This window comes from Kitasatospora sp. NPDC054939, assembly GCF_053610105.1.
On record NZ_JBSGXP010000022.1, the window covers coordinates 1 to 55,552 of the forward strand.

53 protein-coding genes and 2 riboswitches are annotated in these 55,552 nt (G+C 73.6%); of the genes, 31 read left to right on the forward strand and 22 right to left on the reverse strand.

From position 1 onward, the window contains the following. Nucleotides 1-226 precede the first annotated feature (226 nt). The 3 genes from ACWGB8_RS09205 to cobU are packed head-to-tail and all read right to left on the reverse strand — an operon-like array spanning nt 227 to nt 2,752. Nucleotides 227-1,039 carry an adenosylcobinamide-GDP ribazoletransferase gene (locus tag ACWGB8_RS09205; RefSeq protein WP_452211888.1) on the reverse strand — a complete coding sequence of 271 codons (813 nt, stop codon included), beginning with the start codon at nt 1,037-1,039 and terminating at the stop codon, nt 227-229. Then, nucleotides 1,036-2,151, reverse strand: a complete 1,116-nt coding sequence (locus tag ACWGB8_RS09210) for a nicotinate-nucleotide--dimethylbenzimidazole phosphoribosyltransferase (protein ID WP_452211772.1) — start codon at nt 2,149-2,151, stop codon at nt 1,036-1,038. The genes ACWGB8_RS09205 and ACWGB8_RS09210 overlap by 4 nt, the downstream gene beginning before the upstream one ends. 28 nt (nt 2,152-2,179) lie before the next feature. Continuing rightward, nucleotides 2,180-2,752: a bifunctional adenosylcobinamide kinase/adenosylcobinamide-phosphate guanylyltransferase gene (gene cobU, locus ACWGB8_RS09215; protein ID WP_452211774.1), complete on the reverse strand. Its 573-nt coding sequence runs from the start codon at nt 2,750-2,752 to the stop codon at nt 2,180-2,182. Nucleotides 2,753-2,870: 118 nt separating this feature from the next. On the opposite strand from cobU, the gene ACWGB8_RS09220 reads away from it, so the two are divergent. Next, a complete protein-coding gene (locus tag ACWGB8_RS09220) occupies nt 2,871-3,071 on the forward strand; it encodes a hypothetical protein (protein ID WP_452211775.1) in 201 nt (66 codons plus the stop codon). Nucleotides 3,072-3,093: 22 nt separating this feature from the next. Here ACWGB8_RS09220 and ACWGB8_RS09225 read toward each other — a convergent pair whose 3' ends face one another. Then, the gene (locus ACWGB8_RS09225) at nt 3,094-3,834 is read right to left on the reverse strand and encodes a class I SAM-dependent methyltransferase (RefSeq protein ID WP_452211890.1); all 741 of its coding nucleotides are present in this window, start codon (nt 3,832-3,834) and stop codon (nt 3,094-3,096) included. A gap of 170 nt (nt 3,835-4,004) precedes the next feature. Next, a complete protein-coding gene (locus ACWGB8_RS09230) occupies nt 4,005-4,604 on the reverse strand; it encodes a DUF3043 domain-containing protein (RefSeq protein WP_452211777.1) in 600 nt (199 codons plus the stop codon). Nucleotides 4,605-4,903: 299 nt separating this feature from the next. Between ACWGB8_RS09230 and ACWGB8_RS09235 the strand changes: the two genes are divergently transcribed. Together ACWGB8_RS09235 and pspAA are read left to right on the forward strand one after the other, a co-directional pair. Further along, nucleotides 4,904-5,710, forward strand: coding sequence for a PspA/IM30 family protein (locus ACWGB8_RS09235; protein WP_452211779.1), 807 nt, complete (start codon nt 4,904-4,906; stop codon nt 5,708-5,710). Nucleotides 5,711-5,756: 46 nt separating this feature from the next. Next, nucleotides 5,757-6,050, forward strand: a complete 294-nt coding sequence (gene pspAA / locus ACWGB8_RS09240) for a PspA-associated protein PspAA (protein ID WP_452211781.1) — start codon at nt 5,757-5,759, stop codon at nt 6,048-6,050. A gap of 67 nt (nt 6,051-6,117) precedes the next feature. On the opposite strand, the gene nadA is transcribed toward pspAA, so the two are convergent. Then, nucleotides 6,118-7,302: a quinolinate synthase NadA gene (nadA, locus tag ACWGB8_RS09245; RefSeq protein ID WP_452211783.1), complete on the reverse strand. Its 1,185-nt coding sequence runs from the start codon at nt 7,300-7,302 to the stop codon at nt 6,118-6,120. A 220-nt stretch (nt 7,303-7,522) separates the two neighbouring features. Here nadA and ACWGB8_RS09250 point away from each other — a divergent pair, with 220 nt between their 5' ends. From ACWGB8_RS09250 to ACWGB8_RS09260, 3 genes are all read left to right on the forward strand, one after another. Next, the gene (locus tag ACWGB8_RS09250) at nt 7,523-8,449 is read left to right on the forward strand and encodes an NADP-dependent oxidoreductase (RefSeq protein ID WP_452211785.1); all 927 of its coding nucleotides are present in this window, start codon (nt 7,523-7,525) and stop codon (nt 8,447-8,449) included. A gap of 112 nt (nt 8,450-8,561) precedes the next feature. Next, nucleotides 8,562-9,026: an Lrp/AsnC family transcriptional regulator gene (locus tag ACWGB8_RS09255; RefSeq protein ID WP_452211787.1), complete on the forward strand. Its 465-nt coding sequence runs from the start codon at nt 8,562-8,564 to the stop codon at nt 9,024-9,026. A 210-nt stretch (nt 9,027-9,236) separates the two neighbouring features. After that, the gene (locus tag ACWGB8_RS09260) at nt 9,237-10,604 is read left to right on the forward strand and encodes a pyridoxal phosphate-dependent decarboxylase family protein (RefSeq protein ID WP_452211789.1); all 1,368 of its coding nucleotides are present in this window, start codon (nt 9,237-9,239) and stop codon (nt 10,602-10,604) included. A gap of 139 nt (nt 10,605-10,743) precedes the next feature. Here ACWGB8_RS09260 and ACWGB8_RS09265 read toward each other — a convergent pair whose 3' ends face one another. Next, nucleotides 10,744-11,607, reverse strand: a complete 864-nt coding sequence (locus tag ACWGB8_RS09265; protein ID WP_452211791.1) for a GNAT family N-acetyltransferase — start codon at nt 11,605-11,607, stop codon at nt 10,744-10,746. 246 nt (nt 11,608-11,853) lie between these two features. On the opposite strand from ACWGB8_RS09265, the gene erpA reads away from it, so the two are divergent. Then, the gene (erpA, locus tag ACWGB8_RS09270) at nt 11,854-12,207 is read left to right on the forward strand and encodes an iron-sulfur cluster insertion protein ErpA (protein ID WP_452148251.1); all 354 of its coding nucleotides are present in this window, start codon (nt 11,854-11,856) and stop codon (nt 12,205-12,207) included. Between the two features lie 70 nt (nt 12,208-12,277). On the opposite strand, the gene ACWGB8_RS09275 is transcribed toward erpA, so the two are convergent. Beyond that, a complete protein-coding gene (locus tag ACWGB8_RS09275) occupies nt 12,278-12,958 on the reverse strand; it encodes a hypothetical protein (protein ID WP_452211793.1) in 681 nt (226 codons plus the stop codon). A 116-nt stretch (nt 12,959-13,074) separates the two neighbouring features. Continuing rightward, on the reverse strand, nt 13,075-13,296 hold the full coding sequence (locus ACWGB8_RS09280) for a hypothetical protein (protein WP_452211795.1): 222 nt from the start codon (nt 13,294-13,296) through the stop codon (nt 13,075-13,077). Between the two features lie 268 nt (nt 13,297-13,564). On the opposite strand from ACWGB8_RS09280, the gene ACWGB8_RS09285 reads away from it, so the two are divergent. Then, nucleotides 13,565-14,542: a carbohydrate kinase family protein gene (locus tag ACWGB8_RS09285; protein ID WP_452211797.1), complete on the forward strand. Its 978-nt coding sequence runs from the start codon at nt 13,565-13,567 to the stop codon at nt 14,540-14,542. Between the two features lie 9 nt (nt 14,543-14,551). On the opposite strand, the gene ACWGB8_RS09290 is transcribed toward ACWGB8_RS09285, so the two are convergent. Then, nucleotides 14,552-15,946, reverse strand: a complete 1,395-nt coding sequence (locus ACWGB8_RS09290) for an aminotransferase class V-fold PLP-dependent enzyme (RefSeq protein WP_452211799.1) — start codon at nt 15,944-15,946, stop codon at nt 14,552-14,554. A gap of 364 nt (nt 15,947-16,310) precedes the next feature. Here ACWGB8_RS09290 and ctaC point away from each other — a divergent pair, with 364 nt between their 5' ends. From ctaC to ACWGB8_RS09310, 4 genes are all read left to right on the forward strand, one after another. After that, nucleotides 16,311-17,165: an aa3-type cytochrome oxidase subunit II gene (gene ctaC / locus ACWGB8_RS09295; RefSeq protein ID WP_452211801.1), complete on the forward strand. Its 855-nt coding sequence runs from the start codon at nt 16,311-16,313 to the stop codon at nt 17,163-17,165. Then, a complete protein-coding gene (ctaD, locus tag ACWGB8_RS09300; RefSeq protein WP_452211803.1) occupies nt 17,162-18,940 on the forward strand; it encodes an aa3-type cytochrome oxidase subunit I in 1,779 nt (592 codons plus the stop codon). The genes ctaC and ctaD overlap by 4 nt, the downstream gene beginning before the upstream one ends. Further along, nucleotides 18,940-19,356 (forward strand): cytochrome c oxidase subunit 4, encoded by a 417-nt coding sequence (locus ACWGB8_RS09305; RefSeq protein WP_452211805.1) that lies wholly within the window; start codon nt 18,940-18,942, stop codon nt 19,354-19,356. Before ctaD ends, ACWGB8_RS09305 begins: the two co-directional genes overlap by 1 nt. Before the next feature lie 169 nt (nt 19,357-19,525). Then, a complete protein-coding gene (locus ACWGB8_RS09310; RefSeq protein ID WP_452211807.1) occupies nt 19,526-20,791 on the forward strand; it encodes an Ig-like domain-containing protein in 1,266 nt (421 codons plus the stop codon). A gap of 12 nt (nt 20,792-20,803) precedes the next feature. On the opposite strand, the gene ACWGB8_RS09315 is transcribed toward ACWGB8_RS09310, so the two are convergent. The 5 genes from ACWGB8_RS09315 to ctaE form a co-directional block, all read right to left on the reverse strand. Then, complete coding sequence (locus ACWGB8_RS09315) at nt 20,804-21,184, reverse strand: GntR family transcriptional regulator (protein ID WP_452211809.1); 381 nt, start codon at nt 21,182-21,184, stop codon at nt 20,804-20,806. Between the two features lie 133 nt (nt 21,185-21,317). Continuing rightward, a complete protein-coding gene (qcrB, locus tag ACWGB8_RS09320; RefSeq protein WP_452211810.1) occupies nt 21,318-22,976 on the reverse strand; it encodes a cytochrome bc1 complex cytochrome b subunit in 1,659 nt (552 codons plus the stop codon). Next, entirely contained in the window at nt 22,973-24,031 is a 1,059-nt protein-coding gene (gene qcrA, locus ACWGB8_RS09325) for a cytochrome bc1 complex Rieske iron-sulfur subunit (protein ID WP_452211812.1), read from the reverse strand. The genes qcrB and qcrA overlap by 4 nt, the downstream gene beginning before the upstream one ends. 8 nt (nt 24,032-24,039) lie before the next feature. Beyond that, on the reverse strand, nt 24,040-24,849 hold the full coding sequence (gene qcrC / locus ACWGB8_RS09330; RefSeq protein WP_452211814.1) for a cytochrome bc1 complex diheme cytochrome c subunit: 810 nt from the start codon (nt 24,847-24,849) through the stop codon (nt 24,040-24,042). A gap of 184 nt (nt 24,850-25,033) precedes the next feature. Then, nucleotides 25,034-25,654 (reverse strand): aa3-type cytochrome oxidase subunit III, encoded by a 621-nt coding sequence (ctaE, locus tag ACWGB8_RS09335; RefSeq protein ID WP_452211816.1) that lies wholly within the window; start codon nt 25,652-25,654, stop codon nt 25,034-25,036. 418 nt (nt 25,655-26,072) lie between these two features. Between ctaE and ACWGB8_RS09340 the strand changes: the two genes are divergently transcribed. From ACWGB8_RS09340 to ACWGB8_RS09350, 3 genes are all read left to right on the forward strand, one after another. After that, nucleotides 26,073-26,498 carry a hypothetical protein gene (locus ACWGB8_RS09340; RefSeq protein ID WP_452211818.1) on the forward strand — a complete coding sequence of 142 codons (426 nt, stop codon included), beginning with the start codon at nt 26,073-26,075 and terminating at the stop codon, nt 26,496-26,498. 135 nt (nt 26,499-26,633) lie between these two features. Further along, nucleotides 26,634-27,710, forward strand: coding sequence for an anthranilate phosphoribosyltransferase (trpD, locus tag ACWGB8_RS09345; RefSeq protein WP_452211819.1), 1,077 nt, complete (start codon nt 26,634-26,636; stop codon nt 27,708-27,710). Between the two features lie 116 nt (nt 27,711-27,826). Continuing rightward, nucleotides 27,827-27,944, forward strand: a riboswitch (SAM riboswitch). A gap of 49 nt (nt 27,945-27,993) precedes the next feature. Next, on the forward strand, nt 27,994-29,352 hold the full coding sequence (locus tag ACWGB8_RS09350) for an aminotransferase class V-fold PLP-dependent enzyme (RefSeq protein WP_452211821.1): 1,359 nt from the start codon (nt 27,994-27,996) through the stop codon (nt 29,350-29,352). Between the two features lie 18 nt (nt 29,353-29,370). Here the strand turns inward: ACWGB8_RS09350 and ACWGB8_RS09355 are convergent, their stop codons facing one another. Beyond that, nucleotides 29,371-29,649, reverse strand: a complete 279-nt coding sequence (locus tag ACWGB8_RS09355; protein WP_452211822.1) for an Lrp/AsnC ligand binding domain-containing protein — start codon at nt 29,647-29,649, stop codon at nt 29,371-29,373. After that, entirely contained in the window at nt 29,646-30,440 is a 795-nt protein-coding gene (locus ACWGB8_RS09360; RefSeq protein WP_452211824.1) for a rhomboid family intramembrane serine protease, read from the reverse strand. Before ACWGB8_RS09360 ends, ACWGB8_RS09355 begins: the two co-directional genes overlap by 4 nt. A 180-nt stretch (nt 30,441-30,620) precedes the next feature. Between ACWGB8_RS09360 and ACWGB8_RS09365 the strand changes: the two genes are divergently transcribed. The 6 genes from ACWGB8_RS09365 to ACWGB8_RS09390 all read left to right on the forward strand — a co-directional run bounded on the left by ACWGB8_RS09365 (nt 30,621) and on the right by ACWGB8_RS09390 (nt 37,942). After that, a complete protein-coding gene (locus tag ACWGB8_RS09365) occupies nt 30,621-30,893 on the forward strand; it encodes a hypothetical protein (RefSeq protein WP_452211825.1) in 273 nt (90 codons plus the stop codon). Nucleotides 30,894-31,047: 154 nt separating this feature from the next. Then, complete coding sequence (locus tag ACWGB8_RS09370; protein ID WP_452211891.1) at nt 31,048-32,514, forward strand: NYN domain-containing protein; 1,467 nt, start codon at nt 31,048-31,050, stop codon at nt 32,512-32,514. Nucleotides 32,515-32,725: 211 nt separating this feature from the next. Continuing rightward, nucleotides 32,726-33,784: an NlpC/P60 family protein gene (locus tag ACWGB8_RS09375; protein ID WP_452211826.1), complete on the forward strand. Its 1,059-nt coding sequence runs from the start codon at nt 32,726-32,728 to the stop codon at nt 33,782-33,784. Between the two features lie 333 nt (nt 33,785-34,117). Beyond that, a riboswitch (cyclic di-AMP (ydaO/yuaA leader) is annotated at nt 34,118-34,272 on the forward strand. A gap of 10 nt (nt 34,273-34,282) precedes the next feature. Beyond that, the gene (locus tag ACWGB8_RS09380; protein ID WP_452211828.1) at nt 34,283-35,428 is read left to right on the forward strand and encodes an NlpC/P60 family protein; all 1,146 of its coding nucleotides are present in this window, start codon (nt 34,283-34,285) and stop codon (nt 35,426-35,428) included. Nucleotides 35,429-35,654: 226 nt separating this feature from the next. Beyond that, nucleotides 35,655-36,719, forward strand: a complete 1,065-nt coding sequence (locus ACWGB8_RS09385) for an NlpC/P60 family protein (protein WP_452211830.1) — start codon at nt 35,655-35,657, stop codon at nt 36,717-36,719. A gap of 104 nt (nt 36,720-36,823) precedes the next feature. Further along, nucleotides 36,824-37,942, forward strand: coding sequence for a hypothetical protein (locus ACWGB8_RS09390; RefSeq protein ID WP_452211831.1), 1,119 nt, complete (start codon nt 36,824-36,826; stop codon nt 37,940-37,942). A gap of 31 nt (nt 37,943-37,973) precedes the next feature. On the opposite strand, the gene ACWGB8_RS09395 is transcribed toward ACWGB8_RS09390, so the two are convergent. Further along, a complete protein-coding gene (locus tag ACWGB8_RS09395) occupies nt 37,974-39,359 on the reverse strand; it encodes a glycosyltransferase 87 family protein (RefSeq protein WP_452211833.1) in 1,386 nt (461 codons plus the stop codon). 259 nt (nt 39,360-39,618) lie between these two features. Between ACWGB8_RS09395 and ACWGB8_RS09400 the strand changes: the two genes are divergently transcribed. After that, nucleotides 39,619-40,755 carry a glycosyltransferase family 4 protein gene (locus ACWGB8_RS09400; RefSeq protein ID WP_452211834.1) on the forward strand — a complete coding sequence of 379 codons (1,137 nt, stop codon included), beginning with the start codon at nt 39,619-39,621 and terminating at the stop codon, nt 40,753-40,755. Nucleotides 40,756-40,820: 65 nt separating this feature from the next. Here the strand turns inward: ACWGB8_RS09400 and ACWGB8_RS09405 are convergent, their stop codons facing one another. Beyond that, a complete protein-coding gene (locus ACWGB8_RS09405; RefSeq protein WP_452211836.1) occupies nt 40,821-42,614 on the reverse strand; it encodes an AMP-dependent synthetase/ligase in 1,794 nt (597 codons plus the stop codon). Nucleotides 42,615-42,916: 302 nt separating this feature from the next. Between ACWGB8_RS09405 and ACWGB8_RS09410 the strand changes: the two genes are divergently transcribed. From ACWGB8_RS09410 to ACWGB8_RS09430, 5 genes are all read left to right on the forward strand, one after another. Further along, on the forward strand, nt 42,917-43,351 hold the full coding sequence (locus ACWGB8_RS09410; protein ID WP_452211838.1) for an SRPBCC family protein: 435 nt from the start codon (nt 42,917-42,919) through the stop codon (nt 43,349-43,351). A 55-nt stretch (nt 43,352-43,406) separates the two neighbouring features. Then, complete coding sequence (locus ACWGB8_RS09415; protein ID WP_452211840.1) at nt 43,407-44,579, forward strand: ArsA family ATPase; 1,173 nt, start codon at nt 43,407-43,409, stop codon at nt 44,577-44,579. 118 nt (nt 44,580-44,697) lie between these two features. Next, the gene (locus tag ACWGB8_RS09420; protein WP_452211842.1) at nt 44,698-45,024 is read left to right on the forward strand and encodes a DUF5304 family protein; all 327 of its coding nucleotides are present in this window, start codon (nt 44,698-44,700) and stop codon (nt 45,022-45,024) included. A gap of 206 nt (nt 45,025-45,230) precedes the next feature. Continuing rightward, complete coding sequence (locus ACWGB8_RS09425; protein WP_452211843.1) at nt 45,231-46,175, forward strand: ROK family glucokinase; 945 nt, start codon at nt 45,231-45,233, stop codon at nt 46,173-46,175. A gap of 190 nt (nt 46,176-46,365) precedes the next feature. Then, nucleotides 46,366-47,124 (forward strand): endonuclease/exonuclease/phosphatase family protein, encoded by a 759-nt coding sequence (locus tag ACWGB8_RS09430; protein WP_452211845.1) that lies wholly within the window; start codon nt 46,366-46,368, stop codon nt 47,122-47,124. Nucleotides 47,125-47,203: 79 nt separating this feature from the next. Here ACWGB8_RS09430 and ACWGB8_RS09435 read toward each other — a convergent pair whose 3' ends face one another. Next, the gene (locus ACWGB8_RS09435) at nt 47,204-48,040 is read right to left on the reverse strand and encodes a hypothetical protein (protein WP_452211847.1); all 837 of its coding nucleotides are present in this window, start codon (nt 48,038-48,040) and stop codon (nt 47,204-47,206) included. A gap of 10 nt (nt 48,041-48,050) precedes the next feature. Further along, the gene (locus tag ACWGB8_RS09440) at nt 48,051-48,845 is read right to left on the reverse strand and encodes an alpha/beta hydrolase (protein WP_452211849.1); all 795 of its coding nucleotides are present in this window, start codon (nt 48,843-48,845) and stop codon (nt 48,051-48,053) included. Nucleotides 48,846-49,052: 207 nt separating this feature from the next. Here ACWGB8_RS09440 and ACWGB8_RS09445 point away from each other — a divergent pair, with 207 nt between their 5' ends. From ACWGB8_RS09445 to ACWGB8_RS09455, 3 genes are read left to right on the forward strand one after another with little or no spacing between them, the layout of a single operon-like run. Further along, nucleotides 49,053-49,892 (forward strand): lysophospholipid acyltransferase family protein, encoded by an 840-nt coding sequence (locus ACWGB8_RS09445; protein ID WP_452211893.1) that lies wholly within the window; start codon nt 49,053-49,055, stop codon nt 49,890-49,892. A 23-nt stretch (nt 49,893-49,915) separates the two neighbouring features. Beyond that, nucleotides 49,916-51,172: a MacS family sensor histidine kinase gene (macS, locus tag ACWGB8_RS09450; protein ID WP_452211850.1), complete on the forward strand. Its 1,257-nt coding sequence runs from the start codon at nt 49,916-49,918 to the stop codon at nt 51,170-51,172. Beyond that, nucleotides 51,169-51,834, forward strand: coding sequence for a response regulator (locus tag ACWGB8_RS09455; protein ID WP_452211851.1), 666 nt, complete (start codon nt 51,169-51,171; stop codon nt 51,832-51,834). The genes macS and ACWGB8_RS09455 overlap by 4 nt, the downstream gene beginning before the upstream one ends. Before the next feature lie 94 nt (nt 51,835-51,928). On the opposite strand, the gene ACWGB8_RS09460 is transcribed toward ACWGB8_RS09455, so the two are convergent. Next, nucleotides 51,929-53,863 (reverse strand): anthranilate synthase family protein, encoded by a 1,935-nt coding sequence (locus ACWGB8_RS09460; RefSeq protein WP_452211853.1) that lies wholly within the window; start codon nt 53,861-53,863, stop codon nt 51,929-51,931. A 294-nt stretch (nt 53,864-54,157) separates the two neighbouring features. Between ACWGB8_RS09460 and ACWGB8_RS09465 the strand changes: the two genes are divergently transcribed. Beyond that, nucleotides 54,158-55,492, forward strand: a complete 1,335-nt coding sequence (locus tag ACWGB8_RS09465; protein WP_452211854.1) for a class II 3-deoxy-7-phosphoheptulonate synthase — start codon at nt 54,158-54,160, stop codon at nt 55,490-55,492. The last annotated feature ends 60 nt before the right edge of the window (nt 55,493-55,552 follow it).

Here is a 55,552-nt window from a genome sequence, read left to right on the forward strand (position 1 = left end):
TTCCCGGCCAACCCCCCCCACGGCCGCCCGGGCCGCCCGGGCGTCCCGGGGGGGGGCGGGGGGCCGGGGGGGGGCCCCCCCCCCCCGGGCCCCGCCCCCCCACCAGGGGCCCCGGCTCCTGAGGTGCGCTGGGCCGGGCAGGACCTGCGACGGTGCAGGGCTGCGGTGCTCCCCGCATGGTAGTCCGCATGCTGGGATCACGCGCCGCCCGGTGTCCACCCGCCGTTCAGCCGAACAGCGCCAGCGCCACCAGGCAGCCGGTCGCGGCGGTCTCCGCCAGCGCTCCCAGCACGTCACCGGTCACCCCGCCGAACCGCCGGACGCACCGGCGCAGCAGCAGCCCCGCGCAGCCCAGGCCGAGTGCAACGGCCGCCGGGAGCCGCAGGGCTGACCACCCGTCGCCCGCTCCCGCGGCCGCCGTGAGCAGCAGCGCGCCGGCCGTCACCGCGACCGCGGCGGCGGGCGGGACCGTCCCCGCGACCACCGCGCCCAGCCCGCCCGGCCGGGCGGCCGGCACCGGCCGCAGGCAGCCCCAGGCGAGGGCGCAGCGGGCGGCCACCGCCGAGGCGAGCACCGCCAGCGCCCCCCGCCCGGGGGAGGCGGCGAACTGTCCGGCCAGTGCGGCGGCCTGGGCGAGCAGGACCAGGACCAGGGTGAGTACGCCGAACGGCCCGATGTCGGACTGCTTCATGATGCGCAGGGCGTCCTCGGCCGGCTTGCCGCTGCCCAGCCCGTCCGCGACGTCGGCCAGCCCGTCGAGGTGGAGTCCGCGGGTGAGGGCGGCCAGGACGGCGAGCGCCGCCACCGCGCCGAGCGCCCCGCCGGCCTGCCGGGCGACCAGCGCACCGGCCCCGGCCGCGCACGCGCCCAGCACCAGTCCGACCACCGGGGCGGCGAGCATCGCCCGCCCGGCCGCCGCGCGGTCCCAGCGCTCCACCCGCACCCGCAGCACGGAGAGCGTCCCGAAGGCGAACCGCAGCCCCTCGCTCCAGCTCGCGGGGCCGTCGGGGCCGCCCGCCTCCGGGCGTCCGGCGCTCAGAGCCGGCCCAGCAGCTCCGCCGCCGACGGCAGCTTCGGCTGCTCCTTCGGCGCGGCCGGCCGCAGCGCTCCGGGGGCGTGCTCGGCGAGGGCGTCCGCCGCGGCCTGCAGCAGCGGCAGTGCCAGCAGCGCGCCGACGCCCTCGCCCATGGTGACCTGCTGCTCCTGCAGCGGGGACAGCGTCAGCCGGTCGTACGCCTTCGCCTGGGCGGGCTCGCCGCTGGACTGCCCGGCCCGCCACCACTCCGGCGCCCGGAAGGCGATCCGCTGCGCGACCAGCGCGCAGGCCGCCGACACCACGCCGTCCAGGACGACCGGCAGCCTCCGGACGGCCGCCTGCAGCAGGAAGCCGGTGATCGCGGCGAAGTCCGCGCCGCCGGTGGCGCCCAGCAGCGCGAGCTGGTCGCCCAGCACCGGCCGGGCCCGCCGCAGCGAGTCCCGGACGGTGGCGCACTTGACCATCCACACCCGGTCGTCGATGCCCGAGCCGCGCCCGGTGACCGCCGCCGCGTCCGTCCCGCAGAGCGCGCCGACCAGCACCGCGGCGACCGTGGTCGCGCCGACCCCGAGGTCGCCCAGCACCACCAGGTCGGTACCGGCGTCGGCCTCCTCGTCGGCGACCGCCATCCCGGCCCGGAACGCCGCGACCGTCTCCGCGGGGGTCAGCGCGTCCTCGGTGTCGATCCGGCCGGAGCCGCGGCGCACCCGGTGCGCGACGACCTCGGCGGGGAACTCCGCCGGATCGGCGTCCACCGCGACGTCCACCACCCGCACCTCGGCGCCGAAGCGCCGGGCCAGCACGGCGACCGGCGCGGTGCCGTCCAGCACCGCGCGCACCCGCGCGGCGGTGCCGCCCGCGGCCGGCAGCCGGGACACGCCGAGCGCCGCTACGCCGTGGTCGGCCGCGAAGAGCACCACCTTGGGCGCCGCCAGCGGGCGGACCGGGGAGCGGCCCTGCACCGAGGCCAGCCAGGCGCCCAGCTCCTCCAGCCGGCCGAGCCCGCCGCGCGGGAGGTCCAGGCCCTGCCGGCGCTCCTCGGCGGCCCGCCGGGCGCTCTCGTCGGGGCGCTCGACGAGGGAGGAGAACGTATCGAGATCCACGGTCGTGTCCATCGATCGGAAGGCTACACGCCGCAGGTGTTCAGCCAGCGGTTGGCTTGACGGCGAGTACCTGCCCCGCCACCACCAGCAGCACGCGCTCCGAGGCGTCGGCCACCGCCATGTTGAGCCGGCCCAGGGTGTCGCGGAACCGGCGCCCGGCCGCGGTCGCCGGGACGACTCCCATCCCGACCTCGTTGCTGACCGCGACCGCCGTCCGACCGGTCCGCTCCCAGGCCGCGGCCAGGGCGGCGCAGCGCCGCTGGACGGCCGCCTCGCCGCCGTCCGCCCAGACCGCGTCGTCCCAGGCGCCGCACTCGTCCATCACCGCGGTCAGCCAGAGCGCCAGGCAGTCGATCAGCACCGGCGCCGGGTCCGCGGTGTCGGCCAGCACCGCCTCCAGGTCGCAGGTCTCGGCCGTCCGCCAGCCCGCCGGCCGCCGCTCCCGGTGTAGCTCGACGCGCTGCGCCCATTCGGCGTCGCCGTCCCGCCGCCCGCCGGTGGCGACGTACAGGACGTCCCGGTACGGCGCGAGCAGCTGCTCGGCGCGGGTGGACTTGCCCGAGCGGGCGCCGCCGAGGAGCAGGGTGCGGGGGAGTGCGGGGTGGGGAGCCATGCGGGCCATCCTGCCCGACGAGGCATACGGAAGATCCGGCCGGGCAGGCTAAGGTGCGGCGCAGCACCGGGGCAGTGGGCTGCCGGGCGAGGACGCAGTCAGGGCGAGGAGGCCGGGCGTGGTCTGGACGTGGCGGTACGAGAAGGCGGACGGCACCGTGGTGGACCAGGAGGGCGGCCGGGAGGAGTTCCCCGGCCAGGGTGACGCCGAGTCCTGGATCGGCGAGGAGTGGAAGCGGCTCGCGGAGGACGGCGTGGACACCGCCGTGCTGCTGGAGGACGACCGCGTGATCTATGCGATGAGCCTGCACGAGGGCTGAGCCCGGCGGCCGCGGATCGGGGCTACTTGGCCCCGATCACGTGCAGCAGCGCGGCGACCTGCCGGTACGGGTCGGTCCGGCCGGCCCGCTCCTCGGCCTCCAGCAGCTGGGCCAGCTGCCGGCCGTCGACCGGCGGCGCCGCGTCGTCGGGGGCGTTGTCGGTGAAGACCCGGACGCCGTACCAGTGCCGCAGCGGCACCGAGACCTCGTCGAGGGTGACCGCGAGGTCGGCGAGCCGGTCGGCGCGCGCGGCGAGGCCGAGCCGGTTGTAGTAGCGGTCGCTCTCGAAGGCGTGCAGGGCGGCGCGCCAGTCGCCGGCCGAGGCGGGCCGCAGGGCGAGGGCGTCGCGGTTGCGCACCAGCAGGGAGAGCAGTCCGCCGGGGGCGAGCAGCCGGGCCAGTGAGGCGATCATCGGGTCGGGGTCCGGCAGGTACATCAGGACGCCGTGGCAGAGCACCACGTCGAAGCTGCGCGGGCCGAACCAGCGCCCGCACTGGTGGCCGTCGCCGCTGAGCAGCTGGACCCGGCCGCGGACCTCGGGGGACTCCTCGGCGAGCGCGGCCTGCGCGACGCCGAGGGCGACCGGGTCGGAGTCGATCCCGGTGACGTAGTGGCCGGCCCGGGCCAGCCGCAGCACCTGGGTGCCCTGGCCGCAGCCGATGTCCAGCACCCGCTGGTCGGTGCGTGCGGCGAGCTGCTCGGCGAGCTGCCGGGCGACCAGCTCCTGCCGGACGTGGTTGCGCAGGCCGCCGAGCCGGTCCAGCCAGGGGCCGGTGCCGCCGGCGAAGGAGCCGCTGCGCGAGGGCAGCAGGCCGTGGGCGGAGCGGTCGTGGGTCAACCGGTCGTGGCCGCCGCCGCCCTGCCCGGGGAGCGCGTAGAGGCCGGGCCCCTCCCACGGGGAGGGGGCCCAGCCGGAGTCCACCGGTTCGGCGGTCAGGGCATCTCCCCGCGCCGCACCTGCGGCTTGGGCAGTCGCAGCCTGCGCATCTGCAGGATGCGCATCAGGCCGTACGCGACCGCGCCGCGGGTGTTCTGCCCGGCGAAGCGCGCGGCCATCTGCTTGCGCAGGCCGAAGCCGAGCCGGACGAAGTCCAGGATCACCAGGACGAAGAAGAGCAGGAACAGCACCGTGGAGAGGAGCTGGAGGGCCGGCACCTTGACCACGCTGAGGATCAGGATGACCACGGCGGCGGGCAGGAAGAACTCGGCCAGCGACCAGCGGGCGTCCACGTAGTCGCGGGCGAACTTGCGCACCGGGCCCTTGTCACGGGCCGGGAGGTGGCGCTCGTCGCCCTCCAGCAGCGCGGTGCGCTGCTTCTCCCGCTCGGAGCGAAGCCGCTCGCGCTGCTGGCGGGCGGCCTCCTTGCGGTCCTTGGGCACGGACACCCGGGTACGCCGGTGGGCCTCGGCCTCACTGCGCTTGGGCGTCGGGCGGCCCTTCTTCGCCTGCGGATCGCGGGCCTGGGTCGTCTCGTCCTGCTTCTCCAGCACGGTGGTGGAGGCGGAGGCATCATTTGCACGGCGTCGGAACACACCCCCAGCGTACGGGGTGCGCGTCGGCTTCCACGGGTGCCGTCGGACCCAAACGCATATCGATCCGTCCGCGGACGGCCTCCCCGGGGTCGGCCGCGCTCGTCCCGTAGGGGTCGCCTCCCCCGAGTGGATCAGCGATCGGGGGGCGGATCCACCCCGGGGAGGAGGCTTTCGGGGGTCCTCTTGTAGCACTCTTGTTGCAGGCAGGTGCACTGCGGCGACGGGCTCGCTGCACATACACTCGTCGTGTCTGGTAACGAGACGAATACCGCAGGCCGGAGAAGGGGGCACCCAGGCCCATGAGCGACGGAATCATGAAGCGTATGGGGCTGATCTTCCGCTCCAAGGCGAACAAGGCCCTGGATCGGGCGGAGGATCCGCGCGAGACGCTGGACTACTCGTACCAGAAGCAGCTCGAACTGCTGCAGAAGGTGCGCCGCGGTGTCGCGGACGTAGCCACCTCGCGCAAGCGCCTGGAACTCCAGCTGACCCAGCTCCAGCAGCAGTCCGCGAAGTACGAGGACCAGGGCCGCAAGGCGCTGTCCCTGGGCCGGGAGGACCTCGCCCGCGAGGCGTTGACCCGCAAGGCCGGGATGCAGTCGCAGATCACCGACCTGGAGATGCAGTACCAGCAGCTCCAGGCCGAGGAGGAGAAGCTCACGCTCGCCTCCCAGCGGCTGCAGGCCAAGGTGGACGCCTTCCGCACCAAGAAGGAGACCATCAAGGCGACCTACACCGCCGCCCAGGCGCAGACCCGGATCGCGGAGTCCTTCTCCGGGATCTCGGAGGAGATGGGCGACGTCGGCCTGGCGATCCAGCGGGCGGAGGACAAGACCGCCCAGATGCAGGCCCGTGCGGGCGCGATCGACGAGCTGCTGGCCTCCGGCGCGCTCGACGACGCCAGTGGGCTCGGCCGCAAGGACGACATCGAGGCGGAGCTGGAGCGGGTGGCCGGCGGCTCGGACGTCGAGCTGGAGCTGGCCCGGATGAAGGCCGAGCTGACCGGCGGTCCGGCGGGCTCCGGTCCGCAGGCCATCGAGCAGGGCCGCACCCAGTCCCAGCCGCAGCAGCAGAACACCCCGCCCACCATCAACTACAACAAGTGAGCTCCACCCCGCGCAGCACACCCCACGCACCAGGGAGACGCACGGCATGATCATGAGGGTCATGGGTGAGGGCCAGTTCGAGGTCGGCGAGGGCCACCTCGGCCGGCTCAACGAGCTGGACCACGAACTGCTCACCGCGCTGGAATCGGGGGACGAGCGGCACTTCCACCGGGCGATCGGTGAGCTGCTCGACGCGGTCAGGGAGTACGGCACGCGGCTGCCGGACGACGCGCTGGAGCCGTCCGACCTGATCCTGCCGAACGCCGACGCCACGATCGACGAGGTCAAGCAGCTGCTGCGGGCGGAGGGCGACGGGCTGATCCCGGGCCTGCCGGAGTAGGAACCAGACACCGACGGGCGGGCCCCCTCCACCACGGAGGGGGCCCGCCCGTCGTCGTGCCGGTGCCCTACGGCAGGGCGAGCATCCGGTCCAGCGCCGCCTTGGCGTGCTTCTCGGTCTCCGGGTCGACCCGGATCACGTTCGGCACCCGGCCCTCGACCAGCGACTCCAGCGCCCAGACCAGGTGCGGCAGGTCGATCCGGTTCATGGTCGAGCAGAAGCAGACCGCCCGGTCCAGGAAGACGACCTCCTTGTCCGGGTGGGCCTTGGCCAGCCGGCGGACCAGGTTCAGCTCGGTGCCGATGGCCCACTTGGAGCCGGGCTCGGCGGCGTCCAGCGCCTTGATGATGTACTCGGTCGAGCCCACCATGTCGGCGGCCGAGACGACCTCGTGCTTGCACTCCGGGTGCACCAGGACCGTCACGCCGGGGATCCGGGCGCGCACGTCGTTGACCGAGTCGAGCGAGAAGCGCCCGTGCACCGAGCAGTGCCCGCGCCACAGGATCATCTTCGCGTCGCGCAGCTGCTCGGCGGTGAGGCCGCCGTTCGGCTTGTGCGGGTTGTAGAGCACGCAGTCGTCCAGCGAGAAGCCCATCTCGCGGACGGCGGTGTTGCGGCCCAGGTGCTGGTCCGGGAGGAAGAGCACCTTCTCGCCCTGCTCGTACGCCCACTCCAGGGCCCGCCGGGCGTTGGAGGAGGTGCAGATGGTGCCGCCGTGCTTGCCGGTGAAGGCCTTGATGTCGGCGGAGGAGTTCATGTACGAGACCGGGACGGTGACGTCGGCTATGCCGGCGTCGGTGAGCACGTCCCAGCACTCGGCGACCTGCTCGGCGGTGGCCATGTCGGCCATCGAGCAGCCGGCGGCGAGGTCCGGCAGGACGACCTGCTGGGCGTCGCCGGTGAGGATGTCCGCGGACTCGGCCATGAAGTGCACACCGCAGAACACGATGTACTCGGCCTCGGGCCGGGCGGCGGCGTCCCGCGCGAGCTTGAACGAGTCGCCGGTGACGTCGGCGAACTCGATGACCTCGTCGCGCTGGTAGTGGTGGCCCAGGATGAAGACGCGGTCGCCCAGTGCGGCCTTGGCCGCGCGGGCGCGCTCGACGAGGTCCGGGTCGGAGGCGGGAGGCAGGTCGCCGGGGCACTCGACGCCGCGCTCGCTGTTGGGGTCGGCCTCGCGGCCGAGCAGCAGCAGGGCGAGCGGCGTCGGGGTGGGTTCGACGCCGTAGGTCTCGGTGGTCGTGGTGGTCACGGGCGGGTGCCCTTCTGTGCGGCCGATCAGTCGAAGCAGCCTTCTCGTCTATCTGACGCTATCTATGATAACCGGTTAGCGTCACAGTGACGATGGCCGTCCTGTCGATGTGACGAGAACCGCTCGACGCTTCGGAGTCATCCCGCTTGGCCGGATGAAAGATATGACGGGCCCGGCGTGGCCGGATCGACATCCCGCCCCCATCGCGTTCGCTTGCCCCATGAAGGCAATCGCGATCAGGCGCTACGGCGGCCCCGAGGTCGTCGAGTACACCGACCTCCCCGACCCCAGGCTCGGCCCGGACTCGGTCCTGGTGCAGGTCAGGGCGGCCGGGGTGAACCCGGTCGACTGGAAGATCCGGGAGGGGCGGCTGGACGGCCGGCTCGACGTGCACTTCCCGCTCGTCCCCGGCTGGGACGCCGCCGGGGTGGTCCGCGCGGTCGGCGGCGGCGTCACCGAGTTCGCCCCCGGCGACGAGGTCTACGGGTGCGTCCGCAAGGACGCCGTCGAGCACGGCACCTACGCCGAACTGGTCGCCGCCCCCGTCCGCACCCTCGCCCGTCGGCCCGCCGCCCTCGACTGGGCGCAGTGCGGCGGCCTCCCGCTGGCCGGCCTCACCGCCCTCCAGGCCCTGCGGACGCTGCGCCTGCGCCCCGGCGAGAGCGTCCTGGTGCACGCCGCGGCCGGCGGCGTCGGCCACCTCGCCGTCCAGCTCGCCCGCGCGTACGGGGCCCGGGTGATCGGCACCGCCGCCGAGCGCAACCACGCCTACCTGCGGGGGCTCGGCGCCGAACCGGTCGCGCACGGCGAGGGCCTGGCCGACCGGGTCCGGGCACTCGCCCCCGGCGGGGTGGACGCCGCCCTCGACCTGGTCGGCGGGGGAGCGGTCGAACTCTCCGCCGAACTGGTCGCCGACCCGGCCCGGATCGCCTCGGTCGCCGACTACGGGGCGCGGGCCCGCGGCGGCCACTGGGTCTGGACCCGCCCCGACGCCGCCGACCTCGCGGAGCTGGCCGAGCACGCCGACCGCGGCCGGCTCACCGTCACCGTCGCCTCGACCTTCCCGCTGGCCCAGGCCGCCTCCGCGCAGGCGCTCTGCGCCGAGGGCCGCACCCGCGGCAAGATCGTCCTCCTGGTGGACGCCTGACCGTCGCCCGTTCGGAGGTGGAGCGGTCCCCGTCATCGGCCAGAATGGTGGCGAACCGTTTCGGCGGACCGCCACCCCGCCGCCCCCGTACGACCAGTGGAGCCCCGCACCGATGAGCACCAGCCGAGCGCACGAGGTGGCCGGGGCCGCCCTGGACGAGACCGACCGTCTCCTCCTCGCCAGGCTGGGACGCGACGGCCGCGCCTCGTACGCCGAGATCGGCGTGCAGGTGAACCTCTCCGCCACCGCCGTGCGCAGACGGATCGACCGGCTGCGCGCCCGCGGCATCGTGCGCGGCTTCACCGTCGTCCTCGACCCCTCGGTGCTCGGCTGGCAGACCGAGGCGTTCGTCGAGATCTACTGCCGCGAGCGCACCGCCCCCGAGGAGATCCTCGCCAGCCTCCGGCAGTTCCCCGAGGTCGTCGCCGCCTGGACGGTCACCGGCGACCCCGACGCGCTGGTCCACCTGCGCGCCTCCGACATGCACCACCTGCAGGCCGTCATCGAGCGCATCCGCAAGGAGCCCGGCGTCCAGCGCAGCCGCTCCTCCGTGGTGCTCTCCCAGCTCATCGGCTGACCGCGGCCCGGCTCACCCGGACGGCCCCCCGCGGCCCCGCGCAGGAATCCTGCGCGAGGCCCTCCGAAGACGCCCGAATCCTGCCCGACCGGCCGCGTTCCGACGCGCGGGCGGCCCTCGCCGCTGCCTACGCTGATCACGTCCGGCCGATGCGCCCCACGGCCCCCACCGGACCTCCCCCGACACACCGCAGCCGAGAGAGGGACACCCGTGTCCGCAGCACCCGACCGCATGCACCGGCCCGACAACGAACTGGTCGACCTGGTATTCGACTACATGCGGGAGCGGCTGCAGTACGACCCCGTCCCGCTCGACCACCCCGGTGACGGCGAGCACCTGCGCACCCAGCTGGCCGGCCTGCTCAACGCGGACGGCAACAGCCCCGCCGACGTGCTCAAGCTCTACGACCACGAGCTGTCCCGCGCGGTCATCTCCGCCGACAGCCCGCGCTACCTGTCGTTCATCCCGTGCGCCCCCACCAAGGCCGCACTGCTCTTCGACATGGTCGTCTCCTGCGCCTCGCTCCAGGGCATCTCCTGGCTGGAGGCGGCCGGCGCCATCGCCGCCGAGAACCAGGTGCTGCGCCTGATAGCCGACCGCGCGGGCATGCCCCAGTCGGCCGGCGGCACCTTCGTCTCCGGCGGCTCGGCCGGCAACCTCTCCGCCCTGGTCGTCGCCCGCGACACCGCCCGCCGCAGACTCGGCGTCGGCCCGGAGGCCCGACTGCGGATCGCCGTCGCCGACCAGGTGCACTCCTCGGTCAAGAACACCTTCAACATCATCGGCGTCGAGGCCTTCAAGGTCCCGACCGTCGACCGCCGCTTCACCGGCGAGGCGCTGCGCGCCGCCCTCGCGGCCGACCCGAACCCGGAGACGGTGATCGCCGTCGTCGGCACCGCCGGCACCACCAACGAGGGCATCGTCGACGACCTGCAGGGCCTCTCCGAGGTCACCCGCGAGCGCGGCATGTGGTTCCACGTCGACGGCGCCTACGGCGGCGCGGGCCTGTTCGCCCCCTCCGTGCGCGAGCGCTACAACGGCATCGAGCACGCCGACTCCTTCGTCGTCGACCCGCACAAGTGGCTGTTCGCCCCGTTCGACTGCGCCGCGCTGCTCTACCGCAACCCGCGGCTCGCCCGGGCCGTGCACACCCAGGACGCCTCCTACCTGGACGTCCTGCACACCGAGGGCGACGAGTGGAACCCCACCGACTACGCCTACCACCTCACCCGGCGCGCCCGCGGCCTGCCGCTCTGGTTCTCGCTCGCGGTGCACGGCACCCAGGCGTACACCGACGCCATCGAGACCGGCCTGCAGCTCGCCCGGGACACCGCCGATCTGATCCGGCGGACCGAGCACCTGGAGCTGCTGTTCGACCCGCAGCTGTCGGCGGTCTGCTTCAAGCGCACCGGCTGGACCAACGACGACTACTACCGCTGGTCGCAGCAGCTGCTCGCGGACCAGATCGGCTTCGTCACCCCGACCGGCTGGGACGGCGAGACCGTCGCCCGCTTCGCCTTCCTGCACCCGGGGACCACCATGGAGATGGTGCGGGAGATCCTGGACACCATGGCCTGATCCGCCGCCCGTCCGCAGACCCCGCCGGGGCCGTGTCCGCCGCACGGCCCCGGCGGCCTTCCCGCGTCCGGACGGCCCCGGCCCGGACGGCTACGGCCGCGCCGCCGTCCGCCCGCCGCCTGCCCGCCGTCCGGAGCGGCTACAGGTACGCCGGGTCCGGCAGGTACGGCGCCGGCGGGCGCATCCCGCGCAACCCCAGCCAGCCGCGGCTCTGCGGGCGCAGCCCGACCTCCAGGCCGACGTCCAGCGCCCACTCCTGCTCCGCGGTCAGGAACCCCACCCGCGCCTGCTCGCCCTCCGGCACCCGGGCCAGCGCCTCGCGCAGCAGGCGCACCGCGATCCGCCGCGAGGTCGCGGCCAGCAGCCGCACCTCGCCGCCGTCCCGGTAGCAGTAGCCGCTGCCGGCCAGCGCGTCGGCCACCAGCAGCTCCTCGGCGTGGGCCAGCATCATGGGGTGGTCCGGCCCGTGCGCGGCCCCACGCAGCCGCCGGTCCACCGAGTCCAGCAGGTGCAGGTGCGAGGTGTTGCCCGGGTGCACCGGGATGTCGCCCGGATCGACCAGGCCGGCCCGGTCCACCCGGCCGGTCAGCCGCATCGCCGGGTGCAGCGTGAACCCCGCCAGCCGGTAGCGGCGGGCCGCCGCCGGCGAGGCCGGCACGCAGAGCATCCCGCGCAGGCAGCCCCGCCCGTACGCGGCGGCCCGCTCCAACAGCAGCGTGCCCACGCCCCGGCCCTGCGCCTCGGGCACCACGGCCAGCAGCGCCAGCACCCAGACCCCCTCGCGGCGCAGCGCCAGCACCGCGCCCACCGGAGCCCCGCCGCGCTCCGCCAGCCAGCAGCCCTGCGGGTCGGTGCGCACCAGGTGCCGGGTCCGGGCCGCCCGCTGCAGCCGGCCGAGCGGCGGCTCCGGCGCGTCCCCCTCCTCGGCGGCCAGGGCGGCGCGGGCGACGAACTGGACGGCCTCCGCGTCGGCGGCGGTGTCCTGGACCTGGCGCAGGATCATGCCCACCATCCTGGCCGCCGCACCCCCGCGGCGGGGTCCGTTCGCGGTGATCCGCAGGCCGGGGCGGTGACCGAACCCCGCCGGTGTGCGAGCATGGGGAGGGCAGGCCGCGGGCAACCGCCCCGCCCGCACAGGAACCACCGCCACACAGACCGCTGTCAAAAGGGCCCGCCACCCGGGAATGGAATCCCGGTGGCCACGGGTTGGCACTGGCGGCAGACCGTCGTCAAGACCGGGAGAAAGCAGATGACCGTCCAGGACGAGACCACCGTCGAGAGTGGCATCCTCCTTACCGATGCCGCCGCGGCCAAGGTCAAGGGCCTGCTGGAGCAGGAGGGCCGCGAAGACCTCGCGCTGCGCGTCGCCGTCCAGCCCGGCGGCTGCTCCGGCCTGCGTTACCAGCTCTTCTTCGACGAGCGCTCGCTCGACGGCGACGTGGTGAAGGACTTCGACGGTGTGAAGGTCGTCACCGACCGGATGAGCGCCCCGTACCTGGGCGGCGCCACCGTCGACTTCGTCGACACCATCGAGAAGCAGGGCTTCACGATCGACAACCCGAACGCCACCGGCTCCTGCGCCTGCGGCGACTCGTTCAGCTAAGCCCCGACGGGCTCGTACCGAGGGCGGTTCCGGAGATCTCCGGAACCGCCCTCGGGCGTTCCCCGGACCGCTACTTCCCGCTGGTGTCCGGGGCGGCGCTGCCCGGCTGCTCGGGGTTCGGCCCCACGTACGGATCGGTCGCCAGCGGCACGAGCTGCCCCGTCCCGAGGTCGGTCACCGCCCGCCCCATCAGCGGCTGCTTCAGCTCCGTCGACACCGTCTGCAGCTTGGCCACCGCCGCACAGGACTGCCCCGGCGCCAGCGGCTCGGTCACCACCACCCGGATGTCCACCCGGCCCGGCTTCGACTCGTCCGCCTTCAGGCCGTACTTCTCGCAGATCCCGCCGTAGAACCGGATGGTCAGCCGCTTGCCGTCCTCGCGGTACGCGACCGCCTGCCGGCCGACCGGGGCCGGCTCGCCGACCGCGATCCCGGGGCTCGGCCGGGTCTGCGCCGGGGTCGGCTCGGTCGCCGGGGCGGTCGGGGACGCCGGGCGCGGCCCGGGGGTGGTCGCCGTCGGGTCGGCCGGAACGGACGGCGCGGCGGCCGACGGCGACGGCGAGGCGGACGGCGACCCCGCGGGAGCGGCCGTGGCGGTGCCGGACGCCGGGGAGGTTGCCGACTCCGAGCCGCCCTTCCCGCCGTCCCCGCACCCCGCCAGGGCCGCCGCCGCCAGCAGCAGACCGGCCAGCACCGCCGCGCGCCGGCCGTGCGTGCGGGCCGTGCGCCGGGGCATCGTCTCCAGATCCATCTGACATTCCTCCCGAGGGCTCGGCGGCAGCGCCTCCGAGGCCCGGGGGCGTACCGCGGGACTCTGACGTGCCCCGGACGAATCCGGTTCCCGTCCCGCCCGCGGGCCCCGCCGGGTCACATCCCGTACTCGGGGATCCCCGCGACCAGCCGCTGCACCCCGGACGGCACTCGGAACCCGGTCCGTGCGGCCGGCGCACTGGGCTCCGGCCCGGTCGCCAGCAGCGGCCAGAACCGCCGCAGGTGCCGGGAGGACGAGACCAGGGCGTCGAGGGTCTCCCCGTCCGCGTCACCCCGCAGGGCGGGAGGAACGCGCAACGGGTGCTGAGTGGGCATCATGGCCATCGCTCCGAATCGCCGTGCCGCGGCAACGCTGCCGCGGCCCCTGCAGCGACCCTAGGACCCCCGTCCGGCCGCGACCAGAGCTACCCGGGGGTAGTACCCGGCCGGGCCTCCCGCAGGCCGCTCCCGCCCCCTTCCCGGCCACCCTCCCGCACAGCTGTCCGAGAAGGCGGTATTGCTGCCCTCCGGCCCCCGACCGGTACCGTGGGTGGGTTCGTCCCACCGACCTGCCCGTGGCCGACCGCCACCCCTGAGGAGACCTCCCGTGCGTATCGCCGTCGCCGGCTCGATCGCGACCGACCACCTGATGACGTTCCCCGGTCGCTTCTCCGACCAGCTCGTCGCCGAACAGCTGCACACCGTGTCGCTGTCCTTCCTGGTCGACACCCTCGACATCCGCCGCGGCGGGGTCGCCCCGAACATCGCCTTCGGCATGGGCGTCCTCGGGCTGCGCCCGGTCCTGGTCGGTGCGGCCGGCGCGGACTTCGCCGAGTACCGCAGCTGGCTGGAGCGCAACAACGTCGACTGCCGGTCCGTCCACATCTCCGAGACCCGGCACACCGCCCGCTTCATGTGCACCACCGACGAGGACCACAACCAGATCGCCTCGTTCTACACCGGTGCCATGGCCGAGGCCCGCAACATCGAGCTGAAGCCGATCGCCGACCGGGTCGGCGGCCTGGACCTCGTCCTGATCGGCGCCGACGACCCGCAGGCGATGGTCCGCCACACCCAGGAGTGCCGCACCCGCGGATACGCCTTCGCGGCCGACCCCTCCCAGCAGCTGGCCCGCCTCGACGGCCACGACATCCGCGAGATCGTCGACGGCGCCGCGTACCTCTTCACCAACGAGTACGAGGCCGCGCTGATCGAGAGCAAGACCGGCTGGGGCGCCGAGGAGATCCTCACCCGCGTCGGCACCCGGATCACCACCCTCGGCAGCAAGGGCGTCCGGATCGAGCGCAAGGGCGAGGCCCCGATCACCGTCGGCTGCGCCCCCGAGGAGGCCAAGGTCGACCCGACCGGCGTCGGCGACGCCTTCCGGGCGGGCTTCCTGGCGGGCCTGTCCTGGGACCTTGACCTGGAGCGCGCCGCCCAGCTCGGCTGCATGCTGGCCACCCTGGTGATCGAGACCGTCGGCACCCAGGAGTACGAGCTGCGCCCGGCCGCCTTCCTGGAGCGCTTCGAGAACGCCTACAGCGCCGAGGCCGCCGCGGACGTCCGCGCCCACCTGGTCAAGTGACCGCGCCGGTCAGGCCGTGCGCCTGACCAGGTAGGCCGAGCCCCGGTCGCCGCCCCAGTCGGCGGCCGGGGCCTCGCCCAGGTACTCCTGGCCGCGCATGTCGCACCAGGCCGGGATGTCCAGCCGGGCCGCCTCGTCGTCCGCGAGCACCGCGACCGTCCCGCCCTGCGGGACCTCGCCGATCCGCTTGGCCAGTTCGATGACCGGCAGCGGGCAGCGCTTGCCCAGCGCGTCCACCACCAGGGTGTCGGGCAGGGCGTCGTGCTGCGGGCGGGCCGGCGGGAGGTCCAGCCCGAGCGGCTCCCGGACCCGCGCCACGATCCCCGGCAGCACCTCCAGGAAGCGGTCGACGTCCGCCCCGGCCGTGCCGAAGGGCAGCGAGACCCGGACGTTGCCCTCGGTGAGCACCCCCATCGCCGCCAGCACGTGGCTCGGCGTCAGTGTGGAGGAGGTGCAGGAGGAGCCCGAGGAGACCGCGAAGCCCGCCCGGTCCAGCTCGGTCAGCAGCACCTCGCCGTCCACGTACAGGCAGGAGAAGGTGACGAGGTGGGCGAGGCGCCGCACCGGGTCGCCGACCACCTCCACCTCGGGCACCAGCTGCGGCACCCGCGCCCGGATCCGCTCCACCAGCGCGTGCAGCCGGGCGTTCTCCCGGTCGGCCTCGGCCCGGACGGCGCGCAGCGAGGCGGCGGCAGCCACGATCGCCGGGACGTTGACGTAGCCGGGCACCCGGCCGCCCTCCCGCTCGTCGGCCGGCAGCGGGGAGGAGTAGCGGACGCCCTTGCGGACCACCAGCACCCCGACCCCGGCCGGCCCGCCCCACTTGTGGGCGCTGGCGGTCAGCAGCGACCACCCGGCGGGGACGTCCGCCCGCCCGGCGCTCTGCGCGGCGTCCACCAGCAGCGGGACGTCCCCGCGCAGCGCGGCCACCTCGGCCACCGGCTGGACCGTCCCCACCTCGTGGTTGGCGGACTGCAGCACGGCGAGCGCGGTGTCCGGCCGCAGGGCGGCGGCGAACTCCTCGGGGGAGACCCGTCCGTGGCGGTCCACCGGGACGACGCCGACCTCGCCGCCGGCCGCCGCGTGCCGCTCGGCGGTGTGCAGCACGCTGGAGTGCTCGACGGCCGAGTGCACCAGGCGGCTGCCCCGCCGCCGGTGCCCGGCCAGCGCGCCGAGGACGCCCAGTTGGACGGCCTGGGTGCCGCTCGCGGTGAAGGAGACCTCGTCGGCCCGGGCGCCCAGCACCTCGGCCACCGTCTCCCGCGCGGCGTCCAGCAGCATCCGGGCCTGCCGGCCCGAGCGGTACAGCCGGGCGGGGTCGGCCCAGCCCTCGTCCAGGGCGGCGGTCAGCGCCTGCCGCGCGACGGGGTGGAGCGGTGCGGTGGAGGCCACATCGAAGTACACGCTCACATTTAACGCCACACCCGGACGCCGTTCGCCCGGATGCGGCTCTCACCGACCGTCAGTCGATCACCCCGAATGCCCGACTTGTCCGCGCCCGACGGACCGTCACCCGCGTTGCCCGAGGTCATCCCCCGATCGGGCGTACGGACCCCGAATGCCTACGATGACCAGGGGCGCAGCCCTTCCCGGGCCTGATCGGGCGACCGGGCGGCGCGTTACCGGGACCTGCCCGTCAGCAGCGCATAAGGCTGGAGTAGGGTTTGGCCCGCATAAGCATTCAAACCGTGCCCGTGGACGGGTCGCGGGGGAGGGAAGCCCTCCCCGGGGCGACGCGAAGGCGGGCGAGACTTCGGGAAGGCGCTACGTGAGTCCCAACGGCTCCGACCGCTCGCCGCGGCGCACGATGCGGCGGAAGCTGCCTCAGGCGCTGGCACTGGGCCTCGTCATCGCGACCGCCACCGGCTGCTCGGCCAACGACCTCCCCAGGCTTGGCCTCCCGAGCCCCGTCACCGAAGAAGGCCCGCTGGTCCTTCGCATGTGGCAGGGCTCCTGGATCGCGGCGCTGGTGGTCGGCGTACTGATGTGGGGTCTGATCATCTGGAGCGTGATCTTCCACCGGCGCAGCCGCACCGGCGTGGAGATCCCCCCGCAGACCCGGTACAACGTGCCCATCGAGGCGCTCTACACCGCGGTCCCCATCGTCATCGTGTCGGTGCTCTTCTACTTCGTCGCCCGCGACGAGGCGAAGTTGATCTCCACCTCCGAGAAACCGCAGCACATGGTCAATGTGGTCGGCTTCCAGTGGAGCTGGGCGTTCAACTACGAGAACACCGAGATCCCCGACCCGGCCAACAAGGAGGCCGCGTACGAGGTGGGCACCCCCAAGGAGGTGCCGACCCTGTACCTGCCGGTGAACGAGTCGGTCCAGTTCCGCCTCACCTCGCGGGACGTCATCCACGACTTCTGGCCCGTCAACTTCATGATGAAGATGGACGTCGTACCGGGCGTGGTCAACAAGTTCGAGGTCACCCCGACCGTCAAGGGCACCTACATGGGCAAGTGCGCCGAGCTCTGCGGCGTCGACCACTCGCGCATGCTGTTCAACGTCAAGGTCGTGGACCGGGCCGAGTACGACGCCCACCTGGCGGGCCTGCGTGCCAAGGGTCAGACCGGTGCGGTGCCGTCCGGCATGATCACCACGGGAAGTGAAGAGAAGTGACCATCCTCAACGAGCCCGCCGCGGCCGGCGGGGGCGCCGGGGCCGTCACGGTCGGCGGGGCGCAGCGCACCCGGAAGCCGGGTGCCACCATCATCAAGTGGCTCACCACCACGGACCACAAGACGATCGGCACGCTGTACCTGGCGACGTCGTTCGCGTTCTTCCTGATCGGCGGCGTCCTCGCCCTGGTCATGCGCGCCGAGCTGGCTCGTCCCGGGACCCAGATCCTGTCGAACGAGCAGTTCAACCAGGCGTTCACGATGCACGGCACGATCATGCTGCTGATGTTCGCGACGCCGCTGTTCGCCGGCTTCGCGAACTGGATCATGCCGCTGCAGATCGGCGCGCCGGACGTGGCCTTCCCGCGTCTGAACATGTTCGCCTACTGGCTGTACCTCTTCGGTTCGACCATCGCCGTCGCCGGCTTCGTCACCCCGCAGGGTGCCGCCGACTTCGGCTGGTTCGCCTACTCGCCGCTCTCCGACGCCGTCCGCTCGCCGGGCATCGGCGCCGACATGTGGATCATGGGCCTGGCCTTCTCGGGCTTCGGCACGATCCTCGGTGCGGTCAACTTCATCACCACGATCATCTGCATGCGTGCTCCGGGCATGACGATGTTCCGGATGTCGATCTTCGTCTGGAACGTCCTGCTGACCGCGGTCCTGATCCTGCTGGCCTTCCCGGTCCTGGCCGCCGCGCTGTTCGCCCTGGAGGCGGACCGCAAGTTCGGCTCGCACGTCTTCGACCCGGCCAACGGCGGGGCACTGCTCTGGCAGCACCTCTTCTGGTTCTTCGGCCACCCCGAGGTGTACATCATCGCGCTGCCGTTCTTCGGCATCGTGTCGGAGATCGTCCCGGTCTTCTCCCGCAAGCCGATGTTCGGCTACTCCGGCCTGATCGCGGCCACCATCGCGATCGCCGGTCTGTCGGTGACGGTCTGGGCGCACCACATGTACGTCACGGGACAAGTCCTGCTGCCGTTCTTCTCCTTCATGACCTTCCTGATCGCGGTCCCGACCGGTGTGAAGTTCTTCAACTGGGTCGGCACCATGTGGAAGGGCTCGCTGAGCTTCGAGACCCCGATGCTCTGGACGATCGGCTTCCTGGTCACCTTCCTCTTCGGTGGTCTGACGGGTGTCCTGCTGGCCTCCCCGCCGATCGACTTCCACGTCTCGGACTCGTACTTCGTCGTCGCGCACTTCCACTACGTGGTCTTCGGCACCGTCGTCTTCGCGATGTTCGCCGGCTTCCACTTCTGGTGGCCGAAGATGACCGGCAAGATGCTGGACGAGCGCCTCGGCAAGATCTGCTTCTGGACGCTGTTCATCGGGTTCCACGCGACCTTCCTGGTGCAGCACTGGCTCGGCGCCGAGGGCATGCCCCGCCGCTACGCCGACTACCTGGCCGACGACGGCTTCACCACCCTGAACACCGTCTCGACCATCGGCTCGTTCCTGCTCGGCCTGTCGATCCTGCCGTTCCTCTACAACGTCTGGAAGACCGCCAAGTACGGCGAGAAGATCGAGGTCGACGACCCGTGGGGCTACGGCCGCTCGCTGGAGTGGGCGACCTCCTGCCCGCCGCCGCGCCACAACTTCCTCACGCTGCCGCGCATCCGCTCCGAATCCCCGGCCTTCGACCTCCACCACCCGGAGATCGCCGCGCTGGACTACCTGGAGAACCACGGTGAGCCGGCCAAGCACTTCGCGGGCGTGACCCCGGCGAAGTACGACAACCCGCAGCTGGGCAGCGGCAAGAAGGGAGGCGACGCCTGATGAAGGAGCAGGGCAAGATCTTCTTGGGCTTCGCGGTCTTCATCCTCGTGATGGCGATCGTCTACGGCCTGTGGACCAACCACTCCGACCTCGGCATCGAGGCGGCCGGCACCACCGCGCTGTTCCTGGCCTTCGGCCTGTGCGCGTTCATCGGGTACTACCTCGCCTTCACCGCCCGCCGGGTGGACAGCGGCGCGGGTGACAACCCCGAGGCCGAGGTCGCGGACGACTCCGGCGAGCTGGGCTTCTTCGCCCCGCACAGCTGGCAGCCGCTCTCGCTGGCCATCGGTGGCGCGCTCGCCTTCCTGGGCGTGGTCTTCGGCTGGTGGCTCCTCTACTGGTCCATCCCGATCATCCTGATCGGTGTCTGGGGCTGGGTCTTCGAGTTCTACCGCGGAGAGAACCAGAACCAGTAGGACCCGCGCTTGTCGCACAGGGCCGGGCATCCCGCACGGGGTGCCCGGCCCTGTTGCGTCCCCGGGGTGGGCCGATCACTCCGGCGGCGCAACGGGGGGTCGCCCGGATGTCGCTCCGCCGACGTGGTTCCTACGATCTGATCAATCGTGCGAACCTTCGGAGGCCGTCATGAGCGACAGGCGCGGAATCGCAGGTATCGGCAGCATCTCGCTGACTCTCGCCGTCCTGGCACCCGTGGCCGCCTGCACGTCAGGCGGGGGCCCCGACGACGCGGCGGTCACCGTCCACACCGTCGACGCGGCCCCGCTGGTCCGGCTGGCGGTCGACGGCAAGGCGGACCCGGCCCGGCCGATCACCGTCACCGCCGAACACGGTGCCAGGCTCACCGACGTCACCGTGCTCGGCCCGGACGGCCGGGTGGTGGCGGGCAGCCTCGCCGACGACCGGCGCAGCTGGCAGAGCACCGGCTGGCTGCGGCCGGCCACCGACTACACCGTCAGGATCGCCGCGGACGACGGCAAGGGCGGCCGGGGCGAGACCACCACCGGCTTCTCCACCCTCGCCCCCGAGCGGCTGCTGACCGCACAGCTGGGCCCGGACTCCTCCGGCACCGGCATCTACGGGGTCGGCCAGCCGCTCACCGTGAAGCTCTCCGAGGCGGTCAAGGACCCGGCCGCCCGGCAGGAGGTCGAGCGCTCCCTGAACGTCACCTCGCACCCCGCCGTCACCGGCGCCTGGTACTGGGTCGACGACAAGAACCTGCACTTCCGGCCGCAGGAGTACTGGCCGGCCGGGACGAGCGTGGCACTGGCCTTCGACGGGGTCGGCAGCCGGATCTCGGACGGCCTCTACGGCGGCGAGCGCTCCAGCCTGGCGCTGCGGATCGGCGACCGGGTGGAGACCGTGGTCGACGCGGCCACCCACCAGCTCACCCTGAAGCGCAACGGGCAGGTCGTCCGGACCATACCCGTGACCACCGGAAAGCCGGGGTTCGACACCCGCAACGGCATCAAGGTGGTGCTGGGCCAGGAGCGCCAGGTGCGGATGAGCGGCGAGACGATCGGGATAGCCTCCGGCAGCGCCGAGTCCTACGACCTGAACGTCGAATGGGCCACCCGGGTGACGTGGAGCGGCGAGTACGTGCACGCGGCGCCCTGGTCGATCGGCTCGCAGGGCGTGGCGAACGTCAGCCACGGCTGCACCGGCATGAGCACCGAGAACGCCAAGTGGTTCTACCAGAACACCCGGATCGGCGACCTGGTCCAGGTGGTCAACAGCAGCGGCTCGGGCATGGAGCCCTTCGGCAACGGCTTCGGCGACTGGAACGTCGACTGGAACGAGTGGCTGCGGCACAGCGCCCTCGGACAGCCCGTCAGCACCACCGCGCCCTCCGCCGACGCCCGCGCCAACGGGGTCGCCCGGCCGCTGATCTAGGCCCTGTCCGGCCTAGCGGGCCTCCCCCTCGCCGTACGCGGTGCGCAGGGCGGTCTCCACGGCCGCCAGGGCGTCATCCCGGGAGACCCCGAGCCGGACGGCGCGCTCCGCGTACTCGGCGGCCGCGGTGGCGGCCAGCCGGTGCGCGGTGTCGCCGACGGCGGCGACCAGGGTGCCGCGCCGGCCGTGGGTCTCCACCACCCCGTCCGCCTCCAGCTCCCGGTAGGCCCGGGCGACCGTCCCGGCGGCCACCCCCAGCTCCTCCGCCAGGGCCCGTACGGTGGGCAGCCGCAGGCCGGTCGGCAGCTCCCCGCTGCGGGCCCGCTCGGCGATCAGGGCACGGATCTGCTCGTACGGGGGAGTGGCGGACGAGGGGTCGACGGACAGCTGCACGGGGGCTCCTGACGGGGCGGCGGGCGGCACGGACGGGCAGGGACAGGATACGGACGGGCCGACGACGCCGAGGGCCCCCGACCGGTCGGAACCGGGCGGGGGCCCTCGGGGTGTCGCCTAGCGGCGGACGGGATCAGTGGTGGCCGTGGCCACTGGTGATCTCGTGGTGCTCCTCGGCGGTCGGCTTGGGGATCTGGCTGCCCTCGCCGAAGAAGCCGCGGGAGAGCTTGGCGCGCGTACGGGTGAGCACGCCGGCCTTGCGGGCCACGCCGTTCTCGTCCGTCGCGGCCGGCAGCTCGAACACCGGCGGCTGCTCGTGCGCGGTGAGCTTGTAGAGGTCGGCCTGCGGCAGCTGGGCGTGGACCTCGACGAACTCGCCGTGCGGCAGGCGCTTGATGACGCCGGTCTCGCGGCCGTGCAGCACCTTCTCCTTGTCACGGCGCTGGAGGCCGAGGCACCAGCGCTTGGTGATCACGAAGACCAGGACCGGGACCACGAAGACGCCGACCCGCACGAAGTACGTGATGTCGTTGATCGACAGGTGCAGGTGGGTCGCGAACAGGTCGTTGCCACCACCGATCAGCAGCACCAGGTACAGGCTGATCCAGGCCGCGCCGAGCCCGGTGCGGACCGGGGCGTTGCGCGGACGGTCCAGGATGTGGTGCTCGCGCTTGTCGCCGGTGACCCAGCCCTCGATGAAGGGGTAGACCGCGATGGCGACCAGGACCAGCGGGAAGATCATCAGCGGGATGAACACACCCAGGTTCAGGGTGTGGCCCCACAGGCCGATCTCCCAGCCAGGCATGACGCGGATCAGGCCCTCGGAGAAGCCCATGTACCAGTCCGGCTGGGCGTCCGTGGACACCTGGTCGGGGCGGTACGGGCCGTACGCCCAGATCGGGTTGATCGTGGCGATCGCCGAGATGGCGGAGATGACACCGAAGACCAGGAAGAAGAAGCCGCCGGCCTTGGCCATGTAGACCGGCATCAGCGGCATGCCGACGACGTTCTGCTCGGTCTTGCCCGGGCCCGCCCACTGGGTGTGCTTGTGGTAGAAGACCAGGATCAGGTGGGCCACCAGCAGGCCCAGCATGATGCCCGGGATCAGCAGCACGTGGATGGTGAAGAACCGCGGCACGATCTCGGTGCCGGGGAACTCGCCGCCGAACAGGAACATCTGGATGTAGGTGCCGACCAGCGGCACCGCCAGGATCGCGCCCTCCATGAACCGGATACCGGTACCGGAGAGCAGGTCGTCGGGCAGCGAGTAGCCGAAGAAGCCGTCGAACATGCCCAGGACCAGCAGCAGGAAGCCGAAGACCCAGTTGATCTCACGCGGCTTGCGGAACGCGCCGGTGAAGAACACGCGCATCATGTGCACGAGCATGGCCGCCACGAAGACCAGCGCGGCCCAGTGGTGGATCTGGCGGATCAGCAGACCGCCGCGGACCTCGAAGCTGATGTCCAGGGTCGAGGCGTAGGCCTCGGACATCATGATGCCCTTGAGCGGGACGTACGAGCCCTCGTAGACCACCTCGCCCATGGAGGGCTTGAAGAAGAGCGTCAGGTAGACGCCCGTCAGGATGATGATGACGAAGGTGTAGAGGCAGATCTCGCCCAGCATGAAGGACCAGTGGTCCGGGAAGATCTTCCGCAGGTTGGCCTTCGCCAGGGAGTAGATCCCCAGCCGGCCGTCCGTCCAGTCGGCGGCCGACTCCCACTTGCTGGCGGGCTTGGCGCGCGTGCTGGCCGGCTTCGCGGCACCGGAGGTGGTGCTGCTCGCGTTACTCATCGAGCACGCTCCCAGAAGCTCGGGCCGACGGCTTCGTCGAAGTCGCCGGTGGCGATCAGGAAGCCTTCGTGGTCAGTGGTGATCTTCAGCTGCGGCAGGGGGTGGCCGGCCGGGCCGAAGATCACGCGCGCGCCGTCCGCCAGGTCGAAGGTCGACTGGTGGCAGGGGCAGAGCGCGTGGTGGGTCTGCTGCTCGTAGAGGCTGATCGGGCAGCCGACGTGGGTGCAGATCTTGGAGTACGCGAGGATGCCGTCGAAGCCCTTCTCGGCGGACTCCTTGTCCTTGATGTCGTCCGGTGCGATGCGCACCAGCATCAGGGCGTCCTTGGCGATCTGCTTCTGGAAGTCGTGGTCGTGCTCCTCCAGGCCCTCCGGCATCGCGAACACGAGCGACCCGACGATGATGTCCTCGGGCTTCATCGGCTCGTGCGTGTTCATGTTGATCAGCTGGAGCGGCTTCTCGGGGGTCGCCTCCCGCCAGCCGGTGTGCTGCAGCTTGTCCTCGGGCAGCGGGCCCAGGTCGCGCAGCAGCACCACGCCGGACAGCGGCACCAGCGCCATCGAGCCGATGAGGGTGTTGCGGATCATCTTGCGGCGGCCGAAGCCGGACTCGGCGGCGCCGGTCCTGAACTGCTCGATGACGTCCGCGCGGACCTCGTCGCTGGCCTCGATCGGGTGACGCTCGGCCGGCAGCTCGTGGTCGGACATCAGGGTGCGGGCCCAGTGGACCGCACCCGCGCCGATGCAGAACAACGCGACACCGAGGGTCATGCCCAGCGCGAAGTTCAGCGCGCTGATGTTGCCCAGCGGCCACACCGTCACGATCTTGTCCGGGTCGATGGCCACGTACGAGGCGATGAAGCCCACGGTGGCGAGCATCGAGACCACGAACATCAGCGACACCTGGCGCTCGGCCCGCTTGGCGGCCCGCTCGTCGATGTCGGTGCGGCGGAACTCGTGGGCCGGCAGGCCCGGGTCGGCGAACGGGTCGCCGTGGGCAGCCACCTCGTGGTGCCCGGCGGAGCCGTGCGGCTCCGGGAGCTTCTCTTCTGACATGTCCTGGCTCACGACTTCTTGGCCTTGGTGGTGTGGGCGGCGACCCAGATCGCGACCGCGATGAGCGTGCCGAGACCGAAGATCCAGCCGAACAGACCCTCGGTCACCGGACCGAGGCTGCCCAGCGTGAGACCACCGGGGTTGGGCTCATCGTTGGTGGTGTGGCGGACGAAGGCCACGATCTGCTTCTTCTGCTCCTCGGGCATGACGCCGTCCGGGAACGACGGCATGTTCTGCGGGCCGGTCTGCATGGCCTCGTAGATGTGCTTGGCCTCGACGCCCTCCAGGGACGGCGCGTACTTGCCCTTGGTCAGGGCACCGCCCTGGCCGGCGAAGTTGTGGCACTGCGCGCAGTTGGTGCGGAACAGCTCGCCGCCCTTGGAGATGTCCTCCGGGTCGGTCGAGGTGTACGCCTCGTGGTCGGGGACCGCGGGGCCGGGGCCCAGGGAGGCCACGTAGGCGGCCATCTGGTCGATCTGCGACTGCGGGTAGATGTTCGGCTTGCTCGGCACCTGGGCGCCGGGCTGCTGGGCCGGCATGCGGCCGGTGGCGACCTGGAAGTCGACCGCGGCGGCGCCGACGCCGACCAGGCTCGGACCGTCGCTGGAGCCCTGGCCGTTGAGGCCGTGGCAGGAGGAGCAGCCCACGGCGAAGAGCTTCTTGCCCTCCTCGATCGCGAGCGACTGCGCGGCGACGTCGGCCTGCGCCTTGTCGGCGGGCGCGAACGCGGCGTACAGCCCCCCGGTGGCCGCCAGGGCGAGAATTAGGACGACCAGCGCCGCCAATGGGTGGCGCCGTCGTGCGGAGAGCTTTTTCACGGAATAACCCCGGTGTCAGGATCTGGTCGACTGGTGGGTGCACCCGGCGGCCGGTCTGGCCGGCACGAGGCTGCCTGTCTAGGGCTGCGCGCGCGGTCGGTCGGTGGGAGCGTCGGCACCGGCGAAAGGGCCGTCGTCGTGGACGGCGGACCCCGGGCCGGTGGCCAGCGACCTGATCAGCTGGTTACTTGATCAGGTAGATGGTCGCGAACAGGCCGATCCACACGACATCGACGAAGTGCCAGTAGTACGACACCACGATGGCGGCGGTGGCCTGCTCGTGAGTGAAGCGCTTGGCTGCGTACGTCCGTCCCAGGACCAGCAGGAAGGCGATCAGACCACCCGTCACGTGAAGACCGTGGAAGCCGGTGGTGAGGTAGAACACCGTGCCGTACGGGTCGGAGGACAGCGTCAGGCCGTCCTTCTTGACCAGCTCGGTGTACTCGAAGACCTGCCCGCCGATGAAGATCGCGCCCATCACGAAGGTGATGACGAACCACGAGCGGAGCTTCTTCACGTCCCCGCGCTCGGCGGCGAACACGCCGAGCTGGCAGGTCAGCGAGGAGAGCACCAGGATCGTGGTGTTGACCGAGGAGAAGGGCACGTTGAGGGCGTGCGCCTTCTCGCTCCAGTACTCGGCTCCCTTGACGGAGCGGAGCGTGAAGTACATCGCGAAGAGGGCCGCGAAGAACATCAACTCGGAACTGAGCCAGACGATCGTTCCGACGCTGACCATGTTCGGCCGGTTGACCGATCCGTGCGCGTGCCCGGTTTCTACTGCTGTTGCTGTCGCCACGACGGACATTATGTCGGTCCCTTATTCCGTCTTCACGCCGGGGGGTCTCCCTCGGAGTGTCCGGTGCGTGCGGTATGCCCCCCTGGGCTCCGGAGGGGCCGCCGAGGGGGGCCCGGGGTGGGGCCGACCAGGGCGGTGTCCCTTTTCTGACGGTTCCTCGGAGGGCCCTTCGACCCTGTTGCCCTGCGTGTCGCTGCCGGCCCCGGCGGGTGCGGGGGACTAAGGGGAGGGCCCCGCTGTCGGCCGTACGAGTGGACTGCGTGCACCGGGGTGACGGGCCGTCCTCCGGGCGGGTGAGCCGGGCCGCGTCCGCGGGCGCGGCGGCTTGAGACGGATCGCGCCGGAGGGCCCCCGCGGCGGGTGATCGGGAGTAGCATCCGGGTTGAGGCGAACGTGGTCCGGATCACACTGCGAGGGAGCAGGGCCCATGGCGTACACACCCGACGAGACGCTCACCGTCCTCGTCTACAGCGACAACCGCAACACGCGCGAGCAGGTGCTGACCGCCCTCGGCCGGCGGCCGGCCGCGGACCTGCCGGAGCTGGAGTACCTGGAGTGCGCGACCACCCCCGCCGTGCTGCGGGCACTGGAGAAGGGGGGAGTGGACCTCTGCGTGCTGGACGGCGAGGCGGTGCCCGCCGGCGGGCTCGGGCTGGGGCGCCAGCTCAAGGACGAGATCTACGGCTGCCCCCCGGTGCTGGTGCTGATCGGCCGGCCGCAGGACTCCTGGCTCGCCGCCTGGAGCCGGGCCGACGCCGCGATCTCCCACCCGGTGGACCCGGTGGCGCTCGCCGAGTCCGTGTCCGCCCTGCTGCGCGGCCGGGTGGCCAAGCGGACGCCCGCGAACCACTGACGGCCGCCGCCCGGCCCCCGGAACGCGCCGTCTCAGCCTGAGAGAAAGGGGCACCGGGCGCGGCCCGCCGCTGGATAGGCTGACTCCACTCCCTGGGGATCCCTTCGGAGCCACCGACAAGAGCTGGAGTCAGCCATGGTGAACGTGAACCCTGCGAACGGCGGCAGCGACCCCGCGCAGGTGGTCCGCACCTGGCCGGACGTCCTGTCGGCACTGCTGAGGGGCGACGACCTCGACCGGGCCGACACCGCCTGGGCGATGGACCGGATCATGAGCGGCGAGGCCAGCCCGGTGCAGGTGGCCGGCTTCATGGTGGCGCTGCGGGCCAAGGGCGAGACGGTCGACGAGATCTCCGGCCTGGTCGACGCGATGTACGCGCACGCCGAGCCGCTGCACATCCCCGGGCCCGCCGTCGACATCGTCGGCACCGGCGGCGACCGGGCGAAGACCGTCAACATCTCCACCATGTCGGCGATCGTCGCGGCGGCGGCCGGCGCCAAGGTCGTCAAGCACGGCAACCGGGCGGCGTCCTCCGCGAGCGGCTCCTCGGACGTCCTGGAGAAGCTGGGCATCGCCCTCGACCTGGACGCCCGCCGGGTCGCCGAGGTCGCCGAGGAGGTCGGGCTGACCTTCTGCTTCGCCGCGAAGTTCCACCCGGCGATGCGGCACGCCGCCCCGGCCCGGCGCGACCTCGGGGTGCCGACCGCCTTCAACATCCTCGGCCCGCTCACCAATCCGGCCCGGGTCACCGCGCACGCGATCGGCTGCTTCGACACCCGGCTCGCCGGGCTGATCGCCGGCGTGCTGGCCCGGCGCGGCTCCACCGCCCTGGTCTTCCGCGGCGACGACGGGCTGGACGAGCTGACCATCTCCACCACCTCGCGGGTGTGGGTCGTGCGCGGCGGCGAGGTCACCGAGACCGCCTTCGACCCGCGGGACATCGGCATCGAACTGGTCGGCATCGAGGCCCTGCGCGGCGCCGACGCGGCGTACAACGCGGAGGTCGCCCGGCGGCTGCTGGCCGGCGAGCAGGGGCCGGTGCGGGACGCCGTCCTGCTCAACACGGCCGCCGCGCTGGTCGCGCTGGACCTCACCGACGCCCCGCTCGCCGAGCAGCTGGCGGCCGGTGCCCAGCGGGCCGCCGCGGCGATCGACTCGGGCGCCGCGCAGGACCTCCTGAAGCGCTGGGCGGACGCCACCGCCCGGGCCTGACCGGGAGCCGAAGGGCCCGCGGGGGAGCCCCCGCGGGCCCTTCGGCGTGCCCCGCGCCGTCCGGATGGCGGACCGGTGTTTGACCACCCGGCAGCTCCGGCCTAGAGTCTTCGCCAGGTCATGAGTGACAGCGCCAAGCCCCAGCTGGCTGTCCGGCAACCCTCCGTCCGTGGCGGGGTGCCCTGGGTGAGGACCGGGTCGTACGGCGATGGGTCCGTGCGGCAAGCGCGGGCACCGGACGACACGCACTCCCGGGGTCCTCACCTCGAAGGAGTGCATCGCCATGTCCGTCGCCACCGAAATCTGCGCCCCGCTCGCCGTCCTCGGCCGTGACGTCCAGGTCCCGCTCGCCGACGGCGGCAAGGTCGGCTACGCGGCCCTCGACTACGCCGCCAGCGCCCCCGCCCTGCAGCGGGTCTGGGACGACGTCGCCGCCTACGCCCCGTACTACGGCAGCGTCCACCGCGGCGCCGGCTACCTGTCGCAGCTCTCCACCGACCTGTTCGAGCAGAGCCGCCGCACCGTCGCCGAGTTCCTGGACCTGCGCGAGGGCGACCAGGTGGTCTTCACCCGCGCCACCACCGACTCGCTGAACCTGCTGGCCGGCGCCGTCCCGGCGGGCACCCGGGTGTTCGCCTTCGAGACCGAGCACCACGCCTCGCTGCTGCCGTGGGCCCACGCCGGACTGGACGTCAGCTACCTGCGCGCCCCGCGCTCCCGTGCCGAGGCGGTCGCCGCCCTGGACGCCGCGCTCGCCGCCGCCCCCGAGGGCCCCAAGCTGCTCTGCGTCACCGGCGCCTCCAACGTCACCGGCGAGATCTGGCCGGTAGCCGAGCTCACCGCCACCGCCCACCGGCACGGCGCCCGGGTCGTGCTGGACGCCGCCCAGCTGGCCCCGCACCACCGGGTCTCGGTGCGCGAGCTGGACGTCGACTGGATCGCCTTCTCCGGCCACAAGCTGTACGCGCCGTTCGGCGCCGGGGTCCTGGCCGGCCGCAGCGACTGGCTGGACGCCGCCGAGCCCTACCTGGCCGGCGGCGGTGCCACCCGGACCGTCGCCCGGGAGGGCGACGGCTCGGTCGCCGTCCAGTGGAACGCCGGCCCGGCCCGCCACGAGGCCGGCTCCCCGAACGTCATCGGCGCCTACGCCATCGCCTCCGCCTGCCGGGCGCTCACCGAGGCCGGCTTCGACGCGCTGGAGGCCCGCGAGCAGGAGCTGATCGCCCGGCTGACGGCCGGCCTGGCCGAGGTGCCCGAGGTCAAGGTGCTCAACCTCTTCGGCGCGGACTCCGCCCGGGTCGGGGTGCTCTCCTTCGTCGTCCAGGGCTGGAACAGCTCGCACTTCTCGGCCGCGCTCTCCGCCGAGTACGGCATCGGGGTGCGCGACGGGCTCTTCTGCGCCCACCCGCTGCTGCGCACGCTGCTCGGCGACGAGGACGTGGCGCCCTCCGAGTGCGGTGCGCCCGAGCCGTCGCTGCCGGGCGAGCGCAGCCTCAACGCCATCCGGGTCAGCTTCGGCGCGGGCACCCCGGACGAGCACGTCGACCGCTTCCTGGCGGCCGTCCGCGAGCTGGTCGCGGACGGCGCCGCGTGGAACTACCGCAACGAGGGCGGCCGCTGCGTCGCCGACACCCGCCGGTAGTGGCGGGGCGCGCCCGGCCTACTCCAGGCCGAGCGCGAACGCGGCCTCCAGGTCGTGCTGGGAGTAGGTGCGGAAGGCGATCTGGGTCTCGGTGTGGGCGACCCCCGGGACCTTGTTCAGCCGGCCCGGGATGACGTCGGCCAGGTCGTCGTGCCGGCGCACCCGCACCATCGCCACCAGGTCGTACCCGCCGGTCACCGAGTAGACCTCGCTGACGCCCTCGATGGCCGCGATGGCCTCGGCGATCTCCGGGATGCGGTCGACACTGGTCTTGATCAGGACGATGGCGGTGATCACTGTTCGGGCTCCTTTGTGAGGTGGCGCCAGCTTAGGGCCTGGGCACTCGCGAGCAGGAGGCCGGCCGAGAACCCGATGACGTGCACCAGGTACGCCACCCCGGGCCCGGCCGAGTGCACCGACCACCACTGCAGGCCGAACCAGAGCCCCAGCACCAGCCAGGCCGGGAAGCGCAGCGGCAGGAAGAACAGCACCGGCACGAGCGTGGTGACCCGGGCCTTCGGATGGAGCCGCAGGTAGGCGCCGAGCACCGCCGAGATCGCCCCCGAGGCGCCGATCAGCACCCGGGTCGCGTCGGGGGAGTGCGCCTCGGCGAGCGCGTAGCCGTACGTGGCCAGGCAGCCGGTGCCCAGGTAGAAGAGGAGGAACCGGGCCCGGCCGAGCCCGGCCTCCACCGCGGCGCCGAAGACCTGCAGGAAGAGCAGGTTGCCCAGCAGGTGCAGCCAGCCGGCGTGCAGGAAGAGCGAGCTGAGCACCGAGAGCGCCGGGACCTTGCCCGGGGTCGGCGCGGCCGGGCAGCCCGGCACCGGGTCCGGGGCGTCCGCCAGCTGAGCGGCGGTGAGCGGCCGGCCGGAGAGCAGTTCGGCGGGGACGGCGCCCCAACGCTGCTCGTACCGCTGCTCCGCGCAGAGGCGGTCCCGGCCCGTGCCGTACGCCGGGTCGAGGCCGGCCGCCGGGGCGAGCAGGAAGACCAGGGTGTTGAGCGCGATCAGCGCGCGGGTGACGACCGGGGTCGGACCGGTCGGGCGGTCGCCCCGGGCACCGGTGCGGTCGCGGACCGGGAGCGCCATGGGCCCCAGCATTCCCCCGTCCGGCGGCCCCGGCACCCGTTGTACGGCAGGTGGCCCAGCGCGTCCGCGGTATTGCCCCAGGCAATAGGCTTGGGGCGGGCATTCCCGCCTCCCGCCGCCGACGCCGGGGCTCCGGGGGGAGCGCCTGCGCCCACCCAGGGACCAGCCGAGAGGACCCCGATGACCGTCCCCGCCCTGACCGCAGAGACCCGTTGGCGCTGCACGCTGTGCGGCAACCTGACCCGCTTCGACGTGACCCGCACCGCGCGGGTGACCGAGTTCCTCCACTTCGACCTGGCCGGCGAGTCCAAGGTCGAGGAGACCGAGGTGCTCAGCGAGACCGTCGAGTCGGTGCGCTGCCGCTGGTGCAACGCGGTCGACCAGGTCGAGCTGGTGGCCCGCCCGGACGCGGAGGCCGCGCAGGCCGAGGCCGCCGAGGGCGAGCAGGGCTGACGCCCGCCCCGTGCGGTGCCCGGTGCGCGGCGCGCCCGCGCACCGCACGGGACAATACGTACGGATGGTACGGAGCGTGACGTCGGGGCGGCGGCCCAGGGCCGGGCGCACCCCGCAGGACAGGATCGGAGCCGAGGACGTGGTGGACGCAGCGATGGAGCCCGGCGGGCCGCAGGGGCAGCCGCCCGCTGTGGACGCGCAGGCGCCGCACGCGGTCGAGGCCGTCCCGTCCGGTGAGGGCTCCGGCGGCCCGGCGGAGCCGGACGCGGCGGCCGAGCCCCCGACAGGCGACCCGGAGGCGGACCGCGCCGCCGAGCACCTGGACCGGCCGCTGCCGGAGGGCGTGCGCCGCCGGGTGGTGGGCCTGGCCGCCGACGCGCTGGGCGGCCTGCCGGCCGCCGACCTGCCGCAGTCGCTGCGCCCGTACGCCAAGTTCACCCCGGCCCGGCGGGCCAAGTACGCGGCGACGGCGCTGGCCGCCGCCCTGGAGTCCGAGCCGTCCTTCCGGGTGCGGATAGCGGACCGGCTGCGGCTGGGCCAGCCCGACCTGGTGCGGGCGCTGGAGAGCGGCACGGTGCCCGGCGCCGCCGATCCGATGGACGTCGCGGCCGCCGCCTACCTGGTGCGTTCGGCGGGCTGGAGCCGGCTGGTCGCGGAGGCCGGCGAGGAGGCCGAGCGGGCCGGCGCGGAGGGCGCCGCGGCGGAGGCCGCACGGCTGGTGGAGAAGCTGCAGGCGGAGCTCTCCGAGCTGCGGGCGGCGGCCCGGACGGACCTGGAGCGCCAGCGGGCCGAGGCCGAGGGCGTGCGCAAGGAGGCGGACTCGCTGCGCAAGAAGGTCCGCTCGCTGGAGAGCGACACCCGCCGGGCGCAGGCCGAGACGCGCCGGCTGGCCGCCGAGCTGGAGGCGCTGCGGGCGCAGTCGGCCGCCGAGCGCAGCGCCGCCGAGAGCGAGTCCCGCCGGCTGAAGCACCGGGTATCGGAGCTGGAGGGCGCGGCCGAGCAGGGCCGGCGCTCGGCCCGCGAGGGGCGCAGCGTGGAGGACATGCGGCTGCGGCTGCTGCTGGACACCGTGCTGCAGTCGGCGCAGGGGCTGCAGCGGGAGCTGGCGCTGCCGGTCGCGCAGATCCGGCCGGCGGACCTGGTGGAGGCGGTGGTGCCCGGTTCGGCCTCGCCGCACGACGTGGCCCGGCGTGCCCTGGCGGAGGACGATCCGGCGCTGCTGGACCAGTTGCTGGCGCTCCCGCAGGTCCATCTGGTGGTGGACGGCTACAACGTGACGAAGACCGGCTACCCGACCCTGCCCCTGGAGCAGCAGCGGCTGCGGCTGCTGGGCGGTCTGGCGATGCTGGCGCAGCGCACGCAGGCGGAGGTCACCTGTGTGTTCGACGGCCAGGACCTCGACGTGCCGGTGATCATGGCGCCGCCGCGCGGGGTGCGGGTGCGCTTCTCCCGGACCGGCGAGACGGCGGACGAGCTGATCAGGCGGCTGGTGCGGGCCGAGCCGCAGGGCCGTCCGGTGGTGGTGGTCTCGGCGGACCGGGAGGTTGCGGAGGGCGTGCGGAAGGCGGGCGCGCGCCCCGTGGCGTCGGTCCTGCTGCTGAACCGGCTGGCCCGGCCCTAGTACGGTGCCTCGGGGCACTACCCTTTGGTGACGCGCGGTCAGCCGTCGGCTTGCCGTGCTGTGTGGATCCCGTGAAGCCGGGACGGGGGCCGGAAGTTCGTACTCCGCAGGGAGTGGCGCAATCCTGTGATCTTCACTAGGGTCTGGCGTCAAACCTATTTTCCGGATTCTCACTCGTACGGGTGAGTCCAAAGGAAGAAGGAGCCCCTCCTTGGCCTCCCACCGCCGTCCCAAGCAGCCGAGCCGCGCGCGGGTCTCCGTGCTCACTGCCGCCGCTGCGACCGCGGTCGCCCTCTCCGCGCAGGTCAGCGCGCACGCCGCCCCGCCGAAGCCGTCCAAGGAGGACGTCAAGACGCAGGTCGACCAGCTTCACGAAGAGGCGGAGCAGGCCACCGAGAAGTTCAACGCCGCCCAGGAGCGGGCCGAGCAGCTGCGCAAGCAGGCCACCCAGCTGCAGGACCAGGTCGCCCGCGGCCAGGAGCAGATGACGCAGCTGCAGGCCGGCCTGGCCGAGGTGGCGGGCGAGCAGTACCGCTCCGGCGGCATCGACCCGTCCGTCCAGCTGATGCTGGCCTCCGACCCGTCCGGCTACCTGGACAAGGCCTCCAGCGTCCAGCAGGCCTCCACCAGCCAGGCCGAGGCGCTCAAGGGCCTGCTCGACCAGCAGCGCCGGCTGGACCAGCAGAAGACCGAGGCCGCGGCCGTCCTGGCCTCGCTGGACAGCACCACCAAGGACCTCAACCAGTCCAAGGCGGATGTCAACCGCAAGCTCAAGGAGGCGCAGGACCTCCTCAACTCGCTCAGCGCCGCCGACCGCGCCGCGCTGCAGCAGGCCAAGCAGGCCGCCGACCGCGCCTCGCGCGACGCCGCCCGCGCCGACCTGAGCGCCCCGCTGCCGGAGGCCGCCGGCTACGCGGGCGTCGCCGTCGGCAAGGCGATGAGCAAGCAGGGCTCGCCGTACCAGTGGGGGGCCACCGGATCGAGCACGTTCGACTGCTCGGGCCTGATGGTCTGGGCGTACAAGCAGGCGAACGTCTCGCTGCCGCGCACCTCGCAGGCGCAGGGCAACGTCGGCACCCGGGTGCCCTCGCTCGCCGAGGCCCAGCCGGGCGACCTCATCATCTACCGCTCCGACCGCAGCCACGTGGCGATGTACATCGGCAACGGCCTGGCCGTCCACGCGCCGCGCACCGGTGACGTCGTCAAGGTCATGAAGGCCGACGGCCGGTCGGACGGCATGAGCGTCAACACCATCCGCCGCGTCGTCTGACGGACCGGCAGTACCCCCGGGACACGCCCGGACCGGCCCGCCCGGTCCTGTGATCCGCGCCACCCCTCCGGGAGGGGTGGCGCGGTTGTTTGCGGTGTCCGGTCGGGAAACGGTCAGCCCTGTGCGGTCGGCCGATCACACGTGGTCATATTCACAAATGAACTCAGCTGACATTCCATCTTTTTTCTGACAACGATTTGAACGGATCACGGATTCATTACTAGGGTCGTGCCTTGAACCACCGCACAGTCGATCACCCAGCCCGGGTGGCGGCGGTGGTTACCGCCGAGTTCGCGAGGCAGCTGGGACAGTCCGACTGTCCGACAGGGGACCCCTCCGGGGGGGCTGCACAGCGGAGCCGGGGAACCATGTTCCTCCGGGGTGAATCGGCGCCAGGTCGGCCCGTGGAAGGGCCGGTGAGGCGTCGTAGGGCATGCTTCCGGCCCGAACCCGTCAGCTCACCCGGTAGGCGGACGTAGGAAGAAGGAGTCCGCCTTCGTGGCGTCCCATCGTCGTCCCAAGCCTGCCGGCCGCGCCCGCGTCTCGATCCTGACCGCCGCCGCCGCCGCGGCCGTCGCCCTCTCCTCGCAGTCCGGCGCGCACGCCGACCCGATGCCGAGCAAGGACCAGGTCAAGGAGCAGGTCGACCAGCTCCACGAGCAGGCCGAGGTCGCCACCGAGAAGTACAACGGATCCGTCGCCAAGCAGCAGGAGCTGCAGAAGCAGGTCGGCGAGATCCAGGACAAGGTGGCCCGTCAGCAGGCCCAGGTGACCGACCTGCAGGGCGGCCTGGCCGAGATCGCCGCCGAGCAGTACCGCAACGGCGGCATATCGCCGACCGTCGAGCTGATGCTCTCGACCAACCCGGACAGCTTCCTGACCCAGGCCGGCACCCTCAACCAGGCCGGCAGCACCCAGTCCGGCGCGCTGAAGGAGCTCAAGGAGCAGCAGCGCAAGCTCGACCAGGACCGCTCCGAGGCGCAGACCAAGCTCAACGAGCTGGAGTCCACCACCCAGCAGCTGAAGGCCTCCAAGGAGGAGGTCCAGGCCAAGCTGGCGAAGGCCCAGGAACTGCTCAACACGCTGACCGAGCAGGAGCGCGAGCAGCTGCGCCTGGCCGAGGAGAAGGCCGCGCTGGAGGCGAAGCAGAAGGCCGAGCAGGCCAAGCTGGACGCCGCCAAGGCCGCGGCCGGTGCCGCCGACCGCGCCTCGCGCGACGCCGCCCGCCCGGCGGCCGGCTCCACCGCCGCCACCTCGCCGGTGGCCAAGCCGCCGGCCCCGGCCGCGAACAGCTCGCGCGCCGCGGCGGCCATCGCCGCCGCCGAGAGCAAGCTGGGCGCCCCGTACGTCTACGGCGCCACCGGTCCGTCCTCGTTCGACTGCTCCGGCCTCACCGGGTGGGCGTACGCCCAGGCGGGTGTGTCGCTGCCGCGCACCTCGCAGCAGCAGGCCGGCGCCGGCACCAACGTGGGCACCAACCTCGCCAACGCCCAGCCCGGCGACCTGATCATCTACCGCGCCGACCGCAGCCACGTCGCGCTGTACGTGGGCGGCGGCCAGGTCATCCACGCGCCGAAGCCCGGCGCCAACGTGCGCTACGAGACCGCCAGCATGCTGCCGATCTCGGCCATCGTGCGGGTCTGATCCCGCGTCGCTCCTCCCGCAGGCCCGGCCTCCCCTCCCGGAGGCCGGGCCTGCGGCTTTGCCGTCGACCGGCCGCATGTCCGATTCAGGGTCAAATATTCGATCCCGCGGGGGTTTGGACTCACTCGTCCCGAATCGCTAACGTCTGCCACCGGACTCCGCTTCCCCGACCGCCCGATCCCGGTGCGGCGGCGGGTCCGGGCCGCAGGATCGGAGCCGCCGCCGCATGTCCGTGCACCGCCGACACCCGCTGCCAGGAGCGCATGCGCTCGCCCGTGCGCTGGTCCTGACCGCGGCGGCGACGACCGCGCTGGGGGTGGCGACGGGCGGCACCGCCCAGGCCGTCCCCGGGGTCCCGGACGGGCCGACCGCCCGCAAGGACGTCAAGGCCCAGGTCGAGCAGCTCTACGACGAGGCCGAGCAGGCCTCGGAGCGGTACAACGCCGCCCAGGAGAACCAGCAGCGGCTCCAGGCCGAGGCCGGCGCCCTCCAGGACCAGCTCGCCCTCGCCCAGGAACGGCTGAACGAACTGCGCGGCGACCTCGCCACCCTGGCCGGCGCCGAGTACCGCGCCGGCGGGCCGGCCAGGACCGTCCAGCTGATGCTCGCCACCGATCCCGAGGGCTACCTCGCCCGCGCCCGCAGCCTCGACGTCTCCGCCGAGCAGCAGAACGGGACCCTGCGGGAGATGGTGGGCCGTCAGCGCAGGCTCGACCAGCGCCGCGCAGAGGCCGGCGCCAAGCTCGCCGAACTCGACGACGTCCGCCGCTCCCTCGCCGAGACCAAGGACCAGATCCAGCAGCGCCTGACCAAGGCGCAGCGGCTGCTCAACAGCCTCGGCGCCGCCGAACGGGCCCGGCTCACCGCCCAGGACGCCAGGGAGGCCGAGCAGCGCGCCACCCGGGGCGCCGACCGGGTCGACCTGGGCGATGCCGCGCCCGCCTCCGAACGCGGCGCCGCCGCGCTGGCCGCCGCGACCCGGATGATCGGCTCGCCGTACGTCTTCGGCTCCACCGGCCCCCGTGCCTTCGACTGCTCGGGTCTGATGTACTGGAGCTGGCGGCAGGCCGGAGTCACCCTGCCGCGCACCTCGCAGGCCCAGGCACACGCCGGCCGGAGGGTCAGTCTGTCCGAGGCGCAACCGGGAGACCTGGTGATCTACTACCGGGACATGCACCACGTGGGCATGTACGCGGGCGGCGGTGTGATCGTGCACGCCCCCTACCCGGGCGCCAAGGTCCGCTACGAGAGCGTCAACACGATGCCCGTCACGGGGGTGGTCCGGCTCTGAGCCCCACCGGGCAGCACACCGCCGGCCACGCCGGGGCGGTCCGCAGCGGACTGTCCCGGCGCGGCGCGCTGCTGCTCGCGGCCGGGGCCCTCGCCCAGCTGTCGGTGCCCCGCACGCCGCCCGCACCGGCGGGCGCTGCCGCGGCACCCCCGGCCCTGCCCGGCGCGCCCTCCCACCACGAACTCGCCGCCCTGCTCGCCGACCGGGCGCAGGCCCTGCGCACCGCCCTGGCCGCCGCGCCGCCGGCCGAGCTCGGCTACCGCACCCCGGTGCCCGGCCCGTCCGCCGGGCCGGGCCGCCTCTCGGTGACCGCCGAACTGGCCGCCCGGGTCGCCGGGTACGACGCCTACCCGGTGGTGCACCGGCGCCGGCTGGAGCTGGTCCACGACGGCCCCGGCGGCGGCTGGCGGGTGGCGCACGAGGAGGGCGCCGGCGGCGGGGCGCCGCTCTGGGACTTCGGCCCGCTGCGCGCCGCACAGGGCCGGCACTGCCTGGTCCTCGGCCTGGCCGACGGCCCCGACCCGGCCGGGCCCGCCGCCGTCGCCGACCGCGCCGTCCCGGCCGTCAACGCACTCTGGGGCACCGCCTGGGCCGGCCGGCTGCTGCTGGAACTCCCCGCCACCGGCGACCAGTTCGCCCGACTGCTGGACGTCCGCCCGGCCGACTGGGCGGACATGGCGGCCGTCACCACCGCGGCCCCTGGCGCCCCGCACACCGCCCCCGCCGACCGGATCGTGGTCAACCCCGAGGCGTACGAGCGGCTCAGCGCCTTCGGGCGGCAGGTGGTGCTCACCCATGAGGCGGTGCACGTCGCCACCCGGGCCGACACCCGGCCGTGGACGCCGCTCTGGCTCTCCGAGGGCGTCGCCGACTGGACCGGCTACCGGGACTCCGGCCGCACCGCCCGGCAGATCGCCCCCGAGCTGGCCCGGGACGTCGCCGAGGGACGGGTGCCCACCGAACTGCCCGCCGACGCGGCCTTCACGGCCGGGTCCGGCGGCATCGCCCAGGCGTACGAGCAGTCCTGGCTCGCCTGCGACCTGATCGCCCGCCGCCACGGGCCCGAGCGGCTGGTCGCGCTCTACCGGGCGGTCGGCGCGGCCGGGCCCGGCATCGGCCGCGAGCAGCTGCTCGACCGGGTGCTGCGCGCCGAGCTGGGCCTGGGACTGGGAGAGTTCACCGCGCACTGGGTCGGCACGATGCTCGCCCAGCTGCGGGCCTAGACACGCCCTGGGGCGCGCCCCAGGGCATGGCCTAGCGGTCGGCCGGGGCGGGGCGCTCGATGCCGTCCAGCAGGTCCTGCTCGTACGCGATGCCGGGGCGCACCGGGTAGGCGGCGCCCACCGGTTCGGCGCCGGCCAGCACGACGGTCGCCGGCAGCACCGCCGGGCCCCGGGTGGAGCGCCAGAGCCGGATGCAGGAGAGCACGGTGGCGGCGATCAGCAGCACGTTGCGCGCCGCCAGGGTGGTGACGCCCCACGGCTGGCTCTGGACGACCTGGCCGAACAGGACCGGGAACTCCATCAGGGTCAGCGGTGCGGCGATCAGGAGCAGCAGCGCCACCGGGCGCTGGCTGGTGCCGCGCACGGTCAGGCAGACCGCCGCCGCGCCGATCAGCCAGACCAGGTACTGCGGGCTGATCACCCGGCTGGTCACGGTGAACACCAGCAGCGCGGCCAGCGCCGCGTCGTACATCGTCGCGGCGTTGCGGCGGCGGGCCGTCCAGCGCCAGAACAGCAGCCAGGCGAAGCCGAGCACGGTGGCGGCCATCATCACCTTGCTGATGACCTCGACCCACGGCCCGAGCATCTCGGCCGAGCCGTAGTTCATCGTCACCCGGCCGTCCCACTCCCCGGCCAGCCGGGCGAAGTGGATCGGCAGGGCGCCGACCGACTCGATCTCGATCCCGCGCTCCTTCTGGAACTTCAGGAACTCGAAGGCACCGTTCATCCCGGCCGCCAGCAGGAACGCGACCGCCCCGGCGGCGGCCGCGGCGGCCGTCCAGGAACGGCGGGTGCGGCGGCCGGAGGGGGTCCCGATCAGGGCGAGCAGCGGCCAGATCTTGATGATCCCGCCCAGGCCCAGCAGCACCCCGCCGACGGCCGGGCGGCGCACCAGCGCGAGCAGGCCGGCCACCGCGATCGCGGTCACGAGGATGTCGTAGCGGTTGTAGATCATCGGGCCGAGCAGCGGCACCGCCGCCACCCAGAGCCAGGCGCCGAGCAGCGACCGGCCCCGGCGCACGCCGGCCCGGACCAGCAGGCCCATCGCCAGGACGTCCGAGACCCCGCAGATCACCCAGAAGGAGACCAGGTACGACCACGGCAGCAGCCCCGGGAGCAGGATCACCGGGGCGGCGCCCGGCGGGTACTGCCAGGTCACGTCGTCCAGCGGGAAGGTGCCGGTCTGCAGCACCTGGTACCAGCCGTGGTAGATCACCGCGACGTCGGCGGTGATGTCGCCGCCGGGCATCGACAGGACGTTGGTCAGCAGCAGGATCAGCACCGCCCGGGTGCCCAGCCAGCCCGCGCCGAGCGCGAGAACCGCGCCGACCCGGGTCGCGGGGCGCCCGGCGCCCGCTGCCGGACCGGGGCCGCCGACGCTGGAAGTACCGGACTCGATGGCCGGGGCCAACTCCACTGCGCTCCCTCGTTCGTCTCGGACGTCCCCACCGGAGGCGTCGCGCGACGCTCCCCCGGCCGTCGGCCGGCCGGGGCTGTACCCCCCTCGGACCGCCGTGCCGGCTCCCACCGGTACCGGTGCCCAGGTGTCAGGACTGACCCGGGGGTCAAACGGTTGCCGAAGGCGGATCCGTTCCCGGCGGGTCATGGTGTTGACCTATCGTACGGATCACCCAGCCCTGAACCGAGCACCCCCCGACCGAGCGAGCCGTGGCCCGATGCACAAGACCTTGATCGTCACCAACGACTTCCCGCCCAGGCCCGGCGGTATCCAGGCCTTCGTCCACAACATGGCGGTGCGTCAGCCCGCCGGGAGCATCGTGGTGTACGCCTCCGGCTGGCGCGACGGCAGCGAGGTCGCCCGCTTCGACGCCGAGCAGCCGTTCCCGGTGATCCGCGACCGGACGAAGGTGATGGTTCCCACACCCCGGGTCACCCGGCGGGCCGCCGAGATCCTCCGGGCGGAGGGGTGCGACTCCGTCTGGTTCGGCGCCGCCGCCCCGCTCGGACTGATGGCCCCCGCGCTGCGCCGGGCCGGGGCCGGCCGACTGCTCGGCATGACCCACGGGCACGAGGCCGCCTGGGCCCAGCTGCCGGTCGCCCGGCAGCTGCTGCGCCGGATCGGCGCGGGCACCGACACCCTCACCTACCTCGGCGAGTACACCCGCTCCCGGATCGCCGACGCCGTCGGGCCCGAGGCCGCCGCCCGGATGGTCCAGCTGCCGCCCGGCGTCGACGAGACGACCTTCCACCCCGACTCGGGCGGCGCCGAGCTGCGCCGCCGACTCGGCCTCGCGGACCGGCCGGTGGTCGTCTGCGTCTCCCGCCTGGTGCCCCGCAAGGGCCAGGACACCCTGATCGAGGCGATGCCGCAGATCCTCGCCGACGTGCCGGACGCCGTCCTGCTGATCGTCGGCGGCGGCCCCTACCGCGCCGACCTGGAGAAGCTGGCCGACGCCCGCGGCGTACGGGCCTCGGTGCGCTTCACCGGCTCGGTGCCGTGGGAGGAGCTGCCCGCGCACTACGGCGCCGGCGACGTCTTCGCCATGCCCTGCCGCACCCGCCGGGGCGGGCTGGACGTCGAGGGCCTGGGCATCGTCTACCTGGAGGCCTCCGCCACCGGGCTGCCGGTCGTCGCGGGGGACTCCGGCGGCGCCCCGGACGCGGTGCTGGAGGGGGAGACCGGCTACGTGGTGCCGGGCGGCTCGGCGCAGGCGGCGGCCGAGCGGATCGTCCGACTGCTGAACGACGAGGAGCTGCGCCGGCGGATGGGCGAGGCCGGGCGGCGCTGGGTGGACCGCTCCTGGCGCTGGGACCTGCTGGCCGGGCGGCTCACCTCGCTGCTCGCGGGCTGACCCGGCGACCGGACGGCAGCGGGCCCCCGCCGGAACGGGGGCCCGCTGCTGCGGCGCCGTCGCGCTCAGCGCCGGTAGAGCGCCTCGACGTCGTCCGCGAAGTCCTTCAGCACGACGTTGCGCTTGAGCTTCAGCGAGGGCGTCAGGTGGCCGGTGGCCTCGGAGAACACGGTGTCCAGCAGCCGGAAGCGCTTGACCGCCTCGGCGTGCGAGACGGCGGCGTTGCCGTCGTCGACCGCGGCCTGGACGGCGGCCAGCAGGTCCGGGTCCTCGCGCAGCTCGGCGAGCGTCGCGCCGGCGGGCTTGCCGTTGAGCTCCTTCCACTTCGGGAAGAAGTCCTCGTCCACGGTGACCAGGCAGGCGATGTACGGCCTGCGGTCGCCGACCACCATCACCTCGCCGATCAGCGCGTGCGCCCGGATCCGGTCCTCGATCACCGCGGGGGCGACGTTCTTGCCGCCGGCCGTGACGATGATCTCCTTCTTGCGCCCGGTGATCGTCAGGTAGCCGTCGGCGTCCAGCGTGCCGATGTCGCCGGTGGCGAACCAGCCGTCCACCAGGGCGTCGGCGGTGGCCTTCGGGTTGTTCCAGTAGCCGGTGAAGACCTGCGGGCCCTTCAGCAGCACCTCGCCGTCCTCGGCGATCCGTGCCGCCGAGCCGGGCAGCGGCTGGCCGACCGTGCCGATCTTCGGCTTGTCCGGAGGGTTGAAGGCGGTGGCGGCGCAGGTCTCGGTCAGGCCGTAGCCCTCCAGGACGGTGAAGCCGATGCCGCGGTAGAAGTGGCCCAGCCGCTCGCCGAGCGGAGCGCCGCCCGAGATCGCGTGGGTGGCCCGGCCGCCGAGTGCGGCCCGCAGCTTGCTGTAGACCAGCTTGTCGAAGACCGCGTGCTTCAGCCGCAGGACCAGCCCCGCGCCGCCCTGGTCCAGGGCCCGGCTGTAGGCGATGGCGGTCTCGGCGGCCTTGTCGAAGATCTTGCCCTTGCCGTCGGCCTGGGCCTTGGTGCGGGCGGTGTTGTAGACCTTCTCGAACACTCTGGGCACGCCCAGGATCAGCGTCGGCCGGAACGAGGCCAGCTCGGCGGTGACGTCCTTGATGTCCGAGACGTGGCCCAGCTTGATCGGGGCGATCGCGGCGGCGATCTCGGCGATCCGGCCCAGCACGTGGGCCAGCGGCAGGAAGAGCAGCACGGAGGACTCGCCGGTGCGGAACAGCTCCGGCATCCGGGCCGTCACGTTGCCCAGTTCGGCGAGGAAGTTGCCGTGGGTGAGCTGGCAGCCCTTCGGGCGGCCGGTGGTGCCCGAGGTGTACACGATGGTGGCGATCGAGTCGGCCACCGCGGTCGCGCGGTGCTCGGCGACGGTCGCGTCGGTGACCTTCAGCCCGGCCTCGGCGAGCGTCGCCTGGGCGCCCCGCTCGATCTGCCAGGCGTGCCGCAGCTCCGGCAGGCGGTCCCGCACCTCGGAGACGACCGCCGCGTGCTGGTCCGTCTCGGTGACGACGGCGACCGCGCCCGAGTCGCCGAGGATCCACTCCACCTGCTCGGGGGAGGAGGTCTCGTACACCGGCACGGTGATCGCGCCGGCCGTCCAGATCGCGAAGTCGAGCAGCGTCCACTCGTACCGGGTGCGGGACATGATGCCCACCCGGTCGCCCGGCCGGATGCCCGCGGCGATCAGACCCTTCGCGGCGGCGTGCACCTCGACCAGGAACTGCGCGGCGGTCAGCTCCTCCCAGCGGCCGTCCACCTTGCGGCTGAGCACCACGACATCGGGGTGACGCTCCGCGTTCTGGTGCACGAGGTCCGAGAGGTTACCGCCGCTCGGTACCTGGTAGAGGGCCGGAAGGCTGAAGTCGAGCAAGACTGCTCCTCGTTCGCGACGCTGCGGGACGGCAGGACGTTACTGCCCGGTAGGCAGCTTCGACCAGGGGGGTCGGCTCCGGTGTTCGACTTGTCACACCATTACCCGGTTCCGACCAGGCCGTGACCGGGTCGTTCGAGTGGCACCCTACGGCAGAGCGCAGGTGACCGTGCGGCACCCCGGTCCGGCCCTGACGGTCCGTGGGCGGAGCGCGTCGCCGGAGGCGATAGCCTGGCCCGGCGCACACCGGCCGGAGCCCGGCCGGCGGGCGGACCCGAGGGACGAGGCGGAGGACCGGAGCCATGGCGGAGCACACCAGGTCGAGCATCACCATCGACGCGACCCCGGCCGAGGTGATGGCCGTGATCGCCGACTTCGCCGCGTACCCGGCCTGGACCGGCGAGGTCAAGGAGATCGAGGTGCTGGCGACCGCCGACGACGGCCGCGCCGCCGAGGTCCGCCTGCTCCTCGACGCCGGGGCCATCCGCGACGAGCACGTCCTCGCCTACACCTGGGACGGCGACCGCGAGGTCTCCTGGACCCTCGTCCGCAGCCAGATGCTCCGCTCCCTCGACGGCTCCTACACCCTGGCGCCGTCCGGCAAGGGCAGCACCGAGGTCACCTACCAGCTCGCCGTCGACGTCAAGATCCCGATGCTGGGCATGATCAAGCGCAAGGCCGAGAAGGTCATCATCGACCGGGCTCTCGCCGGGCTGAAGAAGCGCGTCGAGGGCTGACGGCCGCCGGAGCGGCGGCATCGGGACGGCACAGGACGGCAGAGGGGCGAGAACGATGACGGCCGAGCGCACCATCCTGGTCAGCGGCGACGGAGCGGCCCCCGTGGTCGCCGCCGCCACCGCGCTGCACGCCGCCCGCCGCGGCCGGCGCACCCTGCTGCTGGCCGCCGACGACCCGCACCGCACCCTCGACACCGTCCTCGGCACCCGGCTGGAGGGCACCCCCGCCGCGTACGCCCCCGGGCTCACCGTCGCCCGCATCGACGAGCAGGCCGCCTTCCGGCACGCCCTCGACGAGATCGGCGGGCGCCTCGCCCCCGCCCTCGACCTGCTCGGCGCCGACCCGCTCGACCCCGAGGAGCTCACCGCCCTCCCCGGCACCGCCCGGCTCGCCCTGCTGCGCGCCCTGCCCGCCGTCGACGCCGAGGTCCTGGTCGTCGCCGCGCCCGCCCCCGCCGAACTGATCGCCACCCTCGCCCTGCCCGAGCAGCTGCAGCGCTACCTGGACCGGCTCGTCCCCGAGCAGCGCCAGGCCGCCCGCGCCCTGCGCCCGCTGCTCGCCGGGCTCGCCGGGGTGCCGATGCCCGCCGACTGGCTGTACGAGGCACGCGCCAAGGCCACCGGCGCCCTCACCGCGGCCCGCGCCGCGCTCACCGCCCCCGGGACCTCCGTCCGCCTGGTCGTCGGCGCCGGCGCCCACCCGTACGAGGAGCTGCGCCGGATGCGCACCGGGCTCGCCCTGCACGGACACCGGCCGGACGCCGTCGTCGTGCACGGCACCCTGCCGGACGCCGCACTCGGCTCGCCCGACCCCTGGCTCGCCGCGACCGCCCGCCGCCGGCGCGACGAGCTGGACGCCCTCACCGCCGCCCTCGACCTGCCCGTCCTCACCGTCGAGGAGCCCGGCCCGGCCCTGGAGGCCGTCGCCGACCGCCTCTACGGCACCGGCCCGGGCCCCGCACCGCTCGCCGCCGAGCCCTGGACGGTCGAGGACCGCCTCGCCGCGGACGGCCTGCTGGTCTGGCACCTCGCCCTGCCCGGCGCCGACCGGGCCGACCTCGACCTGGTGCGCCGCGGCGACGAACTGGTCGTCGGACTCGGCGCCCACCGCCGGGTCGTCCCGCTGCCCTCGCCGCTGCGCCGCTGCACGGTGGCCGGCGCCGGCCTGCACGACGGCGTGCTCGCGGTGCGCTTCGCCCCCGACCCGGCGCTCTGGCCGCGGGGCTGAGCCCTCGGACCCGGGGCCGTACGCGCTCCGGGCGGGCCGGCCGGGGCCTTCGGGTAGCGTCGGGCCGGCGGTCGCAGGGAGCGGCCGCCCCGCCGGACACCCCGAGGAGCACGCCGCGATGACCACCGCCGACGACCGCACCGAGCCCGCCGAGCACCCCTTCGGCCCCGAGCTCGGACCGCTGGTGGACGAGGTCCGCCGGTTCGCCGGCACCCTGGGCCAGAAGGCGCAGGAGGCGGGCGCCGACGCCCTGATCACGCTCTCCGGCCTCACCGACCGCCTGCGCGAGCGGCAGCCCGAGGTGTACGGCCACCTGGCCGCCGCCGGCGGTGAGCTGCTGGCCGCCTACCGCGCGGCCGTGGCCGGGCACGAGCGAGACTGGACTGCGGGGGAGGGCGCCCGCGCCGAGCGGATCGACCTCGACCGGGATCCCGCCGACAGCTGAACGCACCGCGTTCCCGCGCCACCGGCGCAGTCCTTGCCCCGTCCAGGCCGAATACCAAACTGAATGTACGACTATTGAAGACACGAGACAGGGTTGCCCCGCGATTGTCTTCGGATAATGTATGCGACGTTGTGCACGGGGAGCAGGCCGGACGGCGCCCCTCCGTTCGGCTGTCCAGCGGGAACGAGTGAATAGCTGAGGCTCACATGGCTCTGACCATCGGCGTCGACGTCGGCGGCACCAAGATCGCGGCCGGCGTGGTCGACGAGACGGGTTCGATCCTGGCCCGCACCCGGGTCCCCACCCCGGCCGACCCCCAGTGGGCCGTCGACGCCATCGCACAGGCCGTCCGGGAGCTCAAGGAGCAGTACCCCGGTGTCGCCGCGACCGGGGTCGGCGCCCCCGGCTTCGTCGACGGCGACCGCTCCACGGTGATCTTCGCCCCCAACATCGACTGGGAGGACGAGCCGCTGCGCACCCGGATCGAGGAGCTCACCGGCCTCGACACCGTCGTCGAGAACGACGCCAACTGCGCCGCCTGGGCCGAGTTCCGCTTCGGCGCCGGCTCCGCCCACCAGGACATGGTCCTGATCACCGTCGGCACCGGCATCGGCGGCGGCATCGTCCTCGGCGGACGGCTGCACCGGGGCCGCTTCGGCGTCGCCGGCGAGATCGGCCACCTGAACGCGGTACCGGACGGGCTCCCCTGCGGCTGCGGCGGCAAGGGCTGCTGGGAGCAGTACGGCTCCGGGCGCGCCCTGCGCCGCTACGGCCGGGAGAAGGCCGCCGCCGACCACCTCGCCGGCCGCCGGATGCTGGAGCTCAACGACGGCGTCGCCGAGACCATCCGCGGCATCCACATCACCCAGGCCGCCGAGGAGGGCGACCCGCTCGCCCTGGAGTGCTACGCCGAGCTGGCCGACTGGCTGGGTCGCGGCATGGCCGACCTCGCCGCGCTGTTCGACCCGGGCGTCTTCGTCCTCGGCGGCGGCGTCTCCGACTCGGGCAACCTGCTGCTCGGCCCGGTCGCCAAGGCCTTCGAGCACTACCTCACCGGCGGCGTCCACCGGCCCCGCGCCGAGGTCGTGCTCGCCTCGATGGGCTCCGCCGCGGGCATCGTCGGCGCGGCCGACCTGGCCCGCACCGTCTGACACCGGCGCCCCCGCCGTCCGACGCCCCCTCACCCGACGCCCCCGCACCGGCGGCCGGCCCCGGCCGCCGAACCGGCCCGCCGCACCGCCGCGGCCCGGGCGGCCGGGGCGGCCGGGGCGGACGGGCGCCCGGCGGGAACCGTCGGCCACGCCCTAAGGTCGGGGGCAGACGGACGGAAGGGGAGCACCCGTGACGACTGCACTGCCCGATCTGCCGCGTTCCGGCCCGGGGCCCGACGGCTCCCGGCGGGTGCGGCTGCTGAGCTACAACATCCGGTCGCTGCGCGACGACCGGCGGGCGCTGGTCCGGGTGGTCCGGGCCTGCGCACCGGACCTGGTCTGCATCCAGGAGTCGCCCCGGTACTGGCGGCCGGCCGGGCAGGCCGCGTGGCTGGCCCGGCACACCGGGACGGCCGTCCTCGCCGGGGGCGGCCGGATCGCCGCAGGACCGCTGCTGCTCGGACGCCCCGCCGTCCAGGTGCTGGGCGTACGGGACCGGCTGCTGCCCAAGACCCGGGGCCTGCACGCCCGGGGGTTCGCCACCGCGGTGGTGCGGGTCGACGGTTCCGCGCCGTTCACCGTCACCAGCTGCCACCTCAGCCTGGACGCCGACGAGCGGTACGCGCAGTTCCGGGCGCTGCCCGAGCAGCTGACCGGTGTGCCGCACGGCATCGTCGCGGGGGACTTCAACGAGCACCCGGACGGCCGGGGCTGGCAGCTGCTCGCCGCCCGGCTGCAGGACGCCCACCCGGCCGCGCCCTGGGGCGGCACCTTCACCTCCGTACCGGAGAACCCCTACCAGCGGATCGACGCGGTCTTCGCCACCCCGGACGTCCGGGTGCTGGCCTGCGGGGTCCCGCACGGACTGCCGGGGGTGGCGGACGCCGACCTGCGGGCCGCCACCGACCACCTCCCGGTCCTGGCCGTGCTGGAGATCCCCGCGCGGTAGGGCCCGTCGGACGAGCCCCGGCCGCCGCCCAGACGACCGCGCCGCTCAGACGACCGCGCCGCCCAGACGACCGCGCCGCTCAGACGACCGCGCCGCCGTGCGGGTCCTCCGGCTCGTCCTCGTCGCGCTCCTTCATCCGGACGACCAGGGTGACGAAGCCGCCGAGGAACGCGCCCACCCCGAGCCAGGCGGGCCAGCCGGAGACCTCGCGCCAGACCACGGCGTCGAAGAGCAGCAGCGCCGGGCCGCCGAGCACGGCGAGCCAGGCGAACTTGGCCGTGGTGTCGGCGGCGGGCAGCGGCGGCGGCTCCGGCGGGACGAAGTGGCCCTCGTCGGTGTCCTCGGCCAGCTCGAAGTCGCGCGGGCCCGGGCTCGCCGCCGGCATCACCGGGCCGGTCGCCCGGGGGCGGGGCTTCGGGGCCAGGTCGGAGAGGTCGGCCGGGTCGCCGGGCTCGCCCGCCTCGGCGCGGCGCCCGCCGTCCTTCAGCCCGCCCTTGAGTTCGCCCTTGAGCTCGCCGCGGGCCCGCAGGCTCTCGATCTCCGGCCAGTCGGGGTTGTTGAGGTCGACGGGGTCGTCGAACTGGGCGACCAGCGCCGCGAAGATCTCGTCCTGCTCGGCCTGGCTGCGCTCGGGCGCGCGCCGGACCCGGGCCGGCTCGGCCGCGGCGGACCCGCCCGTTCGCGGTGCGCCGTCCCGCGGGACGCGGTCCTCCGGGGTGCCGTCCGCGGGGATGCCGTCCTCGGGGGTGCCGCCGCCGGCGGTGCCGCCCGCCGGGGTCGCGCCCGGGCCGCCCTTCGCCGGGCCGCCCGCGGTGCCGTCGCCGTGGGTGGTGCCGTCCAGGGGGGTGCCGCCCTTGGTGGTGCCGTCCTCGCGGGGTGCCTCGTCCCCGCCGCCCGCCGTACTGCTCTCGTGCACTTCCGGCCCTTCAGCCTTGGTGATCGTCGGATTCGACCCGGGTGACGCCCGCCGCGTGCGCGGGAGCCAGCCGTCGGATGAAGTCCAGGGCGGCCGCGAATATTTCCTCCGCGTCGTGGTCCAGCGTCGCGACGTGGTAGCTGCGCTGGCACAGCCGCTCCGTCACATCGGTCGAGGATATCCGGGCGAGCACCAGTTCCGAGTTGGCCGGGGAGACCACGTGGTCCTGCGGACTGCGCAGCAGCAGCACGGGCTGCGCCACCTCCGGCAGCCGGTCCCGGACCTCCTTCCAGAGCCGGGCCAGCGACCAGGCGGCGTGCAGCGGGATCCGGTCGTAGCCGAGCTCGGTCACCCCGGGCCGGGCGATGTCGTCGGTGATGCCGGGCCGGCTCGGCACCAGGTGCCGCAGCACCGGCAGCAGCACGCTCGCGGGGTTGTCCGAACGCACCGACGGGTTGACCAGCACCAGGCCGGCGACCTCAGGGCCGTGCACCGCGGCCAGCCGCAGGGCCAGGGCGCCGCCCATCGACAGCGCGCAGACGAAGACCTGCTCGCACTCCGCGCTCAGCGCCAGGAACTCGCGCTCGACCTCGGCGTACCAGTCCTCCCAGCGGGTCTGCTGCATGTCCTGCCAGCGGGTGCCGTGGCCGGGCAGCACCGGCAGCGCGACGGTCAGCCCGGCCGCCGCGAGGTGCTCGGCCCAGGGCCGCATGGACTGCGGGGAGCCGGTGAAGCCGTGGCAGAGGAGGACGCCCACCGGTCCGCCGCGGTGGAGGTACGGTTCGGCACCGGGCAGCAGCGGCATGGCGGACTCCTTCGCGGGCGGGACGCCACAGGGGCGCGGGACGGCCGTTCGGGCGCCGGGGGTGTGCGCCCCCGGCGAGCCGCATCGTCCCACGGGCCCGCCCGCCCCGTACACCCCGCAGGGGCGGGGCGGGGCACGAGCCGCGCGTCCGGGGCATTAGGATCGTGCGGTCCGCATAACAGGAGGCCCGGGTTGTTCTACCGACTGATGAAGATGATCGTCGCGCCACTGCTTCGGATCTTCTTCCGGCCGTGGATCGAGGGTGCGGAGAACATCCCCGAGGAGGGCGCCGCGATCATTGCGAGCAACCACCTCTCCTTCTCGGACTCCTTCTTCTTCCCGGCCCTGATCAAGCGCCGGGTGACCTTCATCGCGAAGGCCGAGTACTTCAACACGCCCGGTCTCAAGGGCAAGCTGACCGCCGCCTTCTTCAAGGGCGTCGGCCAGCTCCCGGTGGACCGCTCCGGCGTGCGCGGGGCCGGCGAGGCCGCGATCCGCAGCGCCATCGCGGTGCTGGAGCAGGGCGAGCTGTTCGGCGTCTACCCGGAGGGCACCCGCTCGCCCGACGGCAAGCTGTACCGCGGCAAGGTCGGCGGCCTGGCCCGCGTCGCGCTGGCGACCGGGGCGCCGGTCATCCCGGTGGCGATGATCGACACCGAGAAGGTGCAGCCGCCCGGCCAGGTGGTCCCGAACTTCGGCATCCGCCCCGGCATCCGGATCGGCCGCCCGCTGGACTTCTCCCGCTACCACGGCATGGAGAACGACCGCTTCATCCTCCGTTCGGTGACGGACGAGGTGATGTACGAGATCATGCGGCTCTCCGGCCAGGAGTACGTGGACATCTACGCGACCGCCGCCAAGCGGCAGATCTCGGACGAGAAGAAGCGCGCCGACGCCGAGCGCAAGGCGGCCCAGAAGGCCGAGCAGGCCGCGCTCAAGGCCGAGAAGGCCGAGCAGGCCGCCCTGGAGAAGGCGGAGAAGGCCGAGGCGGAGAAGGCCGAGGCGGAGAAGGCCGACCAGAAGGACCAGAAGGGCACCGAGCACTGAGCGGTCGCCGGGGGAGGGGCCAGATGACGGACGGCAGCGGAACCGGGGCGGGCGGACCGGTCCGGCTCGGCGGCAGCCTGGTCGCCGCCGGCATGTCGGTCGAGCAGCCGCTCTGGCGGGCGATCTCGTTCTTCCGGATCCTGGCGCTGGCCTACGCGCTGCTGCGCTACGTCAACTCGTACCTGGACTTCGTGCACCCGGTCGCCGGCTGGATCTTCCTCGGCGCGCTGACCCTCTGGACGCTCGCCAGCACCCGGGCCTTCTCCGGCCCGCAGCGCTGCACCTGGTACGTCCTGGGCACCGACCTGACCCTGGCCGTCACCGGCATCGTGATGAGCGGCCTGACCGACTCGCCGTCCCGGATCAGCCACGGCGCCCCCACCCTGCCCACCATCTGGGCGGCCGGCACCGTCCTCGGCTTCGCCGGCAAGGGCGGCTGGCGCTGGGCGGCGGCGGCCGGCTCGGTGATCGGGATGGCCAACATCCTCGGCCACGGCGGCGCCACCAGCGACAACATCCACAACATCGTGCTGCTGATGGTGGCCGGCTGCGCCATCGGCTACGTCATCGAACTCGCCCGGGCCAGCGAGGCGACCCTCACCCGGGCGCTCCAGGTCGAGGCCGCCACCCGCGAACGCGAGCGGCTCTCCCGGGACATCCACGACGGCGTGCTCCAGGTGCTCGCCCTGGTGCAGCGCCGCAGCGGCGAACCGGGCACCGACTTCACCGAACTCGGCCGGCTGGCCGGCGAACAGGAGCGCGCCCTGCGCGCACTGATGAGCGGCGGCCCGCTGCCCGCCCGGCGCGAGCCGCTGGAGCCGCAGGACCTGCGCACCCTGCTCGCCCCGTACGCGGGGGAGCGGATCACGCTCTCCGCCCCCGGCACCCCGGTGCTGCTCCCGGCCGGGGCCGCCACCGAGCTGGCCGCCGCGGTCGGCGCGGCCGTCGACAACGTCGGCAGGCACGCCGGCCCGCGGGCGAGCGCCTGGATCCTGGTCGAGGACGAGCCGGAGGCCGTCACGGTCAGCATCCGCGACGACGGGCCGGGCTTCGCCCCCGGACGGCTGGGCGAGGCGGAGCAGGCCGGACGGCTGGGCGTCTCCCAGTCGATCCGCGGCCGGCTGCTGGACCTCGGCGGTACCGCCGAGCTGTACTCGTCGCCCGGGGAGGGCGTCGAGGTCGAGCTGCGGGTGCCGCGCGCGGTGCGGCCGGGCCCCGCGGCCGCGGGCCCGTTCACTGCGGGCCCTGCTTCCGTGCGTCCCGAGGAGGGGAACCGATGAGCGATCAGCCGGTCCGCGTGATGGTCGTGGACGACCACCCGATGTGGCGCGACGCGGTCTCCCGCGACCTCGCCGAGGCCGGGCTCGACGTCGTGGCCACCGCCGGGGACGGCGAGGAGGCCGTCCGCCGGGCCCGGGCCTGCACCCCGCAGGTGGTGGTCCTGGACCTCAACCTGCCCGGCCTGTCCGGCGCCGAGGCCTGCCGCCAGGTGGTCGCGCAGGACCCGTCGGTGCGGGTGCTGGTGCTCTCCGCGAGCGGTGAGCACGCGGACGTGCTGGAGGCGGTGAAGTCCGGGGCCACCGGCTACCTGGTCAAGTCCGCCGGGCGCGAGGAGCTGTTGGACGCGGTGCGCCGGACGGCCGTCGGCGACGCGGTCTTCACCCCGGGTCTGGCCGGGCTGGTGCTGGGCGAGTTCCGCCGGCTGGCGGCAGAGCCGCCGACCCCGGCCGCTCCCGCCGTGCCGCAGCTGACCGCCCGGGAGACCGAGGTGCTGCGGCTGGTCGCCAAGGGCCTGTCGTACAAGCAGATCGCGGACCGGCTGGTGCTGTCCCACCGCACCGTGCAGAACCACGTCCAGAACACCCTGGGCAAACTGCAGCTGCACAACCGGGTGGAGCTGGTCCGGTACGCCATCGAGCAGGGCCTGGACGACGACATCTGACGCCCGGGCAGCGGGCCGGGCGGCTGCGCCGGCCCGCCCGGCGGCTGCGCCCGCCCGTTCAGGTGCGGACCGCCGCCCGGCTGCGTACGGCCGCTCAGCTGCGCACGGCCGCCGCCCGGGCCAGCAGCCCGGCGACGATGTCCACCCCCTCGCGGGTCAGCACCGACTCCGGGTGGAACTGCAGCCCGGCGAAGCCGGGACCGCGCAGGGCGTGCACGTCGCCGGTGAACGGGTCGCGCGCGACCTCCACGCCCTCGGCGGCCAGCCGCTCGGCGTCCGCGTCCGAGCAGCGCGCCGTGAACGTGTTGTAGAAGCCGACCGTGCGCCGCTCGCCGAACAGGTCGACGGCCTCCTGCGCGCCCTGGTACGGAACGGCCTTGCGGGCCAGTGGCAGGCCCAGCTCGGCGGAGAGCAGCTGGTGGCTGAGGCAGACCGCGAGCAGCGGCGCGGTCCGCGCGCCGCTGCGGACCGCGGCCAGGGCGTCCGCGACGACCGGGCGCAGCACCGCCATCTTGGGGTCGTCGGCGGCGGCCGGGTCGCCGGGGCCGGGGCCGAGCACGAGCGGTCCGCGGTGGGCCGCGGCCAGGGCACGCAGGCCCGGCTCGTCGTAGCGGCGGACGGTCACCCGGTGGCCGAGCGAGGTCAGCAGGTGGGCGAGCATCGCGGTGAAGGTGTCCTCGCCGTCGACGACGAGGGTCTCCACCTCCCCGGCGGCCCGGGCGGGCTCCTGCATCCGCAGCCAGAACGGCGCCAGGCCGGCCCGCCGCGAGCCGAGCGCGGCCTGCACCCGGTGGTCGTCGGCCAGCCGCGGCGCGGCCCGGTGCGGGCGGGCGGCCGGGGCCGGGAGGGCGCCGATCGCGGTGAGCACCCCGGCGGCCTTGGCGTGCGTCTCGGCGACCTCGGAGTACGGGTCGGAGTGCCGCACGAGCGTGGCGCCGACCCGGACCACCAGGCGTCCGGTGGCCGGGTCGATGTCGGCGGTGCGGATGCAGATGGGGGAGTCGAGCTGCTGGCCGCCGCTGGCGGAGCGGCCGATCAGGGCGAGCGCGCCGGAGTAGTAGCCGCGTCCGCCGCCCTCGTAGCGCCGGATCACCCGGGTGGCGTTCTGCACCGGGCTGCCGGTGACGGTGGCGGCGAACATCGTCTCCTTCAGCACCTCGCGGACGTCCAGCGAGGTGCGCCCGCGCAGCTCGTACTCGGTGTGGGCGAGGTGGGACATCTCCTTGAGGCGCGGGCCGAGCACCTGTCCGCCGAGGTCGCCGACGGTGCACATCATCTTCAGCTCCTCGTCGACCACCATGGTGAGCTCCTCCAGCTCCTTGGGGTCGTGCAGGAAGGCGAGCAGCGACTCGGCGTCGGCGCCGCCGGCGGGGTAGCGGTAGGTGCCGGAGATCGGGTTCATCACGACCGTGCCGCCGCTCTGGCGCACGTGCACCTCGGGGGAGGCGCCGACCAGGACGCGGTCGCCGGTGTGCACCAGGAAGGTCCAGTACGCGCCGCGCTCCTGCGCCAGCAACCGGCGGAAGAGCGCGAGGGCGAGCTCCGGTCCGAAGCCGTCCAGGGTGGCGGTGAAGTCGCGGCGGATCACGAAGTTGGCGCCCTCGCCGCGCCCGATCTCGTCCTCGATCACCCGGCGGACGATCGCGGCGTAGGCGTCGTCGTCGATGTCGAAGGCGCCGCCGGAGAGCCGTACCGGCAGGTCGGGCAGTGCGGGCGCGAACTCGGCGAGCGGCAGGGCGTACTGCTCCTCGACGGCGAGCGCCTGCAGCGGGGTGCCGTCGTCGTGCGCCTCGAAGCCCCGCTCGCGGATCTGCCGGTACGGGACGAGCGCGAGCAGGTCGTGGACGGGGCCGTCGGCCGGGGCGCCGGTGCGGACCGGCAGGTCGGCCAGCCGCTCGTAGCCGCCCACGCTGCCCAGCAGCACCTCGACGGTGTCGGGGGCGAGCCGGGGGGTGCGCCGGTGCAGCAGGGCGAAGGCCGGGGCCTCGGGGCCGGTCAGTCGGGCGAGCAGGTCAACGGCGGTGGTCACGGTCACGGCTTCCTTCCGGGTGGACTTCGGTGGGGAGGTCGCTTCCCGGGAGGGCCGTCCGGATACGCCGACGGCCGCCCCGAGGGGCGGCCGTCGTGTTCGTCTAGGAACGCGCGAGCTGTGGGCCACCCGTTGGGTCGGCCCACCACCAGGAGCAGGTGTGCGGCGTGTTCACGGGTCGAGCGTAGCGGATCCCCGGCGGGCCGTGAGCCGGGTCACCCGAATGTCCGAGAGGTGTCTCACCCATCGGGCGGTGGTCACAAATCGGTTGTCGCACCCCGTAGCCTTGAGCGCGTGACCGTGACGAATCCCCACACCTGGCAGTCCCTGCCCGCGGCGCAGCAGCCTGAATGGCCGGACCAAGAGGCTCTGCGCAAGACCCTTGCGGAGCTCGCCTCCTATCCGCCGCTCGTCTTCGCCGGCGAGTGCGACCAGCTGCGCGCCCGGCTCGCTGCCGTGGCCCGTGGTGAGGCGTTCCTGCTCCAGGGCGGCGACTGCGCCGAGGCCTTCGACGGCGTCTCGGCGGAGCACATCCGCAACAAGCTCAAGACCCTGCTCCAGATGGCGGCCGTGCTGACGTACGCCGCGTCGGTGCCGGTGGTGAAGGTCGGCCGGATCGCCGGCCAGTACTCCAAGCCGCGCTCCAAGTCGACCGAGACCCGGGACGGCGTCACCCTGCCGGTCTACCGGGGCGACTCGGTGAACGGCTTCGAGTTCACCCCCGAGTCCCGGATCCCGGACCCGGAGCGCCTGAAGCGGATGTACAACGCCTCCGCCGCGACGCTCAACCTGGTCCGCGCGTTCACCACCGGCGGGTACGCCGACCTGCGCCAGGTGCACGCCTGGAACCAGGACTTCGTGCGCAACTCGCCGGCCGGCCAGCGCTACGAGCAGCTGGCCCGCGAGATCGACAACGCGCTGGCGTTCATGAACGCCTGCGGCGTGGCGCCGGAGGAGTTCCGGACGGTCGAGTTCTACTCCTCGCACGAGGCGCTGATCCTCGACTACGAGACCGCGCTGACCCGCGTGGACTCGCGCACCGGCGAGCTGTACGACGTCTCCGGCCACATGGTGTGGATCGGTGAGCGGACCCGCCAGCTCGACCACGCGCACATCGAGTTCGCCTCCAAGGTCCGCAACCCGATCGGCGTGAAGCTCGGCCCGACCACCTCGGTGGACGAGGCGCTGACCCTGATCGAGAAGCTGGACCCGGAGCGGGAGCCCGGCCGGCTCACCTTCATCACCCGGATGGGTGCGGGCAAGGTCCGCGACCACCTGCCCGAGCTGCTGGAGAAGGTCACCGCCTCCGGTGCCCAGCCGGTGTGGATCTGCGACCCGATGCACGGCAACACCTTCGAGGCGTCCAGCGGGCACAAGACCCGCCGCTTCGACGACGTGCTGGACGAGGTCAAGGGCTTCTTCGAGGTGCACCGCGCGCTCGGAACCCACCCGGGCGGCATCCACGTGGAGCTGACCGGCGACGACGTCACCGAGTGCGTCGGCGGCGGCGACGAGGTGCTGGTGGACGACCTGCACCAGCGCTACGAGACGGCCTGCGACCCGCGGCTCAACCGCAGCCAGTCGCTGGACCTCGCGTTCCTGGTCGCGGAGATGTACCGCAACCAGTGACCGCCCGCGCCGCCCGGCGGCGCCCGATGTGACAGAAGCCTCTCCGGCCCCGGCACTGTC

Bases quoted from the DNA above. Each gene is read 5' to 3' on its own strand.
- ACWGB8_RS09280 (WP_452211795.1), bottom strand. From the start codon at position 13,296: ATGATGCCCACTCAGCACCCGTTGCGCGTTCCTCCCGCCCTGCGGGGT.
- ACWGB8_RS09440 (WP_452211849.1), bottom strand. From the start codon at position 48,845: ATGCCGCTGCTGCCCGGTGCCGAACCGTACCTCCACCGCGGCGGACCG.
- macS (WP_452211850.1), top strand. From the start codon at position 49,916: ATGACGGACGGCAGCGGAACCGGGGCGGGCGGACCGGTCCGGCTCGGC.
- ACWGB8_RS09425 (WP_452211843.1), top strand. From the start codon at position 45,231: ATGGCTCTGACCATCGGCGTCGACGTCGGCGGCACCAAGATCGCGGCC.
- ACWGB8_RS09265 (WP_452211791.1), bottom strand. From the start codon at position 11,607: ATGATCCTGCGCCAGGTCCAGGACACCGCCGCCGACGCGGAGGCCGTC.
- ACWGB8_RS09410 (WP_452211838.1), top strand. From the start codon at position 42,917: ATGGCGGAGCACACCAGGTCGAGCATCACCATCGACGCGACCCCGGCC.
- ACWGB8_RS09255 (WP_452211787.1), top strand. From the start codon at position 8,562: ATGAGCACCAGCCGAGCGCACGAGGTGGCCGGGGCCGCCCTGGACGAG.
- ACWGB8_RS09310 (WP_452211807.1), top strand. From the start codon at position 19,526: ATGAGCGACAGGCGCGGAATCGCAGGTATCGGCAGCATCTCGCTGACT.
- ACWGB8_RS09340 (WP_452211818.1), top strand. From the start codon at position 26,073: ATGGCGTACACACCCGACGAGACGCTCACCGTCCTCGTCTACAGCGAC.
- ACWGB8_RS09275 (WP_452211793.1), bottom strand. From the start codon at position 12,958: ATGGATCTGGAGACGATGCCCCGGCGCACGGCCCGCACGCACGGCCGG.
- ACWGB8_RS09250 (WP_452211785.1), top strand. From the start codon at position 7,523: ATGAAGGCAATCGCGATCAGGCGCTACGGCGGCCCCGAGGTCGTCGAG.
- ACWGB8_RS09210 (WP_452211772.1), bottom strand. From the start codon at position 2,151: ATGGACACGACCGTGGATCTCGATACGTTCTCCTCCCTCGTCGAGCGC.
- ACWGB8_RS09385 (WP_452211830.1), top strand. From the start codon at position 35,655: ATGTCCGTGCACCGCCGACACCCGCTGCCAGGAGCGCATGCGCTCGCC.
- cobU (WP_452211774.1), bottom strand. From the start codon at position 2,752: ATGGCTCCCCACCCCGCACTCCCCCGCACCCTGCTCCTCGGCGGCGCC.
- ACWGB8_RS09415 (WP_452211840.1), top strand. From the start codon at position 43,407: ATGACGGCCGAGCGCACCATCCTGGTCAGCGGCGACGGAGCGGCCCCC.
- qcrB (WP_452211810.1), bottom strand. From the start codon at position 22,976: ATGAGTAACGCGAGCAGCACCACCTCCGGTGCCGCGAAGCCGGCCAGC.
- ACWGB8_RS09365 (WP_452211825.1), top strand. From the start codon at position 30,621: ATGACCGTCCCCGCCCTGACCGCAGAGACCCGTTGGCGCTGCACGCTG.
- ACWGB8_RS09370 (WP_452211891.1), top strand. From the start codon at position 31,048: ATGGAGCCCGGCGGGCCGCAGGGGCAGCCGCCCGCTGTGGACGCGCAG.
- ACWGB8_RS09420 (WP_452211842.1), top strand. From the start codon at position 44,698: ATGACCACCGCCGACGACCGCACCGAGCCCGCCGAGCACCCCTTCGGC.
- ACWGB8_RS09235 (WP_452211779.1), top strand. From the start codon at position 4,904: ATGAGCGACGGAATCATGAAGCGTATGGGGCTGATCTTCCGCTCCAAG.
- trpD (WP_452211819.1), top strand. From the start codon at position 26,634: ATGGTGAACGTGAACCCTGCGAACGGCGGCAGCGACCCCGCGCAGGTG.
- pspAA (WP_452211781.1), top strand. From the start codon at position 5,757: ATGATCATGAGGGTCATGGGTGAGGGCCAGTTCGAGGTCGGCGAGGGC.
- ACWGB8_RS09455 (WP_452211851.1), top strand. From the start codon at position 51,169: ATGAGCGATCAGCCGGTCCGCGTGATGGTCGTGGACGACCACCCGATG.
- ACWGB8_RS09305 (WP_452211805.1), top strand. From the start codon at position 18,940: ATGAAGGAGCAGGGCAAGATCTTCTTGGGCTTCGCGGTCTTCATCCTC.
- ctaE (WP_452211816.1), bottom strand. From the start codon at position 25,654: ATGTCCGTCGTGGCGACAGCAACAGCAGTAGAAACCGGGCACGCGCAC.
- qcrA (WP_452211812.1), bottom strand. From the start codon at position 24,031: ATGTCAGAAGAGAAGCTCCCGGAGCCGCACGGCTCCGCCGGGCACCAC.
- ACWGB8_RS09360 (WP_452211824.1), bottom strand. From the start codon at position 30,440: ATGGCGCTCCCGGTCCGCGACCGCACCGGTGCCCGGGGCGACCGCCCG.
- ACWGB8_RS09445 (WP_452211893.1), top strand. From the start codon at position 49,053: ATGAAGATGATCGTCGCGCCACTGCTTCGGATCTTCTTCCGGCCGTGG.
- erpA (WP_452148251.1), top strand. From the start codon at position 11,854: ATGACCGTCCAGGACGAGACCACCGTCGAGAGTGGCATCCTCCTTACC.
- ACWGB8_RS09350 (WP_452211821.1), top strand. From the start codon at position 27,994: ATGTCCGTCGCCACCGAAATCTGCGCCCCGCTCGCCGTCCTCGGCCGT.
- ACWGB8_RS09400 (WP_452211834.1), top strand. From the start codon at position 39,619: ATGCACAAGACCTTGATCGTCACCAACGACTTCCCGCCCAGGCCCGGC.